46 protein-coding genes, 2 tRNA genes and 2 pseudogenes (2 of these 50 only partly in view) are annotated in these 57,671 nt (G+C 62.0%); 24 read left to right on the forward strand and 26 right to left on the reverse strand.

The features are described from left to right. Positions 1 to 11: the 3' portion of an SAM-dependent methyltransferase gene (locus HX851_RS44410; RefSeq protein WP_177065992.1), read on the forward strand. 1,261 nt of this gene lie to the left of the window's left edge; the window shows 11 of its 1,272 coding nt (coding positions 1,262-1,272); the start codon falls outside the window, past its left edge; it ends in the stop codon at positions 9 to 11. Positions 12 to 20: 9 nt separating this feature from the next. On the opposite strand, the gene HX851_RS44415 is transcribed toward HX851_RS44410, so the two are convergent. From HX851_RS44415 to HX851_RS44425, 3 genes are read right to left on the reverse strand one after another with little or no spacing between them, the layout of a single operon-like run. Then, positions 21 to 2,483, reverse strand: coding sequence for a hypothetical protein (locus HX851_RS44415; RefSeq protein ID WP_177065993.1), 2,463 nt, complete (start codon positions 2,481 to 2,483; stop codon positions 21 to 23). Next, positions 2,480 to 4,894 carry a dermonecrotic toxin domain-containing protein gene (locus HX851_RS44420; RefSeq protein ID WP_177065994.1) on the reverse strand — a complete coding sequence of 805 codons (2,415 nt, stop codon included), beginning with the start codon at positions 4,892 to 4,894 and terminating at the stop codon, positions 2,480 to 2,482. The genes HX851_RS44415 and HX851_RS44420 overlap by 4 nt, the downstream gene beginning before the upstream one ends. After that, positions 4,891 to 9,495, reverse strand: coding sequence for a hypothetical protein (locus HX851_RS44425; RefSeq protein ID WP_177065995.1), 4,605 nt, complete (start codon positions 9,493 to 9,495; stop codon positions 4,891 to 4,893). The genes HX851_RS44420 and HX851_RS44425 overlap by 4 nt, the downstream gene beginning before the upstream one ends. Before the next feature lie 122 nt (positions 9,496 to 9,617). Here HX851_RS44425 and HX851_RS44430 point away from each other — a divergent pair, with 122 nt between their 5' ends. Then, the gene (locus HX851_RS44430; protein ID WP_177056274.1) at positions 9,618 to 9,923 is read left to right on the forward strand and encodes a YkgJ family cysteine cluster protein; all 306 of its coding nucleotides are present in this window, start codon (positions 9,618 to 9,620) and stop codon (positions 9,921 to 9,923) included. A gap of 159 nt (positions 9,924 to 10,082) precedes the next feature. After that, a complete protein-coding gene (locus HX851_RS44435) occupies positions 10,083 to 16,592 on the forward strand; it encodes a TcdA/TcdB pore-forming domain-containing protein (protein ID WP_177065996.1) in 6,510 nt (2,169 codons plus the stop codon). Between the two features lie 68 nt (positions 16,593 to 16,660). Here the strand turns inward: HX851_RS44435 and murI are convergent, their stop codons facing one another. The 5 genes from murI to hemA are packed head-to-tail and all read right to left on the reverse strand — an operon-like array spanning position 16,661 to position 21,393. Beyond that, positions 16,661 to 17,452, reverse strand: a complete 792-nt coding sequence (gene murI / locus HX851_RS44440; RefSeq protein ID WP_177056276.1) for a glutamate racemase — start codon at positions 17,450 to 17,452, stop codon at positions 16,661 to 16,663. Continuing rightward, positions 17,445 to 18,200: a molybdopterin-synthase adenylyltransferase MoeB gene (locus HX851_RS44445; RefSeq protein WP_177065997.1), complete on the reverse strand. Its 756-nt coding sequence runs from the start codon at positions 18,198 to 18,200 to the stop codon at positions 17,445 to 17,447. The genes murI and HX851_RS44445 overlap by 8 nt, the downstream gene beginning before the upstream one ends. Continuing rightward, positions 18,194 to 19,024, reverse strand: a complete 831-nt coding sequence (gene prmC, locus HX851_RS44450; protein ID WP_177056278.1) for a peptide chain release factor N(5)-glutamine methyltransferase — start codon at positions 19,022 to 19,024, stop codon at positions 18,194 to 18,196. The genes HX851_RS44445 and prmC overlap by 7 nt, the downstream gene beginning before the upstream one ends. After that, positions 19,025 to 20,107, reverse strand: coding sequence for a peptide chain release factor 1 (gene prfA / locus HX851_RS44455; protein WP_177056279.1), 1,083 nt, complete (start codon positions 20,105 to 20,107; stop codon positions 19,025 to 19,027). It lies immediately after the preceding gene. After that, a complete protein-coding gene (hemA, locus tag HX851_RS44460) occupies positions 20,104 to 21,393 on the reverse strand; it encodes a glutamyl-tRNA reductase (RefSeq protein ID WP_177065998.1) in 1,290 nt (429 codons plus the stop codon). The genes prfA and hemA overlap by 4 nt, the downstream gene beginning before the upstream one ends. Before the next feature lie 185 nt (positions 21,394 to 21,578). Between hemA and HX851_RS44465 the strand changes: the two genes are divergently transcribed. The 8 genes from HX851_RS44465 (at position 21,579) to ychF (ending at position 28,615) form a co-directional block, all read left to right on the forward strand. After that, a complete protein-coding gene (locus HX851_RS44465; protein WP_177065999.1) occupies positions 21,579 to 23,303 on the forward strand; it encodes a tetratricopeptide repeat protein in 1,725 nt (574 codons plus the stop codon). A gap of 4 nt (positions 23,304 to 23,307) precedes the next feature. After that, entirely contained in the window at positions 23,308 to 23,925 is a 618-nt protein-coding gene (lolB, locus tag HX851_RS44470; RefSeq protein WP_177056282.1) for a lipoprotein insertase outer membrane protein LolB, read from the forward strand. 1 nt (position 23,926) lies between these two features. After that, positions 23,927 to 24,778 (forward strand): 4-(cytidine 5'-diphospho)-2-C-methyl-D-erythritol kinase, encoded by an 852-nt coding sequence (ispE, locus tag HX851_RS44475; RefSeq protein WP_177066000.1) that lies wholly within the window; start codon positions 23,927 to 23,929, stop codon positions 24,776 to 24,778. A gap of 35 nt (positions 24,779 to 24,813) precedes the next feature. Then, positions 24,814 to 24,888, forward strand: a tRNA-Gln gene (locus HX851_RS44480). Positions 24,889 to 24,934: 46 nt separating this feature from the next. Beyond that, entirely contained in the window at positions 24,935 to 25,876 is a 942-nt protein-coding gene (locus HX851_RS44485) for a ribose-phosphate pyrophosphokinase (RefSeq protein ID WP_003171603.1), read from the forward strand. A 262-nt stretch (positions 25,877 to 26,138) separates the two neighbouring features. After that, complete coding sequence (locus tag HX851_RS44490) at positions 26,139 to 26,735, forward strand: 50S ribosomal protein L25/general stress protein Ctc (protein WP_017123775.1); 597 nt, start codon at positions 26,139 to 26,141, stop codon at positions 26,733 to 26,735. 171 nt (positions 26,736 to 26,906) lie between these two features. Next, a complete protein-coding gene (gene pth / locus HX851_RS44495) occupies positions 26,907 to 27,491 on the forward strand; it encodes an aminoacyl-tRNA hydrolase (RefSeq protein ID WP_177056284.1) in 585 nt (194 codons plus the stop codon). A gap of 23 nt (positions 27,492 to 27,514) precedes the next feature. Then, complete coding sequence (ychF, locus tag HX851_RS44500; protein WP_177066001.1) at positions 27,515 to 28,615, forward strand: redox-regulated ATPase YchF; 1,101 nt, start codon at positions 27,515 to 27,517, stop codon at positions 28,613 to 28,615. 76 nt (positions 28,616 to 28,691) lie between these two features. Here ychF and HX851_RS44505 read toward each other — a convergent pair whose 3' ends face one another. Further along, the gene (locus HX851_RS44505; protein WP_017123778.1) at positions 28,692 to 29,279 is read right to left on the reverse strand and encodes a hypothetical protein; all 588 of its coding nucleotides are present in this window, start codon (positions 29,277 to 29,279) and stop codon (positions 28,692 to 28,694) included. A gap of 4 nt (positions 29,280 to 29,283) precedes the next feature. Further along, on the reverse strand, positions 29,284 to 29,718 hold the full coding sequence (locus HX851_RS44510) for a DUF3592 domain-containing protein (RefSeq protein WP_177056287.1): 435 nt from the start codon (positions 29,716 to 29,718) through the stop codon (positions 29,284 to 29,286). A gap of 456 nt (positions 29,719 to 30,174) precedes the next feature. Between HX851_RS44510 and HX851_RS44515 the strand changes: the two genes are divergently transcribed. Beyond that, the gene (locus tag HX851_RS44515) at positions 30,175 to 31,215 is read left to right on the forward strand and encodes a Fic family protein (RefSeq protein ID WP_256262787.1); all 1,041 of its coding nucleotides are present in this window, start codon (positions 30,175 to 30,177) and stop codon (positions 31,213 to 31,215) included. Between the two features lie 27 nt (positions 31,216 to 31,242). On the opposite strand, the gene HX851_RS45575 is transcribed toward HX851_RS44515, so the two are convergent. Then, entirely contained in the window at positions 31,243 to 32,010 is a 768-nt protein-coding gene (locus tag HX851_RS45575) for a methyl-accepting chemotaxis protein (protein ID WP_420902238.1), read from the reverse strand. A gap of 87 nt (positions 32,011 to 32,097) precedes the next feature. Continuing rightward, positions 32,098 to 33,198: pseudogene (locus tag HX851_RS45580) on the reverse strand (HAMP domain-containing protein); the annotation flags it as partial. Between the two features lie 312 nt (positions 33,199 to 33,510). Here HX851_RS45580 and HX851_RS44525 point away from each other — a divergent pair. From HX851_RS44525 to HX851_RS44540, 4 genes are read left to right on the forward strand one after another with little or no spacing between them, the layout of a single operon-like run. Continuing rightward, positions 33,511 to 33,765 (forward strand): hypothetical protein, encoded by a 255-nt coding sequence (locus HX851_RS44525; protein WP_177056290.1) that lies wholly within the window; start codon positions 33,511 to 33,513, stop codon positions 33,763 to 33,765. A gap of 12 nt (positions 33,766 to 33,777) precedes the next feature. Continuing rightward, a complete protein-coding gene (locus HX851_RS44530) occupies positions 33,778 to 35,229 on the forward strand; it encodes an OmpA family protein (RefSeq protein WP_177056291.1) in 1,452 nt (483 codons plus the stop codon). Positions 35,230 to 35,262: 33 nt separating this feature from the next. Beyond that, entirely contained in the window at positions 35,263 to 36,879 is a 1,617-nt protein-coding gene (locus HX851_RS44535) for a hypothetical protein (protein ID WP_177056292.1), read from the forward strand. Then, positions 36,876 to 37,712, forward strand: coding sequence for a hypothetical protein (locus HX851_RS44540; protein WP_177066004.1), 837 nt, complete (start codon positions 36,876 to 36,878; stop codon positions 37,710 to 37,712). Before HX851_RS44535 ends, HX851_RS44540 begins: the two co-directional genes overlap by 4 nt. 110 nt (positions 37,713 to 37,822) lie before the next feature. On the opposite strand, the gene HX851_RS44545 is transcribed toward HX851_RS44540, so the two are convergent. Beyond that, on the reverse strand, positions 37,823 to 39,040 hold the full coding sequence (locus tag HX851_RS44545) for an MFS transporter (RefSeq protein WP_177056294.1): 1,218 nt from the start codon (positions 39,038 to 39,040) through the stop codon (positions 37,823 to 37,825). A gap of 336 nt (positions 39,041 to 39,376) precedes the next feature. On the opposite strand from HX851_RS44545, the gene HX851_RS44550 reads away from it, so the two are divergent. Continuing rightward, complete coding sequence (locus HX851_RS44550) at positions 39,377 to 41,434, forward strand: methyl-accepting chemotaxis protein (RefSeq protein ID WP_177056295.1); 2,058 nt, start codon at positions 39,377 to 39,379, stop codon at positions 41,432 to 41,434. A 115-nt stretch (positions 41,435 to 41,549) separates the two neighbouring features. After that, a tRNA-Met gene (locus tag HX851_RS44555) sits at positions 41,550 to 41,626 on the forward strand. A 233-nt stretch (positions 41,627 to 41,859) separates the two neighbouring features. Here HX851_RS44555 and HX851_RS44560 read toward each other — a convergent pair. From HX851_RS44560 to HX851_RS44575, 4 genes are all read right to left on the reverse strand, one after another. Continuing rightward, on the reverse strand, positions 41,860 to 42,771 hold the full coding sequence (locus HX851_RS44560; protein ID WP_177056296.1) for a LysR family transcriptional regulator: 912 nt from the start codon (positions 42,769 to 42,771) through the stop codon (positions 41,860 to 41,862). A 40-nt stretch (positions 42,772 to 42,811) separates the two neighbouring features. Next, positions 42,812 to 44,020 carry an MFS transporter gene (locus tag HX851_RS44565; RefSeq protein ID WP_177066005.1) on the reverse strand — a complete coding sequence of 403 codons (1,209 nt, stop codon included), beginning with the start codon at positions 44,018 to 44,020 and terminating at the stop codon, positions 42,812 to 42,814. A 141-nt stretch (positions 44,021 to 44,161) separates the two neighbouring features. Next, positions 44,162 to 44,761 (reverse strand): TetR/AcrR family transcriptional regulator, encoded by a 600-nt coding sequence (locus tag HX851_RS44570; protein ID WP_177066006.1) that lies wholly within the window; start codon positions 44,759 to 44,761, stop codon positions 44,162 to 44,164. A 76-nt stretch (positions 44,762 to 44,837) separates the two neighbouring features. Then, complete coding sequence (locus HX851_RS44575; RefSeq protein WP_177066007.1) at positions 44,838 to 45,833, reverse strand: aldo/keto reductase; 996 nt, start codon at positions 45,831 to 45,833, stop codon at positions 44,838 to 44,840. Positions 45,834 to 46,062: 229 nt separating this feature from the next. Between HX851_RS44575 and HX851_RS44580 the strand changes: the two genes are divergently transcribed. Beyond that, the gene (locus HX851_RS44580) at positions 46,063 to 46,455 is read left to right on the forward strand and encodes a tautomerase family protein (protein ID WP_177056300.1); all 393 of its coding nucleotides are present in this window, start codon (positions 46,063 to 46,065) and stop codon (positions 46,453 to 46,455) included. A gap of 41 nt (positions 46,456 to 46,496) precedes the next feature. On the opposite strand, the gene HX851_RS44585 is transcribed toward HX851_RS44580, so the two are convergent. Together HX851_RS44585 and ddlA are read right to left on the reverse strand one after the other, a co-directional pair. Beyond that, positions 46,497 to 47,537, reverse strand: coding sequence for a DMT family transporter (locus tag HX851_RS44585; RefSeq protein WP_177056301.1), 1,041 nt, complete (start codon positions 47,535 to 47,537; stop codon positions 46,497 to 46,499). A 73-nt stretch (positions 47,538 to 47,610) separates the two neighbouring features. Then, positions 47,611 to 48,705, reverse strand: coding sequence for a D-alanine--D-alanine ligase (gene ddlA, locus HX851_RS44590; RefSeq protein WP_177066008.1), 1,095 nt, complete (start codon positions 48,703 to 48,705; stop codon positions 47,611 to 47,613). A gap of 143 nt (positions 48,706 to 48,848) precedes the next feature. Here ddlA and HX851_RS44595 point away from each other — a divergent pair, with 143 nt between their 5' ends. Further along, complete coding sequence (locus tag HX851_RS44595) at positions 48,849 to 49,571, forward strand: purine nucleoside phosphorylase YfiH/LACC1 family protein (protein WP_369680900.1); 723 nt, start codon at positions 48,849 to 48,851, stop codon at positions 49,569 to 49,571. A gap of 40 nt (positions 49,572 to 49,611) precedes the next feature. On the opposite strand, the gene HX851_RS44600 is transcribed toward HX851_RS44595, so the two are convergent. Further along, the gene (locus HX851_RS44600; RefSeq protein ID WP_177056304.1) at positions 49,612 to 50,070 is read right to left on the reverse strand and encodes a carboxypeptidase regulatory-like domain-containing protein; all 459 of its coding nucleotides are present in this window, start codon (positions 50,068 to 50,070) and stop codon (positions 49,612 to 49,614) included. A 252-nt stretch (positions 50,071 to 50,322) separates the two neighbouring features. After that, positions 50,323 to 51,210: a Dyp-type peroxidase gene (locus HX851_RS44605; RefSeq protein WP_177056305.1), complete on the reverse strand. Its 888-nt coding sequence runs from the start codon at positions 51,208 to 51,210 to the stop codon at positions 50,323 to 50,325. A 208-nt stretch (positions 51,211 to 51,418) separates the two neighbouring features. Between HX851_RS44605 and HX851_RS44610 the strand changes: the two genes are divergently transcribed. After that, positions 51,419 to 51,901: a RidA family protein gene (locus HX851_RS44610; RefSeq protein ID WP_177056306.1), complete on the forward strand. Its 483-nt coding sequence runs from the start codon at positions 51,419 to 51,421 to the stop codon at positions 51,899 to 51,901. A 72-nt stretch (positions 51,902 to 51,973) separates the two neighbouring features. Here HX851_RS44610 and HX851_RS45585 read toward each other — a convergent pair whose 3' ends face one another. Both HX851_RS45585 and HX851_RS45590 read right to left on the reverse strand, forming a co-directional pair. Continuing rightward, positions 51,974 to 52,405: a methyl-accepting chemotaxis protein gene (locus tag HX851_RS45585; RefSeq protein ID WP_370590467.1), complete on the reverse strand. Its 432-nt coding sequence runs from the start codon at positions 52,403 to 52,405 to the stop codon at positions 51,974 to 51,976. A 108-nt stretch (positions 52,406 to 52,513) separates the two neighbouring features. Then, a pseudogene (locus HX851_RS45590) lies at positions 52,514 to 53,569 on the reverse strand (PAS domain-containing protein); the annotation flags it as partial. On the opposite strand from HX851_RS45590, the gene HX851_RS44625 reads away from it, so the two are divergent. Continuing rightward, on the forward strand, positions 53,468 to 53,692 hold the full coding sequence (locus HX851_RS44625; protein WP_017123752.1) for a DUF6555 family protein: 225 nt from the start codon (positions 53,468 to 53,470) through the stop codon (positions 53,690 to 53,692). The pseudogene HX851_RS45590 and the gene HX851_RS44625 overlap by 102 nt on opposite strands. An 11-nt stretch (positions 53,693 to 53,703) precedes the next feature. On the opposite strand, the gene HX851_RS44630 is transcribed toward HX851_RS44625, so the two are convergent. The 3 genes from HX851_RS44630 to HX851_RS44640 all read right to left on the reverse strand — a co-directional run bounded on the left by HX851_RS44630 (position 53,704) and on the right by HX851_RS44640 (position 55,925). Next, positions 53,704 to 54,387, reverse strand: coding sequence for a metallophosphoesterase (locus tag HX851_RS44630; protein ID WP_177056308.1), 684 nt, complete (start codon positions 54,385 to 54,387; stop codon positions 53,704 to 53,706). Between the two features lie 53 nt (positions 54,388 to 54,440). Beyond that, positions 54,441 to 54,614, reverse strand: a complete 174-nt coding sequence (locus HX851_RS44635) for a metallothionein (protein ID WP_177056309.1) — start codon at positions 54,612 to 54,614, stop codon at positions 54,441 to 54,443. Between the two features lie 108 nt (positions 54,615 to 54,722). Continuing rightward, complete coding sequence (locus tag HX851_RS44640; RefSeq protein WP_177066010.1) at positions 54,723 to 55,925, reverse strand: ROK family transcriptional regulator; 1,203 nt, start codon at positions 55,923 to 55,925, stop codon at positions 54,723 to 54,725. Positions 55,926 to 56,132: 207 nt separating this feature from the next. On the opposite strand from HX851_RS44640, the gene HX851_RS44645 reads away from it, so the two are divergent. Together HX851_RS44645 and HX851_RS44650 are read left to right on the forward strand one after the other, a co-directional pair. Continuing rightward, on the forward strand, positions 56,133 to 57,539 hold the full coding sequence (locus tag HX851_RS44645; protein WP_177066011.1) for an APC family permease: 1,407 nt from the start codon (positions 56,133 to 56,135) through the stop codon (positions 57,537 to 57,539). Positions 57,540 to 57,547: 8 nt separating this feature from the next. Further along, on the forward strand, positions 57,548 to 57,671 hold the 5' end (the start) of the coding sequence (locus tag HX851_RS44650) for an ROK family protein (protein ID WP_177066012.1). Its footprint extends 878 nt past the window's final position; 124 of the gene's 1,002 nt are visible here — the first part of the coding sequence; the start codon lies at positions 57,548 to 57,550; its stop codon lies off the right edge, out of view.

The raw sequence follows: 57,671 nt of genomic DNA on the forward strand, positions 1-57,671 counted from the left end.
TCGACAGCTAAGGGCAGCTTCTAGAGCTGGCGCAATTGCTCACGCACCACGACTTCCCGTTCCGGGGCATTGAAAAACAGCTGGCGCGCCATGGTCAGGCTGACCTCACTGCGCCAGATCCGGAACACCTCCCTGGCTCGTCCGGGTTGCCCCTGGCGGATGCGCTCGAAGCGCTCCTGCTCGGCCCGGAGCTGCGCCTTGATCCCGAGAAAACGCTCGGCCCAGCGCTTCAGATGGGCACCATGGGCTTGTGGCCTGCCGTCCTTGCCCAGGTCGCCGCGCCTCACGAACAACTCCTCCGGGGCGGCTTTATCGGGATAGTGGAAATGCGCCACCCAGAGATTCTTCCCAGACGCCTTGTCACGCACCACATACTCCTGGAGGAAATCATCCTTGCCCAGTCTTGTGCGCGGCCCGTTGCGGAAGATATCGACCTCGTTGCGCTCCTTGAGAAACAGCAGCCGCTCGGTATCCGGCGCACTCGACTTGGTCACGGCAATTCGCGCCAGCAATCCTTCATGCCTGACCGTCCCGGCCTGGAGACGCAGTTCCGCAGCCTGCACCTTGCCGGCGGAAGCTTCGCTTTGCGTCACGGAACGGTCCGACTCGGCTAGCGCCCGGTCGATCTGCCCGGCCAGCGTCTCCAGCGCCCGCGCCCGCACTTCGAGCACATCCTGCAGATAGACCGGGTCCTTGGCGGCCGGGATCTGCCGCCTGGCTATCTCGACTTCCCGGCCGGCTCGGCGGATCTGACTTTCGGCCATCTGCACCAGGCGATTGAGGCCCGGCTGCGGCTGCGGTCTGGGCAAGGGGCTCGCCGGCTTGGGCAACGGCTGCCAGTAGCCATCCTCTTCCTCGACAAAGGCGTCGATCGGTCTGCCGGTCTGGGGATCCATCAACTCGACGACCTCATGACCATCCTGGGGCGTTTCTCGAACATAACCGAGATAGTTTTTCCTGCGGCGGGTACGGATGACTTTCCGGGGCTTGCCGGCTTGTTCCGTTGGTACGTCAGGCTCGTCTTGCCCTGGGGCCTGCGCCTCGATGCGTTCGACCAGGCTCTGCTCGGCTTCCTGTTGCAACTCGACCAGGCGCCGGACAAACAGATCGCCCCAGACCAGACCGGCACCTTGTGGCAACAAGCCGGTCTTGTACTCGAGCATGGCCAGTGCTTCGTTGTATTGACTCACGCAGGTGTCGAGCACTGCCCTGTCCGCCTCCGCAGTCAGGGGCGAAGCGGATCGCGGATCCAGAATGGACTGGGAGGCCAAGGCACTGCGCAGATCGTTGAACTTCATCCAGATATCGCCCTCAAGCTGCCGCGGATCCAGCTCCCTGAAGCAATACAGCCCGAGCCGGCACGCCCGAATGGCTTTCAAACCACGCACATTGCTGCCCTTGCCCCGGATATCGCGGATGGCCTGGTAATCCGTCAGATTCCGGTTGCGATGCTGGCTCAGTTCGGCAAACGCCTGCTCCTCTCGCTCCGCCCAATCGATATACAAGTCCGCGAGACGGTTTTCTCGCTGCTCTACCTGTTGCTTTTCCGGCAAGACGTGGCCGGAATCACCCTGATAGGGCAAGTGCTCAATGATCCGCAGACAACGAGTCTCGGCGATCTTTGTGCCGTCCAGGGCAACCTGCATCCCCATGACAAACCGATGCAAGGTGTCAAAGAGTGTGTCCTTGTAGCCCTGCATAAATAACGTTTCGTTCATCCGCAGTTCGTTGATCTGTTGCTCGTAACCATCGACAAAGGCTTTTACCCGGTCGCCGAGCCGGTCCATACGGGTGAACCACTGCTGGTCGGTATAGCGGTCGGGGTTGCCTTCCATGGCTCTCAAGACATCCGCCTCGGGAAACAGCGCCTGGGCACGTTGCCCCTGCTCCGTAACGCGCGCCCTCCATTCCTCCATGAAGCGCGAACCGACCCGCTCCCGCTGTTCCTGCTCCCGACGTTTTTCTTCAAGCAGCGCGGCGGTTCTTTTCCCGACGCGCGCTCCCGGGCGCCCCGATCCGCCACGCAGACGCAGCTTCAAGTCCGGTGTCCACTTTCCCGCGCCATCGCTTTTCAGATAAAACCCTTCGCTGCGACCGTCCGGCGCGACCACCCGGACATTGCCCTCGCTATCGGTCTTCACGGCAAACAGCCAACCACCGAAGTAAGCCGCCAGCCGGTTCGAGTCCTTCAAGCGGATCAGCCCCCGCAGATCACCGGACGCGATAACTTCCCCCAGGGTCCGCGGCTCGGGCCAGGGATGCGGATAAATCTTCAAGGTGAACGAACTGGCACTCGGACGCGAAGAGACCGTACCGGGCGCCACGGGGTTGTCCAGTTTCATCGGCAGCGGCCGGTCCGGCCCTTCGCTGATCGTCGCCCGGTGCGGCGGGCGATGACCCTCGTCTATCGGAATCTGCTGCGGTGCCTTGGCGCGCGCCTGCCGATGAGTCAGGCGATGCCCGAGAATAAAGGCGATATTCACCAGGACATCGGCCCAGGCGCTGGCCTTGGCCCCGGGGTCCTTTCCTGCAATCGGCGAAAGTCGGCATCGACACTGGCAACCACGGCGAAAATCCAGCCGGCCACCGCTGCCGGGCCGCGGATAAACATCAGCACCACGTTGAACAGTTGCCAGCCGCCTTCCTTCAAGGTGTTCCAGCGCAATTCGGCATTGGACACCGATTGCCGGTCCGCCAGGGCAATCAGGGTCCTGGCCAGCGAGCCGAACAGATGATGCAGGTAGTCTCCCCCGACCACTTCATCAGCGAGCGTGGCCGGTGCCACCGGCAACAACGCGGCAAAATCGTCCTCGAACGAGCGCCGCAGATGGGGCTCGATAAAACCGCCATTGGCGTAGGTACGTCGGGCCTGATCGCTCAACCAGGTCAGGACGCCGTCCTGCAAGGCGCCGGGTTGCCCGAGCGCCTCGAACAGCGCCGCCAGCGTCGGGTATTGCAGCAGGGGTTCGACGGGCGGCGTGGGTCGGACATCGTTGTCGTGAGGACAAAAGTCCTTGCCCGGTGCCGACTGCAACTGCTGGAAGACCGAGGCCTGCGGGCCGGCCTTGGCGAGCAGCGGACGATAGAGAATGAACGGGCCGTGGCGAGTGTCCCGCGGGCCGATAATGAACATGGACGCCACGACATCCGCTGGCGCATCGGTTTCGGCCTGGAAGGCCAGGGGACGCAGGACGATCTCCTGGCCATTCACCTGGCGCTTCGCCGCGTCGCGCTGCATGACCGCGTCGACACAGCGGTATCCCGACTCGTCGAAGTTCGCTTCGCCACGAATCTTCAGCTCCAGCGCCGCCATGGGCAATTGCACCCGCAGTTGCTCGCTGAACAGGTCTTCGCGACGCCGCGCCTCATCGACATCATCGATAAGCCGGGCCTTGAGCGCCTCCAGGTAGGTTCGTCCGATATCGACAAACGTCACCAGCCCCTTCACGTAGTCCGGGGTCAGCCATTGGGGCAGCGGTTTTTCCACGTCACAGTGGCGAATGCTGATCTTCATCTTCGCATGCCGGAAGCCGCCGAGATTCTCCAGGGCAAACTCGGTCAGGCTCATGCGCACCTTTTCCACCGTCCCCAGCGCTCCTCCCGCGCCCCCGGCAGCGGCCACCGCAATGACCTTGTCGAGTTCCAGGCGGATATCATCGGGGTTGGCGATATCGGCGGCTGGCGGATGATCCTCGCCCATCTTCTTCAGCAGCGCCCTGACGGCGAAACCCGGCAGATCACCGACGTCGTCAATAAAGGCCTTGCCGCCTGACGCGCGCTGCACATCGGCCAGCTTTTCCAGCAGAGTGCGGTAGGCGCTGATGTCTGCGCTCGACGCTGCCAGCAACCAATGTGGCAAGCCGTCACTGAGCGCCGCCAGCGCTTCGGGCAACTCGACCACGGTATGGGGCTCTACCCGCACCGGGGTGAAAAACCAGGCATCGGGACGGGTAATCGCATCGAGTCGATGTTGATAGTCCTCGAGCGTCCACTCGGTATCGAGGACGATCAACGAAATCGCCTGGAGCTGGTTTTCCAGCAGGGCTTCGGCAAGGCTGGCGAAGGCCTGTTCCAGTTGCGTATCCGCGTCGCCCTGCTGCCACAGCAGATGCTCGCGGTACTCGATATCCCGGCCATTGGCCCGGGCACTCATGAACAACGGCAGCAGTTGTCCGAGATCGGTGCTGTCGGCCCTGAACAGGCCCTTGGCCAGGCTGAGCAGCAGCGGGTTCTGCTCGATCCCCCGTTCCTTGCGGCGGGCCACCAGCACCGGCAGGGCTTCGGGATAGGCACCGCCCCATCGGTCCTTGCTCACCGCCTGTACGCCATAGAGGGCAAGCTGCTGCTCGGGCCTTTGCAGATCGATCGACAGAAAGGCCCGATGCTGTTCGCGGTCGGCGGACAGGATCCGCACCAGTATCGTGCCAAGACGAGCACAGCGACTGCTGCCTTGCCCATCCTGCGCGTTCCAGTAGTCGACCAATGCCTGTTGATAGAGTTGCAGCAGGATATCGCCCCACGACCCGAGCACGGTCTGGATGGCCGGGGCATCCACCACAAGGCGGTCGCCGGGCAAACTGTCGAGCCGGATCTCCAGCACATGCTCGGCAGTAAAGACCGGCGCGACCCCGGTAGTGAAATGCTCCAGCACGAGGTCGACCACGGCACGGTACTGATAGCCGCCCGAGAAGCGTTTGCCATCGCGCTCCAACCATTGGAGTTTGCCGACATACAGGTGCTCGGCATTGCGCTGTGGGTTCCAACTGCTGAAAAAATGCCCCTGGATGACCGACAAGGCCACCTCTCGCAACGTCGGCGGATGGGCGAACAGCGCCTTGGCCGCCTCGATCTCCTGCTCCAGCGACAGGCCCGGCAGTGTGATGGTGTCATTCATGGTTGAATCCTCAGTTGCTCCAGCAGCGTCGCCGCCACGTCATCAGCATTGAAAAAGAACTGGCGGGCCATGGGCAGGCTGATCGCACTGCGCCAGATATCCACAGCCGTCTGTGCACGGCCGGGCTGGCCCCGGCGGATGCTTTCGAAACGCGCGCCTTCGGCACGGGCCTGGGCCTTGGGGCCGAGAAAACGTTCTTCGCGGGTTTTCAGGTGGGCGGCCCCGGGGATGAACAGATCATCGTTCGGTGCCAGGTCGGGGTAATGGAAATGGGCGACCCAGAGCAAGGCACTCTTCTTGCCCGCGGCCGCCTTGTCGAGAATCAGATATTCCTGCAGGTAGTCACGGGACTTGAGCAGACTGCGCGGGCCGTTTCTCCTGATCTCGATGGCACCCTGGCGCTGCAGGAAGTCGACCCGTGCCATGTCCGGCATGCTCGCCTTGGTCGCCTCGATCCTGATCAACAGCCCCTTGTTGACCAGTTCAAGGGACAATGCCCGCAAGTTGCTCACGTGTGTCTGCGCGTTGACCCGCTCGGGTGACGCTTGCGCCGCCGCCAGACTGCTGTCGAGCTGATCGGCCAGCCGGTCGAGTGTTTTCGCTTCACCCTCCAGCACATCCTGCAGATACACCGGGTCCCTCACCGGTTGCTTCAACCTGACGGCCCGGTCGAGCATCCGCGCCAGTTCCTGCCGGGCATTGAGCAGCTCGGTGCGCGCCCTCTGCATCTGCGCACCGGCCTCCTTGACCAGCCGCTTGAACCCGACCTGCGGCCGGACAGCGGCAGGCACAGGAGTCGGCTCGGGCGCCTTGACCTCCTCCCAGTAACTGCCGCTGTCGCTTTGCTGAAACACGCGGACTTCATCTTCGACGGCTATTTCCACGGTCTCACGGGCCTGGCCGGCGGCCGCTGGCCTGACCTTGCCCAGGTAGAGGCCGCCCCTGGAGCCACGGGTCTGGATAAGCCCGGGGATTTTCTCCAGTTCCTCCTGGGCCGCGACATCACTGGCCTGTTCGTCGAGCAACTCGCTCAACGACTCCAGCGCTTCGTCACGCAGTTGCCCGATCAGTTCGAGCAGGCGTTCGGTATAGGGCAGTGCCGTGCCCGCCGGCTGCTGGTGCCGCCAGAATTCGAGGGTCTGCAGACCCGCCACATAGTTTTCGACGCAGGTATTGAGCACACGCCGACGGCGCCTTGCCGGGATGTCCGCATCCTGCTCCAGATTGACCCGCGAGCGGCCCGCCATGGCCATCTCCTGGGTCTTGTCCCGCAGGGACAGGTTGATCTGTTCGCCGCCCTCCAGCTCATGCAGACTCAACCAGCGCAGGGCCTGGAGTTGCGACAGGCGCGTTTCCAGCTCCAGCGGTGCATCCGGGGTCTGGCTGAAAACCTGGTCGCGGGTCTTGCTCCCCAGGCCCGCATAATTGTCCAACTGCTCGTTGACGCGCTGTTCCTTGCGATGCCAGTCGAACATGCGGTCATTGGCTGCAACCCTGCTTTTCTGGTAGGCCAGGATGCCGTCATAGAGCCTGGAGTCCGCGTTGGCATAAGCGGTCTGGGCCAGTTCGAGCTCAGCAGCAGAGGGGCGCTGCTCCTCACGGACCCGGCTCAGGACTTCCAGCGCCTCACGACAGCCGCCCAGCTGGATACCGAGGAATGCGCATACGGAGTCCTTCCATCGGGACATTGTCGCGACCCTGGCATACTCTTCGCGCAAGACGACGCTCTGGCCCATCAGGTCGAACGCCTTTTCTGCTTCCTGCAGGTAACGTTGCCGGGCTTTGCCGATCACCTCGGCGTCAGTCCCCTGCTCCTTGAGCTTCAAGTCGGCCCGTGCGGCGGAAGCCGCGAGTGTCGCCCGCCGCCCTTGTACGACAATGTCGTTGTGCCGCTCTTCCAACACCTTGGCCGCCGCCTTTTTTTCGACCTTTATCTGCGCAATGGTCTTGCGTCCGCCCCGCCCCGAGCCACCGCGCAGACGCAGCTTCACATCCAGGCTCCACTCGCCGGCCTCGGTGCTTTGCAGATAGAAGCCTTCGCGACTGCCGTCCGGCGTGATCATCCTCACGCCGCCCCCGGCCTCTTCCCGGACCCGATACAGGCGCCCGCCGATATAGGTGGCCAGATAGCCCGTGTCTTTCAGCCGGATCAGTCCCTTGAGCTCGCCGTCGGCGATCACCGTACCGAGTGACTCGGCGCTCGGCCAGGGCCGGTCGTAGCGGCGCAGCAACAGGTCGTCGATCTGGATGCGGCGCTGCCCGGAGGGCGCCCGGGCCGTCGCCTCCAGGTGCATGGGCAACGGCAGGTCGGCCCCTTGCGCGACATAAGGCCGGCTCACCTCGGGTGGCGCCACGCTGAGCGGTATCTCCTCGCGAGCGGATGAGGAAGCCCTGGCGCCGGCGAGATGATGACTGAGGATAAAGGAAAGATTGACCAGCACATCGGCCCAGGCACTCGCCTGCCCCTCACCGTCCCAGACCTGCAACTGGCGGATATCGCGGTCGACGCTGGCCACCACCGCATAGATCCAGCCCGCCACGGCCGCCGGGCCACGGATGAACATCAGCAGCACATTGAACAGCTGCCACGCCCCCTCCTTGAGCTGGGCCCAGCGTTGCTCGGCGTTGGACACCGATTGCCGGTCGGCCAGTTCGATCAGCGTGCGCGCCGTCGAGGTGAACAGGTGATGCAGACAGTCGCCGTCGACCACGGCGTCACTCAGACGGGCCGGCGCCGGGGTTGAAAAGGCGGCGAAGTCATCTTCGAAAGATCGCGGCAGGTGCGGTTCCTGGAAGCCGCCGTGGTCGTACAGTCGCCGGGCCCGGGAACTCATCCAGGTCAGGACGCTGTCCTGGAGCGCGCCCTCCTGCCGGATGGCCGCGAACACGGCGTCGAAGGTTTCGTACTGGTGCAAGGGTTCGAGCGTCGGCGTCGGCCGGGCATCGTTATCGTCGGCACACAAGGGGCCCCCGGACGTTGCCTGGAAGCCCAGGAGCGCTGACTCATGGGCACCAGCCTTGGCGAACAACGGGCGATACAACACATGCGGCCCATGACGGATATCCTTCGGCCCGATGATAAACATCGACGCCACTTCATCGACCGCAGCATCCGCTTCGGCGCGAAAGCCCAGGGGCCTGAGCACGATTGTCTGGCCATCGACCTGCCGCTGCGCCGCGGACGGTTTCATCAGTGCCTCGATGTACCGGAAACCCGCCTCGCTGAAACCGGCCTGAGCCCTGATCTTCAGTTCCAGCGCCGCCATGGGCAATTGCACCCGCAGTTGCTCGCTGAAGAGTTTTTCCCGACGCCGGGCCTCCTCCACGTCGTCGATAAGCTTGGCGCGCAGTTCATCCAGATAGGTCTTGCCGATATCCACCGCGGTGACCAGGTGCCTGATATAGTCCGGGGTCAGCCAGGCCGGTACGGGTGATTCGACGGCGCAGTGCCTGACCGACAGGCGCATTTTCGAATGATGGAAGCCACCCAGATTCTCCAGGGCGAACTCGGTCAGGGTCATCCGCACCTTTTCAATACTGCCCAACGCACCGCCCCCGCCACCGGCCGTCGCCACTGCAATGACCTTGTCGAGTTCCAGATGGATATCGTCGGGGCTGGCAATTCCCAGCGGTTCGGGATGCTCCTCACGGATTTTGTCCAGCAGGGCTTGCCGGGTGAAACTCATCAGGTCGCCGATGCCCTCGAGAAAGGCCTTGCCGCGCGCAGCACGTTGCACACGCGCCAACTGATCGAGCAGATCACGGTAGCGCTCGATGTCCCGTGGATCGGCACCGAGCAACCAGTAAGGCATTTCATCGCGCAACGCCGTCAGTTCCTCGGACAGTTCACGAACGGCATGGGGCTGCGCCGGCACCGGTGTGAAAAACCAGTTGTCGGGGCGGGTGATGGCGTCGAGTCGCTGCTGGTAATCCTCGATCGACCATTGAAGATCACGGCCGATCAGCGAAATCTCCTGAAGCTGGTTCTCCAGCAACGCCTGGCCAAGAGAGGCAAAGGCCTGCTCAAGCAGCTCGTCGGGATCCCCCTGCTGCCAGAGCCGGTGCTCGTGATACTCGATATCGCACCCTTCGGCCCGGCGGCTCATGAACAACGGCACCAGTTGTCCCACTTCCGTGGTGTCGGCCCTGAACAGCCCGTGGGCCAGACTGAGCAATAGCGGCGCCTGCTCGACTTCACCCTCCCAGCGGCGGGCAACCAGTACCGGCAGCGCTTCAGGGTAGTAGCCGCCCCACGAGTCCTTGCTCACCGCCCGCAGGCCATAGAGCGCCAGGCGCTGCTCGGGCTTCTGCAGATCGACCGTCAGGAAGGCTCGGTAGTGTTCACGGTCGCTGGCCAGGATCCGCACCAGCAGCGCGCTGAGGCGCTGAAAGCGACTGGCGCCCTGGGTATCCTCCTCGTTCCAGTAGTCCACCAGCGCCTGTTGATAGAGCTCAAGCAGAATATCGTCGCACTGGCCGGGCAGCGCCTCGGAGGCCGCCAAGGCCACGTCCGACAAAGTCGGAGGGTGGGCGAAAAGCGCCTTGGCCGCGGCGATCTCCTGCTGCAGCGACGAGCGAGGCGCCGTATTGCTTTCCGTCATGTCTGACTCCCTGCAAATAAGTGCAGTAGACAAGGAGCAGAACAACACCTGGAGGTATCCGGCTATCGCCATGCGCTTTATTCAGGCATACGGGCTCGCGGCACTGGCATACACTGGCGCCCATGACCACGATTCCCCTGACCGACCTCACCCCACCGGCAATCTCCTGCTCTTCCTGCGCGGCCTGCTGCTGTCGGCTGGAAGTCCTGTTGATCACCGAGACCGGTGTGCCCGAACGTTTTATCGATATCGACGACTGGGGCGGCGAGGTGATGTTGCGCCTGGAGGACGGCTGGTGCGCGGCACTGGATCGCGACAGCATGCGCTGCACGATCTACGAGAAACGCCCGCTGATCTGCCGGGAGTTCGAAACCGGCTCGGCGGACTGCCTGGAAGAACGCCGCGGGATCACCACGGCGTATCGATGATTGGACGGATGATTTGAACGAGCTGATCAGGGCGCTTTCATCGCCGAGGCAAAGACACTTCCCATATCTCCGCTGAACCAGCGCATTCCACACTTGAGACCCATGTCACAAGTGGCGGGCAACCCGATCGTTGCCCCCGGAACCTGAGATCACCGGTCCATGAAAACCCTCGAACCGCCCTGTATTTCGCCCCCCTGCGCAACCGATAACCTCCCGTCAACGACCGATCCCGTACAGGTCCAGTCGCAGCAGTTGCTCTCGCTCGATACCGCCAATGCACAAGTGGCCGCCCTGCTCGAAAAGCTGCCCCTTCCGAAACGGCCCGGGGTGAGTCCGGCAACCGACGAAGTCGAGCAGGTACGCCAACTGCAAAAGGATTATCTGGCGCAGTTGCAGCTGTTCTGGACACGACCCAATGACGCCAGCGGCGGCCTGCCCGCCGAGCAACGACTCGCGCTGTGCCTGGAAATACAACTGCGGGCCGAGGCGCAACTACGCAGCAGCGATGGCACGCTGGAGGCCGACGACCGGCAACGGATTGACCAGGTACTGCTCCTGCCCACACGGGCACAACGGGAGGATGCGCTGCCGGTACTGCCCGCCGTCTATCGGCCTGCGGTGTACGGCATCACCCTGCTGGAAGCACACACCGGGGACGCGTCCCCATGGCCGGGCGCCTTTGTCATCACCAGCCGCGACGGCGCCGTTCTGCAAGGCAGCAATCCCGACCCGAAGCAGTTCAAGGGCAAGAAAGCGGTCGAGATCCACAGCGACCTCGGACGGATCGTGCTCTTCACCCTGGAATATGGGCTCGAAGCCTTTGCCTCGCTCAGGCTCCTGCATATGAAATTGCAGATGCGCATCGGGCAAAAGATCGCGGACCGTTTCACCGCCAGTGAGGACAAGCAGGAGAATCTGTTCACCTGGCAGACCAGGTTACTGCGCGATGCCCAGCAAAGTCAGGTGAACGCTGTGTTTGCCGCCACCCCGGCGGACACCTCGCCAGCCCTGCTGCAACGCCTCGAAGCCGCCGCCGAGCTGCGTGGCATCCTGGATATCGGCGGACGACTGAATCAGCGCTGGCAGGCGCTGCAATACAGGACCTGGCAGCAAGTCTTCAAGGATGCCGGTCGGCAGGACTGGCAACGTTACCGGGAGGCCGCCAGCCAGGTGCAGGCCGGCCGCCTGGCGCTGGCCCTGGCGTTGATCGATGCGGCGCCATCAACCCCGTCCGATGGCAGCTCTGCCACACCGGCCATCCGCGACCAGGAAACCCTGGAGGCCATTGTCCAGGCCCTGTGCGCGCAGCCGCCAACCTCGACGCGCACAGGACAGGCGATAAGCGATACCTGGCAATACACCAATGCCGCCTGCCTGCAACTGGCACTGCTGGATGCCACGCTCCATGGCCGGATCGGTGCGCGCCAGCAACGGTGGGTCCGCTTGGTGCTCGACTATCCGCACCCGACCACGCGCCCGAAGCTCGACCAACACGCCATTATCGCCAACGCACTGGGCCTGTGGACACATTCCGAGAATGCCCGGAGCACGCTGCATATCATCGACGGCGTACTCGCGATCACCAGCGCGGACCCGAACGATACGGGTGTGGTGCTGTACGCCCCGGACGCACCCGATGACAGCGATCTCAAGGAACTGAGCCAGCTCGCTGATATCGATCCGCACTTCGAAGAGCCGAAGTGGACAAACTATCTGGCCCCGCGACTGAAAAAAGCGAGTACCGCCACCATACAGTCACCGTCTCCCGCAAACGGCGCCCATGTGCAACTGATCCCGATGCCGGACAACGTGCAGCAGTGCCTCTACGAAATACGACGTGACGCGCTTGTCGAGCAGGCCCGTCGCAGTCCCGTCGGCAACACCGCCAGTGACTGGCAATCACTGGTCGATCAGTGGGCGTTCGGCAATGTCGTGGGCCAGAAGAACGCCGGCTTGATCGGCACCTTCCTGCCCGGAGGAAATTCGCTGACCCGGATAAGGGCGACCGGACAAACAGATATTGCAGCTCTGCCGGGTAGCCTTGCGACAGCTCGCCAGGGCCCAGCCAGCGTCATGCCGCCCGGCCCGGCACGGCTACGACTGCTGGGCGGTGCGCCGATGAACTCGCCTTTCGGCGGAAAAGCACCGCCGTCCATACCAAGGCGCCTTTCGGCAATAGCCAGCCTGATTCGCCTGGGCTCCTGGAACCCACGGGTCATGGAAATCATTTTCCCCCTCATGACCAACCTGCCAGACTGGCCACAGGGCAGCAGCCTGGTGATCATCGACACCCACGATCCAGGATTTGGCTGGTCGGTGCGCTACCGTGGTGGGCTGTGCGAAGACACCTATGGATATCGGGTGAATCCCGATATGTTCAGCGCCCACCATGATGTGGTGCTGTACCGATCCGGTCACAATCATTATTCGGTCTGGCTCGCTGGCAACGTGGTGGACGTCCCCGCCGGTGAGGACAGCTTCTTTCATGCCGTGGCGCTGTCACTGAACCTGGGCCGGGCTGCCGGCACGTTCACGGTCGAGAGACTGCGCAATGCCGCCGCCGACCATATCGAACGCAATCCGAACATCGTGCCCTTCGTGACCGCCGAGCATCTGCCCCTCTATGCCCGGGCACTTGAGCATTGTCTGGAACTGAATATCTGGCTGGGGGATGACGGCTATCGCGAATTGACTGCCATCCTCAAAGGGTTCCCCAATCCGTACGGTCTCTTCCAGCCAGCCATCCGTTATCTGGAAACGACCCTGTCGTCCCGTTCGCCGAATATCAGCGCCGCCATCGATGATGCGTTCAATGCCGTTCATCAGCGTCACGGGCTGCCCCCCATGCCTGCCGAAATACGCCAGATCATCGATCGTTACATCGACGCCCCTCCGCGTCCGGCACTCTCCCTCCTGCTCGACGAGCCAGGGCGCAGGATGCTGCTGGAAACTCTGTTGACGGGCCCCTCGCAAGCGGCGGACATCGACTTCCTGGTGCACCGCATCTTCATTTTTGACGAAAACATCCGGCATATCCTGCTGGAGTACGGGGCGACGACCGCCCAGTTGCGCCAGTATGCGCTCCACTACATGAGCAATCAGATCAACGCACGGCGTGACTTGCTCAGAGCCGTGCTCCAGCGCGCCCCTGCGCTGCTTGAACGGGTCGATATCATTTTCAGTTCCCCGATCCTGACACCGCCCATGGGTGAGGGGCTCAACGTCAGCCAGATCGCCCACTTGCTCCGCGACCCGCAAGTCTCGACGAACAGGTTGCGATTGATCGCCCGTTGCGCGGATGCCGGTATCATCCATATAAACCTGCTCGACAACGCCGACGGAATAAGGGCACTGAGTGACTCCCTGGTGTCCCGGCTCCTCGGCTATCAACCGGAACTGCTGGCACTGGCCAGGCAAATGGGATTCCAGGACATTGCCCCTTTGCTCCTGCCCTTCAAGGCCGCTCCCCGTGTCTGGAGCCGACATCAATTCCTCTCGCCCCCCCACGCGAATACCCGGCTCCAGCTTCTGCTCGATACGCCCGGACTGTTTGCCCTGCTCAGGCAACTATCAGGCCGGGTCGTCGACAGGATGTGGACGCAACTGACCAGCGCCACGTATGACAATGCCAGGGTCCGCCATGCGCTCGCCAATCCGCGCAAAACCCTCAGCAGCCTGACCCAACTGGACAATGCCCTGAACGCGGCGCTTCCGAACACGGAGGAAGCCGGTCCCTCGACGCGTTCGCAACCGCTCTACCTGAGGGGATATGAGGTACGCGGCAGATCGACGCTGGAACTGTCGGGGCCGGATGCACGAGGCCTGTACCACACGACGAGCGGCAGGACGTACATCCTCTTCGAAGGCCTGCGCTACGAAGTCCGAATCTTCGGCAGCCGGATCAGGGTCATCCATGCCATCGAAGGTTTCAGACGCCCGACCTATGAGATACAACGCCGTGCCGACGGTTCGTGGCAGTTCATGGACGCCCCCGGCTTGGGCGGAGATGTACGCAGGCCCTATCCCCCCATCACCGAACAATCCCGGCTGCAACGCAACGAGTTCACTGCTCTGGGCCAGGCGGCGGAACAGGAGTGGCAAAGGCTCACGGCCGATTCGGCAGAGTCCGCCCGGGTCCCTGACCTGCACACCATCGAATCCAGTGACGATGGCGACACGCTGGAGCTGATCAGTTCGGACAGCTCGCCACGCCGGCAACTGGCACTGGCGAAAACCGGCGCGCTGGCCCGGCTCTCGGCACATATCCGTGGCACCGTCGACACGATCCACCGGTACTTCACGCTCCAGGACGGCCAGTTGCTGCCACGCCCGGACGTCACCCACCATGAGGTGGTCCATGGCCTGGCGCAGCTCGACGGCCTGAACAGCCTGAATACCGGCTTCGCGCTATTGCTGCTCAACAGCGGCAAGCACTACGCCTTGTCCGAGGAACTGGCCAGCGCGGTGCAGGTACAGTTCTATACGCAACTGGCCCAGGTGGTCATGGGCATCGCCAATGACGGGAAAATACTCGCCCAGGCGATTTACCTCGGCCTGAAGGATGCCGGGCACCTGGGTACAGAGAGTATCAGCCTGCTGGACAAGGCCGGCCGGGGTATCAGCCTGGGTGGCAAGACACTGACCCTGGGTGGACTGCTGGCTGCGGGCAATGCCTTGCTGGTCCTCGCCAGCCTGGCGGTGGACGGCTACCTGCTCGCCCATGCCGAGAGCACCGAGGAAAAAGCCATCTACGGCACCAATGTCGGGCTCGATAGCCTGGCGCTGGGGACGGTGCTGGCGGGCTTTGCCGAGAGTGCCGAATTTCTCGGGCCGCTGTCGATACCGCTCGCCGGCCTGGGCCTGGGCGCCAGCAGTCTGGTGGCGGTGTTCTTCACCAAGGCCCACAAGGTCCTGGCCACGGGCGAGCAATTCACCCGGGAAATCCAGGCCTACCGCAGCGGTTACGTCGTGGATCCCGAAACCCATGCACTGCGCATGGACGGTCCGGTGGTGGTGAGCCATCTGGATCAGCGCAACGGCCAGGTCTACCTGGGCAGCCCGAAGATCTACGCCGTCGACAATTCGCGTTCGGGTGATCCGCAAGTGATCGTCGACGAAGGCCAGGCGATTGATGTCGGTCGGGTCCTGGAGCTTCCCGGGCAGTTGCCGTTGCCCGTGTCGGACAGCATCCGCAGCCTGGCCCTGCCGGGCACGCCCGAGCATAGCTACTCGCCGCAATATGCCTGGCTGGTAGGCGCCACCCGGCGCAACGATGCCCAATTGCAGCTGTTCAAGGCGCTGGAGCAAAAGACCCGGGGCAAGTTCATCGAAGCCGAATGGGTCGCGGTGTTCCAGAAGGTCGTGGAAAAGCTGGAGCCGCGCTACCACGCCACACGCATCCGGGTCAGCCTGGGCCAGGCGGCACCGCCGCTGATCATGGATGATATGGGCGAACGGGGCCGTTACCTGAGCTATGACATCGAGGGCAAGGGCAGCCAATACGACCTTTACCTGAGCGACGGTCCGGCACTCACTCTGTCCAGTTGCGCCACCTCCCGGCCCTCTACCTGGGTGCTGCATACCGATCACCTGGGTCAGCCGGACGATATCCGGCTTGAGCCCGGCCGGCTGACAATAAGTGGCGTCGTGGTGCAGGTCGCGGACAAGGAGACCCTGTATGCCGTCAACAAACTCGACGAGGCGTACCGGCTGGATCTTGTCGGCGGTCACTGTACGCTGGTGACCTTGAGCGCACGGGACCATGAGAACACGGGTACGCTGCGGCAGCGTCTGCAAGCGCTGCGGAGCCGGCAGCGGTTGGCTGCACCGGTATGTATCGAAGACCTGTCGACGCCCGACTGTCCAGGCCGGGGCATTTATTATCGGCCCGCCGACGGCAGCTTCGTGGCCATCCCCGTGGACGGTCAGGATCACGGCGAAGAGCCCTACCAGATCCCGGTAGCGGTCGAAACGCTGGTCATCGCCTCCAGCCCGCAGCGCAAAAAGGTTCAGGAAGCGGCTGCGACACTGGCCGAACTGACGGACTATCTGGACGCCGCATATCGCAAGTTCGGCGGGCGCTCGGCGGGGTTCTGGAGCGCCCATCCCGACAACGGCTCGCCCACCAACGAGAAGTGCCACGCAGACTATCTGCGGGCGCAATACCGCCTGGAGGTGCAGCGCGCGCGCCTGCAAGGCGGGTATTCGGACATCGCGTACGCGATGATGCTGCAATTGCTGCCCTTGCACGAACGCGACTCGTCGACCCAGGGTCCGCGCCAGGTGCCGGTGCACCGGTTGAGTATCAATGGCTATCCGTCCGATGACGTCCTGGCACTCGGCGACCCGGGGCAGGGAACGCTGCTGCTGTATGTACCGGCATCAGCCTCGGCCTTGAGCGAGTTCAGCGACGTCAGTGCACTCAAGGCACAGGTGCGCCAGTTGGCCGCCGCAGACGCGACACGCACGGCGCTGCAGGAGCATTTCCCGCGCAGCTGTCGCGCCAGCAACCACAGTGCCCTCTGGGGCTACACCGGCACGGACGAAGCCCTGGAACAGCTCGGCGACAACGGCGACTGGAGCTTGATCCGGATCGACCGCTACCCCCTCCAGGACGACGATGTATTCACCGCCCTGGCCAGCCTCAAACGCCACAGCGAAGGAGGCTGACAGCCCTCGAAACAGAAACCTGGCGCCAGGTACAAGCTCACGGGGATGCACCGTTCCAAGCCGATGTCTTACCCCTTGAAGCCTTGCACAACGCCCGGCTCACTCCATAGCATCGGAAGGATTTTCCCGAAGTGCTGCGGATCAGCACTGGTCCAGAATTGCGCCTCGCGCGCCGGCCCCGCGGACAGCAGGTCGCGTGCCTCCAGCAGGCGCTGGAGTTGCCGCGCCACGGCGGCACCGGTATCGATCAGGCTGATGGACGCCGGAATCATCTCCAGCAACAGCGGCCTGAGGAAGGGATAGTGGGTGCAGCCGAGGATAATCGTGTCGCAGCCCGCCGTGAGAAGCGGCTCGACATAGCTGGCGAGCAACTGGCGCAAAGCCGCGCTGTGCAGATCGCCTCCCTCGATCATTTCCACCAGGCCGGGGCACGGCTGGGTGACCACCCGCACATCGCTGGCGAAGCGGTCGAGCAAGGCGGCGAACTTGGCGCTTTGCAAGGTCCCGGTGGTGGCGAGGACACCGACCACACCGCTGCGGGTAGCCGCCGCGGCAGGCTTGACCGCCGGCTCCATGCCCACCAGCGGCCAGTCAGGGTAACGCTGGCGCAGATCGGCGACACCGGCCACCGTCGCGGTATTGCAAGCAATCACCAGGGCCTTGGCGCCCTGCCCGCGCAGGAACCCGGCAATCACTGCACAACGCTGGCGAATGTACTCCGGACTTTTTTCACCGTAGGGAATATGTCCGCAATCGGCGACATACAGCAGCGATTCGTTGGGCAACAGCGCACGAACTTCATTGAGCACCGACAGCCCGCCGATGCCGGAGTCGAACACACCGATCGGCGCGTCACGCATCGCGGCTGCCGCAAACACTGCAGTGCGGATCGCGCTTGACCCGCAGCTCACGGAACTTCGTGCCCAGGGCATCGATCAGCAGCAGCCGCCCCACCATCGACTCACCGAAACCGGCCAGCAGCTTCAGGGCCTCCAGGGCTTGCAGGCTGCCCACCAGACCGACCAGCGGACCGATCACGCCGGCTTCGCTGCAGGTCAGTTCGGCTTCGCTGCCGTGACCATAAAGACAGTGGTAGCACGGGCTTTCGGCGCGGCGCGGGTCGAACACCGACAACTGCCCTTCCAGACGGATCGCCGCGCCGCTGACCAGCGGCTTGCCGGCGGCCACGCAGGCAGCGTTGACGGCTTCGCGGGTGGCGAAGTTGTCACAGCAATCGAGCACCAGGTCAACGGCAGCCACCACGGCGCCCAGGGAGTCTTCATCCAGGGCCTGGCGATGGGCGACCAGGCCGATTTCCGGATTGATTGCCGTCAGCCGGCGCAGTGCCGAGTCGACCTTGGTCGAACCGACGCTGTCGGTATCATGGATGATCTGGCGTTGCAGGTTGGTCAGGTCGACGCTGTCAAAGTCCGCCAGGTGCAATTCGCCGACGCCGGCGGCAGCCAGGTACAAGGCTACCGGCGCACCGAGACCGCCGAGGCCGACAATCAGGACCCGGCTGTTTTTCAGACGCAACTGGCCATCGATATCGACCTGTTGCAACAGGATCTGCCGGCTATAGCGCAACAGCTCCTGGTCGTTCAGCACGATAGACGTCCCAGGCTGATGCGCTGGTGACCACCCAGGTCGGTACGGCTGTGCACCTCACTGAAGCCCTGCGCCGAGAGCAGTTCACGGACCGCATCGGCCTGGTCGTAGCCGTGTTCGAGCATCAACCAGCCATCATGCTCCATATACGTCGGTGCCTGGGCGATGATCAAGCGCAGGTCGTCCAGGCCATCGGCACCGGCCACCAGCGCACTGGCGGGCTCGAAGCGCACATCGCCCTGGGCCAGGTGCGGGTCGGCCGAGGCGATATACGGCGGGTTGCTGATGATCAGATCAAAGCGCTGGCCCTCCAGGGCACCGAACCAATGGCTGCTCAACACCGTGGCATTGTCCAGGCCCAGGCGTTGGCGATTGCGCTCGGCCAGGGCCACGGCTTCCAGCACCCGGTCCACCGCCGTAACGCGCCAGGCCGGACGCTCGCTGGCCAGGGCCAGGGCAATAGCGCCGCTGCCGGTGCCGAGGTCGAGCACCTTGCCCGGAGTCGCCGGCAGCAGTTCAAGAGCGGCTTCCACCAGCAGCTCGGTGTCGGGACGCGGAATCAGGGTATGCGGCGCGACTTCCAGGTCTAGTTTCCAGAACCCCTGCTGGCCGAGGATATAGGCCACCGGCTCGCCACCACGACGGCGTTGCAGGAAACCGGAAAAGGCCAGCGCGGCTTCGCTGCTGACGATCTTTTCCGGCCAGGTGTGCAGGTAGCTGCGGGACTTGCCCAGGGCCGCCGCCAACAGCAACTCGGCGTCCAGGCGCGCGGTCGGTGAGTCGGGCAGTTCGGCGGCGCGCAGCAGGCTGGCGATAATAGTCATTTAATCACCCAAGGCCGCCAGTTGATCGGCCTGGTATTCGGCCAGCAATGGCTCGATCACCGCCTCGACACCGCCCGCCAGGACTTCGTCCAGGGAGTACAGGGTCAGGTTGACACGGTGGTCGGTGACCCGGCCTTGTGGAAAATTGTAGGTACGGATGCGTTCGGAACGGTCGCCCGAGCCCACCAGCAGCTTGCGCTCGCTGGCAATGGCGTTGGCGGCGGCGCTGGTCTGCTGGTCGTTGAGCTTGGCCGACAGCCAGGACATGGCCCGCGCGCGGTTCTTGTGCTGGGAACGCTCCTCCTGGCACTCGACCACGATCCCCGACGGGATGTGGGTAATACGGATCGCCGAGTCGGTCTTGTTCACGTGCTGGCCTCCCGCGCCCGAGGAACGGTAGGTGTCGACACGCAAGTCCGCCGGGTTGATCTCGATGGCTTCCTGTTCATCCGGCTCGGGCAACACCGCCACGGTACAGGCCGAGGTGTGGATACGTCCCTGGGATTCGGTGGCCGGTACGCGCTGCACGCGGTGGGCACCGGACTCGAACTTCAGCTTGCCGTAGACATTGTCGCCTTCGACCCGGGCAATGACTTCTTTATAACCGCCGTGCTCGCCCTCGTTCTCCGAGAGGATCTCCACCCGCCAGCCGCGTTTCTCGGCATAACGCGAGTACATGCGGAACAGGTCGCCGGAGAAGATCGCCGCCTCGTCGCCGCCGGTCCCGGCACGGATTTCGAGAAAGACATTGCGCCCGTCGTTGGGGTCCTTGGGCAACAGCATGCGTTGCAGGGCGGACTCCAGCTCGAGCAGTTGCTCCTTGGCTTCGCGGACTTCCTCGACCGCCATCTCGCGCATGTCCGGGTCGCTGTCCTTGAGCAGCGCCTGGGCACCCTCGAGGTCCGCCTGCACTTTCAACACCTGGTTGTAGGCCGCGACGATCGGCTCGACCTCGGCGTATTCCCGGGAATAGGCGCGAAACCTGGTCTGGTCGGAAATGACTTCGCCATCGCCAAGCAAGGCGGTCAGTTCCTCGAAACGGTCCTGGAGGATGTCCAGCTTATTGAGCAGTGACGCTTTCATTGCGGTTTCTTATCCGAAAAGCTATCCGATGAGCCCTCACCGAGGGCAAAGAGTTCCTGGGCCATGGCCAGCGCATCGAGGCGGCCTTCGGCGGACAACTTTTTCAGTTGCACGCTGGGCGCATGCATCAACTTGTTGGTCAGGCCCCGCGCCAGTTGCATCAACACCTCTTCGGCGCTGCTGCCATTGGCCAGCAGACGCTGGGCCTTTTGCAATTCTTCGTCACGCAGGCGTTCGCTCTGCTGGCGGTACGCCTTGAGCACATCCACCGCCGCCAGTTCGCGCAGGCGGATCATGAACTCGTCGACGCCGCTGCTCACCAACTCCTCGGCGGTCTGGGCGGCGCCCTGGCGGCTCTTGAGGTTCTCGGCGACCACTTCGTGGAGATCGTCGACGCTATAGAGGTAAACGTCGTCCAACTCGCCGACTTCCGGCTCGATATCCCGGGGAACGGCAATGTCCACCATGAAGATCGGCTTGTGCTTGCGCAGCTTCAAGGCACTTTCCACCGCGCCCTTGCCGAGGATCGGCAACTGGCTGGCGGTGGAACTGATGACGATATCGCTGTGCACCAGTTCCTGGGGAATATCGGCCAGCAGCACCGCATGGGCACCGAATTCTTCGGCGAGAATCTTGGCCCGCTCCAGGGTGCGGTTGGCGACCACGATACGCTTCACTCCCTGCTCGTGCAGATGGCGGGCGACCAGGGTGATGGTCTCGCCGGCGCCGATCAGCAACGCGGTGCTGCGCTGCAGGTCGCTGAAAATCTGTTTCGCCAGGCTGACGGCGGCAAAGGCCACCGACACCGGGTTTTCGCCGATGGCGGTGTCGGTACGCACCTGTTTGGCGGCGCTGAACGTGGCCTGGAACAAACGCCCGAGCAACGGTCCGATGGTCCCGGCTTCCCGCGCCACGGCGTAGGCGGACTTCATCTGGCCGAGAATCTGCGGTTCACCGAGCACCAGCGAGTCCAGGCCGGAGGCGACACGCATCATGTGACGAACGGCCGCATCGTCTTCATGCACATAGGCACTGGCGCGCAGCTCTTCGAGGCTCAGATGGTGATAATCGGCCAGCCAGCGCAGCACCGTGTCCGCCGCCAGGTGATCCTGTTCTATATACAGTTCACTGCGGTTGCAGGTGGAAAGGATCGCGGCTTCCCGGCTTTCGGTCAGGCGGCAGAGCTGCTGCAGGGCCTCTACCAACTGCTCGGGAGTAAATGCCACGCGCTCGCGCACGTCTACGGAGGCCGTCTTGTGGTTGATGCCGAGTGCGAGGAAGGCCATTCAAGGTCGCTGATGATGTCGAGAAGCCGACAATTGTCCTACTTCACCCGGTTCAGAACAACCATTGCCGACTATTGTCCTAATGGAACATTGCTATAAGTGCCCCGGTGAGCGGTCACGGGTATGGTTCTGCCCACCGCTTGTGTCATGATGCCCCGACCGCAGGTAAGTTGCCCTTCTCCTATATGAATAGATCCTCCGCGTTGCTTCTCGCTTTTGTCTTCCTCAGCGGCTGCCAGGCCTTGGCTCCCGTATCGCCGGGCAATACGCCACAGGCCGAGGACACCACTGCGGCCCCGGAAAAGCCCAAGGTCTACAGCTCCTTCAGCGAAGACACGGTCTTCAGCCTGCTGAGTGCGGAACTGGCCGGGCAGCGAAATCGTTTCGATATCGCGCTGGATAACTACGTCACCCAGGCGATCAATACCCAGGACCCCGGTATTTCCGAGCGGGCCTTCCGTATTGCCGAGTACCTGGGTGCCGACCAGGCAGCCCTCGACACCTCGCTGATCTGGGCGAAAAACGCCCCGGACGATCTTGAAGCGCAACGCGCGGCGGCGATCCAGCTGGCGCGCAGCGGGCGTTATGACGACTCCATGGTCTATATGGAGAAGGTCCTGCAGGGCAAGGGCGACACCCATTTCGACTTCCTCGCGCTGTCGGCCGCCGACACCGACCAGGACACCCGCAACGGCCTGATGAAGAGTTTCGACCGGCTGCTGGTCAAGCACCCGAAGAACAGCCAGCTGATTTTCGGCAAGGCCTTGTTGCTGCAACAGAACGGTGACAACCAGGGCGCCCTGACGCTGCTGGAGAGCAACCCGCCGGAAGACGGCGAAGTCGCCCCGCTGTTGCTGCGCGCACGCCTGCTGCAAACCATGAATCGCGGCAAGGAAGCGATTCCGCTGCTGGAAAAAAGCATCAAGAAGTACCCGGACGACAAGCGCCTGCGCCTGACCTATGCGCGCATGCTGGTCGAACAGGACCGCATGGCCGATGCCAAGGTGCAGTTCTCCAGCCTGGTCCAGCAGTATCCGGAAGATGACGAGCTGCGCTTCTCCCTGGCACTGGTCTGCCTGGAAGCCAAGGCCTGGGACGAGGCCAAGGGTTATCTGGAAGAACTGATCGCCCGCGACAGCCACGTCGACTCCGCCCATCTGAACCTGGGCCGCATCGCCGAAGAGAAAAACGACCCGCAGGGCGCCCTGGAAGAGTACGAACAGGTCGGCCCGGGCAATGACTACCTGCCGGCCCAACTGCGCCAGACCGATATCCTGGTGACCAGCGGCCGCGGCGCCGAGGCCTCGAAGAAGCTCGCCGCCGCCCGCGACGAGCAGCCGGACTACGCGATCCAGCTGTACCTGATCGAGGCCGAGATCCTTTCCGCCAACAATCACGGCGACCAGGCCTGGAAAGTCCTGCAGCAGGCCCTGCTGCAATACCCGGACGATCTGAACCTGCTGTATACCCGTGCCATGCAGGCGGAAAAACGCAACGACCTGGCCCAGATGGAAAAGGACCTGCGGGCGATCCTCAAGCGCGAGCCGGACAACGCCATGGCCTTGAACGCCCTGGGCTACACCCTGTCGGACCGCACCACGCGCTATGCCGAAGCCAAGGAACTGATCGAGAAAGCGCATCAGTTGAATCCGGAAGATCCGGCGGTGCTCGACAGCCTCGGCTGGGTGAACTTCCGCCTGGGCAACCTCGATGAGGCCGAGCGCCTGCTGCGCCAGGCCCTGGAGCGCTTCCCCGACCAGGAAGTCGCCGCACACCTGGGCGAAGTCCTGTGGGCCAACGGCAAGCAGAGCGAAGCCCGGAAAATCTGGGGGCAATTCCTCAAGGACCAGCCCGACAGCCCCATCCTGCGCAGCACCATCAAGCGCCTGACCGGATCCGAGACTCTTTAAGCTTATGTTTTTGCGCCACCTCGTTGTTTTCAGCCTGATCGCCCTGCTCGCCGGTTGTGCGGGCTTTGGTGCCCGTGAGTCCGTCGAGGGCCACGGCGACCCGGCCCAGTGGGCCAGGCACAAGCAGCAGTTGAGCAGCCTCGACGGCTGGCAGATCAACGGCAAGGTCGGGATCCGCGCCCCGAAGGACTCCGGCAGCGGCACCTTGTTCTGGCTGCAACGCCAGGATTATTACGATATCCGCCTGTCCGGCCCGCTGGGTCGCGGCGCTGCCCGCCTGACCGGACGCCCGGGCCAGGTCTCGCTGGAAGTCGCCAACCAGGGCCGCTATGAAGCCACGACGCCGGAAGCCCTGCTCGAAGAGCAGATGGGCTGGAGCCTGCCGGTATCCCATCTGGTCTGGTGGGTTCGCGGCCTGCCCGCACCCGACAGCAAGAGCCGCCTGGGCCTGGACAACGACAGCCGCCTCGCCACCCTGGACCAGGATGGCTGGCAGGTCGAGTACCTCAGCTACACCGAGCAGAACGGCTACTGGCTGCCCGAACGCATCAAGCTGCACGGTCGCGACCTCGATGTGACCCTGGTGATCAAGGACTGGCAGCCGCGCCAGCTGGGGCAGTGACATGCCGGCCAGCCGCCTGACCCTGCCCGCCCCCGCCAAGTTGAACCTGATGCTGCACATCATCGGTCGCCGTGCCGACGGTTATCACGAGTTGCAGACGCTGTTCCAGTTTCTCGATTACGGCGACGAACTGAGTTTCGCCGTGCGTGACGACGGCGTGATCCGGCTGCACAGCGAATTCGACGGCGTGCCCCACGACAGCAACCTCATCGTGCGCGCGGCGAAAAAACTCCAGGAACAATCCGGCAGCCCCCTCGGCATGGACATCTGGATCGACAAGATCCTGCCCATGGGCGGCGGCATCGGTGGCGGCAGCTCCAATGCCGCGACCACCCTGCTCGCCGTGAACCACCTCTGGCAGCTGGCCTGGGATGAAGATCGCCTCGCCGCCCTGGGCCTGACCCTGGGCGCCGACGTCCCGGTTTTCGTCCGTGGCCACGCGGCTTTCGCCGAAGGCGTGGGGGAAAAACTCACCCCGGTGGACCCCGAAGAACCGTGGTACGTCGTGCTTGTTCCGCAAGTATCTGTAAGTACAGCAGAAATTTTTTCCGATCCGCTGTTGACACGTGACTCCGCGCCCATTAAAGTGCGCCCCGTTCCCAAGGGAAACAGTCGAAATGACTGCTTGCCGGTTGTCGCGAGACGTTATCCAGAAGTACATAACGCCTTGAATTTGCTAGGTAAATTTACCGAAGCAAAATTAACCGGAACTGGAAGTTGTGTGTTTGGGGCCTTCCCAAGCAAAGCTGAAGCTGATAAAGTCTCGGCCCTTCTTGCAGAGACCCACACAGGGTTTGTAGCCAAGGGAAGCAACATCTCGATGTTGCATCGCAAGTTGCAAAGTCTGCTCTAGGAATTCGGGTACTGGGTACTCGTTGCAACAGATACAGGGGCGTCGCCAAGCGGTAAGGCAGCAGGTTTTGATCCTGCCATGCGTTGGTTCGAATCCAGCCGCCCCTGCCATTTTCTAATACTCATCCAGGTTACCCTCAGCCTCTAGGTACTGCGCGTGTCCAAGATGATGGTCTTTACGGGGAACGCTAACCCCGATCTGGCTCGACGTGTCGTACGTCAGCTGCATATCCCTCTCGGTGACATCTCTGTCGGTAAATTCTCCGACGGCGAAATTACCGCTGAGATCAATGAAAACGTCCGCGGTAAAGATGTCTTCATTATTCAGCCGACTTGCGCTCCGACCAACGATAACCTGATGGAACTCGTCGTGATGGCTGATGCCTTCCGCCGGTCCTCAGCCACTCGAATCACTGCGGTGATCCCTTACTTTGGTTACGCCCGTCAGGATCGCCGTCCGCGCTCCGCACGTGTGGCTATCAGCGCGAAAGTCGTCGCTGACATGCTCACCGTGGTAGGCATCGACCGTGTTCTCACGGTTGACCTGCACGCTGACCAGATCCAGGGCTTCTTCGATATTCCGGTAGATAACATCTACGGCTCCCCCGTTCTGGTGGATGACATCGAAGACCAACGCTTCGAAAATCTGATGATTGTGTCTCCGGACATTGGTGGCGTCGTGCGTGCACGGGCTGTCGCCAAGTCGCTGGGCGTGGATCTGGGCATCATCGACAAACGTCGTGAGAAGGCCAACCACTCCGAAGTGATGCACATCATCGGTGATGTCGAAGGCCGCACCTGTATTCTCGTCGACGACATGGTCGACACCGCCGGCACCCTGTGCCACGCGGCGAAAGCCCTCAAGGAACATGGCGCTGCCAAGGTCTTTGCCTACTGCACACACCCTGTGCTGTCGGGTCGGGCAATCGAGAACATTGAAAATTCCGTGCTGGACGAGCTGGTGGTGACCAACACCATCCCGCTGTCCGCCGCAGCACAAGCCTGTGCACGTATCCGTCAACTGGATATCGCACCGGTAGTCGCCGAAGCGGTTCGCCGCATCAGCAACGAAGAATCGATCAGCGCGATGTTCCGCTAGGTTCGGTACGAAAACTCGCCGAGCGGCGATCAGGCAAGGCGAAAACAGGCGAGCAAGCGGAGTGTAGGGACCTACATGAGCATTGCGAGCCTGTTTTTAACGCAGCATGATCGTCGCGCAGGCAGTTTTCATACCTTGCAGACACCTCGTTGACGTAAAGCGCCCCGCCCCAACACTCATGTTGGGGCGGGGCTTTTTTGCCCATGCCGCTTTGACGTCGGTCGCAGGCGTCACCCGGACATGGCTATTTTGGAGATACAAAATGACTGATTTCATCCTGAACGCCGAAGCGCGTACCGACCTGGGGAAAGGTGCGAGCCGCCGCCTGCGTCGTCTCGCCAGCCAGGTTCCTGCCGTTGTCTACGGTGGCGACAAGGCTCCTGAGTCCATCATGATGCTGGCTAAAGAAGTTGCCAAGCTGTTCGAAGACGAGGCTGCTTTCAGCCACGTCATCCAACTGAACATCGGCGGCGTCAAGCAAGACGTGATCGTTAAAGCGATGCAGCGTCACCCGGCCAAGCAGTTCATCATGCACGCCGACTTCGTTCGCGTTGTTGCTGGCAAGAAACTGACCGCTGTCGTTCCTGTGCACTTCATCAACGAAGCTGCTCCAGTGAAGAAAGGCGGCGAGATCTCCCACGTTGTGAACGAGATCGAAGTTTCCTGCGAAGCCAAGGACCTGCCTGAGTTCATCGAAGTCGACCTGGCTGACGCCGAAGTCGGTTCGATCATTCACCTGTCCGACCTCAAGGCCCCTAAAGGCGTTGAGTTTGTTGCTCTGGCACACGGTGACGACAAGGCTGTTGCCAACGTTCACGCTCCACGTGTTGCTCCAGAAGCAGAAGGCGCTGCAGAGTAATTTCACTCTGACGCCGGAGTGACTGGAAACATCGCGGACTGGAACGTAGCGAGAAAGCGGGCGAGAATGCGAAGTTTACGTCATGGTAAATGAGCGTTTTTCGTCCACTTTTTTCGCCACACCCAAGCATTGCGGCGATGTTATCCACCACTCCACAGAAGGGCCCCTGTCGTGACTGCCATCAAACTGATCGTTGGCCTGGGAAATCCAGGCACCGAATACGAACAGACCCGGCATAACGCGGGGGCCCTTTTTGTTGAACGCATCGCTTCGGCACAAGGCATCAATCTTGTGGCCGATCGCAAGTATTTCGGCCTGACCGGGCGCTTCAGTCACCAGGGTCAGGATGTTCGCCTGCTGATTCCCACCACCTACATGAACCGTAGCGGCCAGGCCGTCTCGGCATTGGCTGGATTCTTCCGCATCACGCCCGAGGAAATCCTGGTGGCGCATGACGAACTCGACCTGCCACCCGGCGTTGCCAAGCTCAAGCAGGGCGGCGGCCATGGCGGTCACAACGGTCTGCGCGACATCATCGCGCAGCTCGGCAACCAGAACACCTTTCACCGCCTGCGACTCGGCATTGGCCACCCTGGCGTTGCGAGTATGGTTTCAAACTTCGTCCTGGGTCGTGCGCCACGCGCCGAACAGGAAAAACTCGATGCCAGCATCGACTTTGCCCTCGGCGTGCTGCCGGATATCCTCGCCGGTGAATGGAACCGCGCGATGAAACACCTGCACACCCAGAAGGCCTGACTCTAACTCCTAGGGGAAACACCATGGGATTCAACTGCGGCATCGTCGGCCTTCCCAACGTCGGCAAATCCACCCTGTTCAACGCCCTGACCAAATCCGGCATCGCGGCGGAGAACTTCCCCTTCTGCACCATCGAGCCGAACAGCGGCATCGTGCCGATGCCCGATCCACGCCTGCAAGCCCTGGCCGAGATCGTCAACCCCAAGCGCATCCTGCCAACCACCATGGAATTCGTCGACATCGCCGGCCTGGTGGCCGGCGCGTCGAAAGGCGAAGGCCTGGGCAACAAGTTCCTGGCCAACATCCGTGAAACCGATGCCATCGCCCACGTGGTCCGCTGCTTCGAAGACGAGAACGTGATTCACGTCTCCAACAGCGTCGACCCGAAACGCGACATCGAGATCATCGACCTGGAACTGATCTTCGCCGACCTCGACAGCTGCGAGAAACAACTGCAGAAAGTCACGCGCAACGCCAAGGGCGGCGACAAGGACGCTGTGATCCAGAAAGGCCTGCTGGAACAGCTGATCGCCCACTTCACCGAAGGCAAGCCGGCGCGCAGCCTGATGAAGAACATGAGCACCGACGAAAAGGCGGTGATCAAGGGCTTCCACCTGCTGACCACCAAGCCGGTGATGTACATCGCCAACGTCGCCGAAGACGGCTTCGAGGACAACCCGCTGCTGGACGTGGTCAAGGCCATTGCCGAGGAAGAAGGCGCGGTCGTGGTACCGGTGTGCAACAAGATCGAAGCGGAAATCGCCGAGCTCGACGACGGTGAAGAGAAAGACATGTTCCTCGAAGCCCTGGGCCTTGAAGAACCCGGCTTGAACCGCGTGATCCGTGCCGGTTACGAAATGCTCCACCTGCAGACCTACTTCACCGCCGGTGTCGAAGAAGTCCGCGCCTGGACCGTCAAGGTCGGCGCCACTGCCCCACAGGCGGCCGGCGTGATCCACACCGACTTCGAAAAGGGCTTTATCCGCGCCGAAGTGATCGCCTACAACGACTTCATCCAGTACAAGGGTGAAGCCGGAACCAAGGAAGCCGGTAAATGGCGCCTGGAAGGCAAGGAATACATCGTCAAGGACGGTGACGTGATGCACTTCCGTTTCAACGTGTAAGCGTTGCCGAAACCAAAGAAGCCGCGTTGATTCGCGGCTTTTTCATGGGTGCGTGGTATCGACCCGTCAGTCGCGACTAGAACAGATAGCCCATGTAGATCGCGGCGGCGCCACCGGCCTGCACACCCGCGTTCATGCCCGCCATGACCACCGCGCCCCGGGCCGACTGCAATAACTGCCGGTTGACCGTGGCGGAGGCAATGACCGAGGTCGCCGGATTGGAGCTGACTGCCGCCGCCAACGCCAGCAGCTTGGGATCAAGGCCGAACAACAGGGCCGTGGCTGAACCGCCGACCACCAGTCCCAGGCCCACTTCGGTATACAGGCAAGGTCCGGTGATGTCGTCGCTGGTCAGGTCACGACTGACCAGGGCGTCGCTGACAAACACCTTGCCGGTACTGGGAAAGGCCTCCGCCGCACCAACCCCGCCCACGCTCTTGCCCTTGACCTGGATATTGATCTTGCCGAAACGCGGCAACCGCGCGCCAAATCCGACACCCACCCCGACGCCGCCGTAGCGGTAGCTGACGTTCTCGCCCTGGGGCGAACGCAAGATGATCGAACCGCCACTGCCCGCCAGCAAAGCCACACTCAAACCGCCTCCGCTGGCAGTCTGATACTGCCAGTGACTTTCATTGACCGGGATAGGGATGTTGTAGCTCATACGTTCATAGTCCTTTGAGTGAATGAACCGCACCGCGACCGATGCCCCTTGCCAGACCGGAAATGAAGAACACCAGACCGATAAGCCCCAGTACGCCGGGAGTGGCCCACAGTGCGGCCAGGTCATCGACGATGGCGCTGACGGCCGGCTGCTCGGGCAGGTAATGGACCCGCACTGGCTGATCCTTCTGATAACCGAAGATAAAGCCGCCCTGGGGGTAGGAAATCTGTTCACCGCTGCGAGTGGTGAAGGCAATCTCGGGATGCGAACCGCCGGCATTCAAGTGGCTGACGACGCCATCGGCGGTCTGCGCGCGAGCGAGGAATTCGCGTCGATCAAGGGTGAGGTTGACGGCAATGCCCAACAGGCCGATGCCAATCAGGGTAAAAAGCAGCCCCTGGAGTATCTTCCCGAGGCGTGACGGGGTCTGGTTAGCCATGGCCTGTCTCGATATTCGTCCATGAAAGAGGGCGATCAGGATAGCAAGAAACAACTAGGGCAGGAAAATGAGCTGTAAGATGCTGAAATGAGCCATAAATGACTATAATGAGCCGTATCCGGCTATATTGAGCTGTAAATGAGCCGTAATAGGGAAAATATCATGGCCAATACGTCTGATCATCTTCTGGCCGCACTGGCTCAGCGAGCTCGGAATGGTCAACCCTGGGCCAGCTCGACCGAGCTGAAGAGCAACGTTTCCGCAAGTTTGGCCACAGTAAAACGACACCTTGAAGCACTGGTCAATTCCGGCCACGTGATTCAGGAAGGTCGAACACGTTCGACACGTTACAGACTTGTCGATACCAGGGAATCCCAGCCCGCCCCAGTCAGTACAGGCCCTGTATGGTCGGCTCAAAGCCTGTCGTTGCGCAGGCGCCTGGAACAGCCGCTGGCCATGCGCCACGCCGTGACCTACCAACGCACCTTCGTGGACAACTACATTCCCAACCAGTCCTCGCTGCTGCCAACCTCGCTCGCCACAACCCTGATGGAAGAAGGGCGCATGCGCGGCCAACAACCTGCGGGCACCTATGCACGCAAGGTGCTGGAGCCACTGCTTATCGACCTGTCCTGGTCCTCCTCGCGCCTGGAAGGCAACCGTTACTCGTTGCTCGCCACCGAGGAGTTGTTCAAGAGCGGAGTCACCGGCGGCGATCTGGATGCAGTGATGCTGCTCAACCACAAGGCAGCCATCGAGTTCATGGTCGATGCCGTCCCCAGCTATGGCCTGACCACGCCGGTGATCCAGAACCTGCATGCGCTGCTGATGCAGGATCTGCTGGCCGACTCGGGCGGCCTGGGCACCATTCGCCAGAAAATCGTCAATATCAGCGATACCACCTACCTGCCCAGCCAGGTCCCGTCCCTGCTCGGTGAAATGCTCGAATGCATTCTGGAGAAAGCCAGGCAGATCAAGAACCCGGTTGAGTCCGCCTTCTTCCTGTGGGTCAACCTGGCCTATCTGCAACCTTTCGATGACGGCAACAAACGCACGAGCCGTCTGGCCGCCAACGTGCCCCTGATGCTGTACAACAGCGCGCCGCTGTCCTTTCTGGATATGGATGTGCGGGACTATGCGCACGCCATGATGGGCGTCTATGAGTACCTGGATGTGTCGCTGGCCGCCGACCTTTTCGAATGGGCCTATCGCCGCTCGATCAGAAAATACGAAGTAACCCTTGAAGCCATGGGCAGGCCTGATCCGGTTCGGGTGCAATTCAGGGAGGCACTGAACGAGGCCATCGGCGCCATCGTGCGTGACCGCAAGACCTGCGAAGAGGCGATGGCCGACTTGTCGCTGGACGCCGATCAGGCGCAGTTGTTACGCCCCTTGCTGATGGACGAGCTCAAGGTGCTGGGGGTGTTCAACTGCGCTCGCTACAGATTGACGATGAAGCAGACCGAGAGCTGGATCGACGCCGGCCGTCCTTTGTGATGGAGTCGGCCGGCACCACTCTTCTTCCTACGACCTGAAACGCCCCACCAACCCGCTCAGTTCATCCGAAAGGTGCGAAAGCCGGCCCGAGTCTTCCTGCGCGGAGTTGGCCAGGCTTTCCACCAGTTGCGCCTCATCGTAGATCTGCCGGATATGCCGATTGATCTCTTCGGCCACGCTGTGCTGCTCTTCCGCCGCCGCCGAGATCTGCAGGTTCTGGTCCCTGATTTCATTGACCGACAACTGGATACCTTCAAAGCTGTCCCGTGCACTCTCGATCGAGGACACACTGGCCCGCGACAGGTCCAGGCAGCTTTCCATCTTCTGCGACACTTCCTGGGTCTTGCTGCCGAGGGCGTTGAGCAACTGGTCGATTTCCCCGGTGGAGTCGGACGTGCGCTTGGCCAGAGCCCTCACCTCATCCGCGACCACGGCAAAACCGCGCCCCTGGTCACCCGCCCTGGCCGCTTCGATCGCCGCGTTCAGCGCCAACAGGTTGGTCTGCTCGGCGATAGCACGGATGGTGCCGAGGATCTGGTTGATGTTGCGACTGCCCTCCTCCAGTTCGACCATGGCCTGGGAAGACTCGGTCAAGCGACGCCCCAGGCGACCGACGTTCTGGGTGGTCAGTTCGATCTGCTGCTTGCCCTCGGCCACCCGGTGGTGCCCGCTCTCGGCGGAGTCGGCGGCCGCGCTACAGGAACGCGCGACCTCGTTGGCGGTCGCGACCATTTCGTTGAAGGCCGTGGACACCAGTTCCACCGCTTCACGCTGGCGACCGGCCGCCTGGTTCATGTTGCTGGCCACCTCGCTGTTGACCCGCGAGGCGTCCTGCAGATTGGTGGATGCCGCGCCAATCCGCTGGATCAGCTGGCGTATCGCCGCGAGAAACTTGTTGAACCAGCCTGCCAGCTCAGCGGTTTCATCCCTGCCCTGCACCTCGAGATCACGGCGCAGATCGCCCTCGCCCTCGGCGATCGATTGCAAGCCGGTGCTGACCTGGCCGATCGGCTTGACGATGACCCTGGCGAACGCCGCGGCAAGCAGCGCGAAGAGCAGCACCAGCACGACCACGATCCCCCCTGTCACGTAGGTCATGTGCGTGGCCGTGCCCATGACTTCGTCGTACCTGATCAGACCGACATAGCGCCAGCCCAGGCCGGGCGAGGTCCAGATATTGGCCATGTAACGGACCCCGTCGATTTGCACTTCGGTGGAGCCTTGCGGCGTGGCCGCCAGTTTGGCGTAGGGCTCGCCCAGGTCCTTGAGCGGCTTGAAGCTGTGGCCGACGTCACGCGGATCGACCAGCACGGTGCCATCCTCGATCAGCATCACGTAGCCGCTTTCACCGAGCTTGATGCTCTTGACCAGCTCGGTGAGGTTTTTCAGCGAAACGCTGACGACGAATACGCCCTTGGCCTTGCCGGCGTCGTCGAGCATTGCCCTGGCGCTACCCACCAGTGCCACGGCGTCTTTGTCATAGTAATAGGCGGGGGTTCGCACCGCTTTGCCGGGGCTGGCCATGGCGGCCTTGTACCAGGGACGCGTACGCGGATCGTAGCTCGACAGTTGCGGATCATCCGGCCATTTCGCGTAGCTGCCGTCTTCCAGGCCGATAGAGAGGATGGCCGCGGCCGGGTGGGTCGCGCCATAACGGGCGAATCTATCGATGACCTGACGGGCTTCTGTCGGCAACGGCTTGCTGGCCGCATCGGCAGCCTCGTAGTGCTTGAGACTGCTCACCGATGTGTATACAGAATCGGTCGCCATTTGATCGACATTTTGCTGGGTGCCGTCGAAAAACTGTCGAATGTTGCCGTCGATCTGACGTATTTCGCGGGTACTGCCATCGATGAACTGATCGACCGCCTGAGCTCGTATATTCAGCACCGATATCACTGCCACAAGGCTTACCGGAATGAAGGCGACCAGGACAAAGGCCAGGACAAGCTTGTTTTTTATTTTCATTGTAGCGATCGCCATTCGAAGAAATGAGCTGCGAATGGCCAGACTACACGGACAAATAGCGGTTTGCCATCACGTCTTGCCCGATTTGGCAAGAGTCATGCTCGCCATTTTTTTGTATACAAAAATATCAAATAGCGTTCGGCTGCGCCCTGCCTGTCAGCGCTTAGCTGAGCTGATTCGAGCCATGTGCGGTTGGGCCAGCCACCCCCGCCAGCCCCAAACATTTTCGTGACTTCCTCCTTCAATGCCTTTAGCATCAAAAGACGAATGATGCCATTTGGCTATCATTTTGGACTTGATCGCGCACTCCATGGAACAGGATCTCGCTTGAACACTCTCCCCTCTTTTGCCAAGGCCACGTTTGCACCTGGCTGGCCAAAAACTGTGCGCGAACCAAAAGACCACTCCGCTATTCGTTCCTGGGAAATTTATCGTGCCGATACCGACTGCCAGCCTGTGAAGACAGCGCCTGGGGCTTTGGCGCGCGTCCTGGACAAGCTTTCCATCCGCATTTTGCTTTGCCTGATGACTGAAGTTCTTAACGGCATTTCGGTGCAACGGCGTTTTATACAACCGCATTGAAATGGACTTGAGATGAGCAACACATTTCGCTTCACGGCGCTTGCCAGCGCGCTGCTGCTGGCTTCCGGCTGTTCCACCAGCCAATTCGATCAACTGGGCAAGGACTATGGCACGGCGATCTTGTGCGGCGCCGGACTGGTTGCCGGAGGTGCTGCAGGTTATGCCATCAACGGCAAAAAAGGCGCGTTGATTGGCGCTGCCGCCGGCACAGCCGTGGGTTGTTACGCCGGCTCCGTGTGGCAAAGCCGGATGCAGGAGCTGGACCGCATCGCCAAGGAAGAAAACCTGAAAATCAGCTCGCAACAACTGCAAACGGCCTCGGCCACACCGAATGCAGCTCCGGTCGATGCCGGCGTTGTAACACAGATAGAAGACTCGGGGATGTTTGCGAGCGGTTCCGACCAACTCACCCTCAGTGGTCAACGCAGCGTGAGCAAAGTAGCTGCGGTCTATGCCAACGTCGACCCAAAATTGGTCAGCACACGACGCCTGCTGGTGGTCGGCCATACGGATGCCACGGGCAGTGGCGCCACCAATCAGAAACTCTCCGAGCGCCGCGCACGCACCGTAGGCAAAGCATTGATGGCCGCCGGCATCCCTTCGACCTCGATCTTCTACCAGGGTGCTGGCGCTTCGCGACCGATTGCCGACAACAGTACCCTCGAAGGCCGTAACGAAAATCGTCGGGTAGAAATCGCCGAACTGACATCCCAGGAAATGCTGGTACTGCGCGCCAAGGCAGAACAATCGAACGCCAAGTATCTGGCTCATGGTGCCTCCACGGCCAAACCGGTCAGCAAACCGGCCACACCTGCGCCTGTGACAGACTCGACCGTTCCAGCCCCCGTGGCGTCCACCAGCAGCACCGCAAACAACAGGGCGAAACCAAGTGTCGACTTCGGCGGCGTCCCCACCTCCAGCAAACAATGGAACCTGGGCCAAAACATCACGCCGAAAAGCGGGGGTTTCAGCCTGTTGAGCAGCGCCTACGCCAATGCGATCCCGGTCGGCAGTTGCCAGGACGATATGCCCCGCGAAAGCGGCGAGGTCAAGAGCCTGGCCACGGACAAGCCACTGGACGGGGTCAAGACCCGCGACTACCTGCCCGGCTACAACAACCGGGTCTGGGCCAATACCGTCAATGGCAACCTGGTCACCATCTCGCCGGTATCGATCCTTCGCGACGGCGCCGAGGTCGGCAAGCAACCCTTTATTCAAGTCGTGAAAGGCTATGACGAAGGCAATCGCAAGGCTCTGCCGAAGATGAACGCTGTCGCCAACACCTATGAAGGTGAGAAGGAAGTCCTGTACCGCGTATTCATCAATGAACCCAAGGCACCGGTGGCCTGCATGGACGTTGTATTCAGCAAAGGCAATGCCACCGCCGAACGCGGCGCGTTGTTCTACCCCGTCGGCGACCAGAGCTACACCGTTGCCTATGCCCCCGTCAGCACCCAGCGGTAAACCAGGGAGAAACCGAACGTGCAAGAATCCGCGATGGCTGCCTTCAAAGCCTTTATTGCTGCAAACGAGATGGCGATCATCAGCCTCACCGCCCTCTTCGTAACACTCTGCCTGCTCAAGTTCTATTGGGAAAAGGTCGGTTACTTCGCCATGCGCATCTGGCACGGCGTGCCGCTCATCGGTACGGTATCGCGCCTGGCGGGCAGGGAGCCGACCGTTCGCCCGGACGGCTGGACCAGTTCCGAATATGAGCTGTGCAACAGCTACTACGAAACCTACGACAAGGTCGACAAGAGCCCGGAGTTCTTTCGCCAATGCCAGGACTACCTGAAGAAGATCGGCGAAGCCGGCCGCCGACCTCGTCCGGCCTGGGTATTTGTTCTCGCCGCAGTGCTGTTGGTCGTGGAAGCGATCGGCTTCGGTTATGTGCTGTCGGGATGGCTGAGCCTCGACGCCTCGGCCAGTGACAAACGTTACCAGGCGATCGGCGTGGCGATTCTGCTGGCGGTGATTTCCTGTGGTTTTGCCGAGGCAGCGGGCCATGCCATCCACCACAACAACCTGATCAAGAAGGCCCGTGCCTGGTGGCGTGGCGACTCGTCCGATTCGCGCTCCAGCCACCTCAAGCAAATCGACTCGGTCAATATCGAAGACAGCTTCAGCGACAGCAACGACAAGGACTACAACCGCATCCTGGCGCGTATCGCGACGTCCGTGGAAGTCGCGCCCAAGTATCTGCTGATCGGTGCATTCGTGGCCATTATCCTGATCATGTCCGTCGCCGCGTTCGTAGTTCGCGCCAAGACCCTCGATAGCATCCAGGACGAAATGGTCAACTCGATGCGCGCGGAGAGTTCGAACAACGCCAGCGCAGCTCATGCCAGCCCGTTCGAACTACCGGATGAGTCCCAGGCCGTCAACGACAGCGCCGACAACAAGACCATTGACGACAAGATGCAGGCGATCCGTGAAGCTTCGCTGACCACCTACATGATCTTGTCGGTGATCTACATTGCCATCCAGTGCATCACCTGCTGGCTGGCGAGCATCTTCGGCTTTGCCGGCGTGCACTCGCGCCGTGCCTATGACTACACGCACAAATTCAACAGTGCAGATGAAATGGTGCGCTGGCTTGAACGCGAGCGCACGAAGATTTCCGGCCACGCGGACCATAAGCTGAGCATGCTCCAGCAGAAGCTCTCCAGCCGTGAAACCAACCGCGCCGAGCACCTGAACGCCATGAAGGGCGCGGCGATCCAGAAGCGCGATTTCAATGCCTATGTGATGGTACGGCGCACCGCGGAGAAAGCCCTGCAGTTCGGCAATGAAAGAATCAATGCCATGCCTGCCCCGATCGTCGAACCAACTCCGCTGGCTGTCGCCCCCGCCCAATCGACGGTGCCGGTGCCCGCCCTGCAGGCAGTGATCGCGGCCCTACCCGAGCACGCACCGATTGTCTCGGCTCCGGTATCAGTACCCGCCGAGATCGATGCCAACAGCTTCCACGACCTGACCAGTGTCACCGATGAGCAACTGCCGACCTTGGCCAAGGCCCTGAAGCAGACCGAGGAAACCCTCAAGAGCGTCCGTGACCAACAGCTGTTGTTGAAGCAGTTGGGCATCTTCAAAGTCGGTGGGGTCAACGCATGAAGCGCCTCAAGCTGCTCATGCTGGCCGCCCTGGTAATACCCGGTGTGGCCATGGCCGGCGAGCGCAATGACCTGCAAAGCTGCTATGAGACAGCGCAACTACTGGAGCTGAAACCCACATCGCCGGATCGTGAACTGATCGTCGTGGTGGATGAGACCGTCCCGGTTCCGGAAGACATCCAGAAGCAGGCCTGGGGACAGATCAGCCGCTTCGTGCAACCGGGAGACAGCGTCAAGCTCTACAGTTTCTCCGCCTTCCTGCCGGGCGAGTACCTGCGCCTGCTGTACGCGGGACAGCTCGACAGGAACGCAGGGGAAGAAGCCCGCGACGACGCCAGCGCACGCAAGCTACGCACGCTCGACCAGTGCCTGGCACGCCAGCCGAAGACCTTTGAAGCTGGCTTCGGCAAGCTGTTCGTCAAGAGTCTTCGCGAAGCGCGCCAGGACATTCCGCGAAGCGAAATCATGAATGCCCTGCGCAAGATCGGCGAAGACATCAAGGCCTCGGACAAAGTCAGCGACCACGTGGTACTGCTGATCAGCGATATGCTGGAAAACAGTGACTACACCAGCTTCTACGCGAAAAACCAGATCAAGAACCTGGTGGTCGCCGACGAACTGAAAAAGGCCCAGTCCCACAATCTGTTCGCCGACCTGTCCGGTGCGCGCATCTATGTAACAGGCGCAGGCCTGATCACCGATGACGTCAAGCAAAGCTATCGCTCAGGCAAGACCATGGATGCGCTGAACCAGTTCTGGAGCGAATACTTCAGCCACTCCAACGCCTCGCTGAACGGCTTTGGTACGCCAAGCCTGGGTGGGGACTTGAAGTAATCCCGATCCGCAGGAACGAAAAAGCCGCATTGATTCGCGGCTTTTTTGCCTCACTTGTACGAGCTGATTCGAGCCGAGTCTTCCACTTCGGCTCAATTACAGCTCACGATTCAGGCTTTCCTGGTCTTCGGCAACAACACCGCCAGCACCCCGAACAACGGCAGGAACGAGCACAGCGTGTACACGTACTCGATACCGTGGATGTCCGCCAGGTGCCCCAGCAGCGCCGCGCCGATGCCGCCGAAACCGAACATCAGGCCGAAGAACACCCCGGCGATCATGCCGACATTGCCCGGCACCAGTTCCTGGGCAAACACCACGATGGCCGAGAAGGCCGACGCCAGGATAAAGCCGATCACCACGCTGAGCACCGTGGTCCAGAACAGGTCCACATAGGGCAGCATCAGGGTGAACGGCGCCACGCCGAGGATCGAGAACCAGATCACCGCCTTGCGCCCGATCTTGTCGCCGATCGGACCGCCGGCAAAGGTCCCCGCTGCCACCGCGCCGAGAAACAGGAACAGGTGCAGTTGCGAACTGGCTACCGACAGCTGGAATTTCTCGATCAGGTAGAAGGTGAAATAGCTGGTGAAGCTGGCCATGTAGAAGTACTTGGAGAACACCAGCAGGCCGAGCACCACCAAGGCACCGAGTACGCGATTCTTCGACAGCCCGTGAGTGGCCTTCTGGCCCTGCTTGAGCTTGAACAGGTTCAAGTGCGCGCGATACCAGCGACTGATGCCATAGAGCACACCCAGGGCGAACAAGGCGAACAGCCCGAACCAGGCGACATTCCCCTGGCCGAACGGGATGATGATCGCCGCCGCCAGCAACGGGCCAAAGGCCGAACCGGCGTTACCACCGACCTGGAAACTCGACTGCGCCAGGCCGTAACGGCCGCCAGAGGCCAGTCGTGCCACGCGGGAAGCTTCCGGATGAAACGTCGAGGAACCCACACCGATCAGGGCCGATGCCAGGAGGATCAGCGGGAAACTGCCAACCTGGGACAACATCAGGATGCCGATCAGGGTGCAGATCATTCCCGCCGGTAACAGCAGCGGTTTCGGATGACGGTCGGTATAAAACCCCACCCACGGCTGCAACAGCGAGGCGGTGACCTGGAAAGTCAGGGTAATCAGCCCGACCTGGGTAAAGGTCAGTCCGTAGTTGGCCTTGAGCATCGGATAGATCGACGGCAGGACCGACTGGATCAGGTCGTTGATCAGGTGCGCCAGCGCCACCGCGCCGATGATGCGCATCACCAGAGGACTGGATTGCGGAGCCGTCGATGCGACGGTCGCGCCAGCGGACGTTTCAGTGAGAGCCATGAGGGAATTCCGTCACACGGATGGGTGCATGATTGCAGGTGCGTCAATGTGCCATTTTTTAGTGCGGCAATACCAGATGCTTGATGAGCTAACGATCCATCCAGGCACAAAGAAATGACTGATAGCTCTTTGCTACTGGTCTGAATCTTGCCTACCTTAGCTCCTACAGCGCGGCCCCTTACAAAGGGGCCCGAGAATGGGAAGTTTCGCTACAGCGGCCGGCCAACAACGCCCTCACTGGCGAATCTTCCGAGGTCTTTAACGACGGCATCCGTCATGACCAACCCGTCATGACCGCACTCAAACAGTGCTGGATGCCTTGAGGAGTGGTCGGGCATGCACGCTTTTTTATCACCAGGGATGCGACTGTTGGGGCGATTCGGTTTCGCCCGCAAATTTCAGGTGCTGTTCCTGCTGTTCATCGTGCCGCTGATGGGTAGCCTGTACATGATCGGCCAGGATTACCGCAGCAAACTGGCGCTGATCTCCGAGGAACGTGCCGGTGTCCGCCAACTGTTGGCCCTGGACTCCCTCGACAGCCTGCTGGCCGCCCAACGCGACCGCGCCGCCCGCTGGCGTGCCACGGAAACCAACCGCCAACCGACACCCGCCACCCTCGCGGCCATGGCCGTACTGGACAAGGCCCAGCCCGAGGTCAAGCAGGCCATCGAGCAGTTGGGCCAGGCTCTGCAGAACGAAGGCGCCAATGGCGAGACCATGAAGCGTTACCAGGTCCTGCAAGCCACCCTCGAAGGCCTCGACTCGGCCAGCCTGAGCAAGGTCGGCTGGTGGCCGGACGGCTATGACCGCTTCACCTCTGCCCTGAGCGCCCTGCAAGGCCTACGGGAACAAATCGCCATGGACAGCCGGCTGATCCTCGCGCCCTGGATGGAAACCTACCTGCTGACGCAGATCTCCACCCAGTACGCGCCCGACCTGATCGAACGCGTCGGCCGTCTCGCCAGCGTCGGCCAGGCTTCGGTGGTGTCCGGCCAGTTCAGCCTGCAGAGCCGCCTGCAACTCAAGGACCTGCGCAGCCGCATCGGTGACGCCCGCGACCAATTGACCAAGACCGGCGCGCAACTGGAAACCCGGCTGCCGGCGCAACTGCAAAGCTGGGCCGGGCGTTACCGGGAAAGCCTGAATCACCTGGACGAAGGCCTCAAGGCGCTCGACGACGGCATGTTCGGCGGCAGCATCACCCTCAAGCCGGAAGGCTTCGAGAAGACCCTCGACACCTTGCTGGACCAGTTGGCCGGCCTGCGCCAGGACTCCCTGACCACCCTCGACAGCCGCCTGGACTACTACCACGGCCAGGCCATCCGCCAGTTCACCCTGGTGGCGGTGATCTTCGGCTGCCTGCTGCTGGCGGCGTTGTACCTGTTCATCTGCCTGCAGGCCTCGATCCGCCGCAGCGCCAGCGGCATCACCCTGCTGGCCGAATCCCTGCGTGACGGCAACCTGTGCCTGCAGGTGCCGGTGGAAGGTCGCGACGAACTGGCGGCCATCAGCACCGCGCTCAACGTCGCCGTGGTGCAACTGCGCACCAGCCTGCAGGGCGTGGACCACGAGAGCCTGCAACTGAGCGACGCCGTGCGCACCCTCAACAGCCACTCCAGCGGCGCCCTCAACGAGGTCGAGGCGCAGCAGCAACAGATCAGCCAGATCGCCGCGGCGGCCACGCAACTGGCGGCCACCTCCCTCGGTGTCGCCCAGAGCTGCGAACAGGCCTCCGGCAGTGCCCAGAACACCCAGCGCATCGCTTCGGACAGCAGCCGCGACAGCCAGCGCACCACCGCCAGCATCCAGCAGCTCAACCAGCGCCTGAACGAAACCGCTGCCGCGCTGGGCCGGGTCAGCGAGCAGGGCCAGCAGATTCAATCGGTGGTCGACACCATTCGTGGTGTCGCCGAACAGACCAACCTCCTCGCCCTCAATGCCGCCATCGAAGCGGCACGAGCCGGTGAACAGGGCCGTGGCTTTGCCGTGGTGGCCGACGAAGTGCGCAGCCTGTCGCAACGCACCCAGAGTTCCACCGCGCAGATCGCCAGCACCGTCGACAGCCTGCGCGCCACTGTCAGCCAGGCGGTGGCATTGATGGAAGCGGCCTGCGGCCAGGCGGAAACCGATGCGCAATCGGTGACCGGGCTGGGCGAGCGCCTGGTGGAAATCGCCAGCGCGGTACAGAGCGTGACCGACACCCTGGCGCAGATCGCCACCGCGGTAGACGAACAGGCGAGCACTGCAGATGAAGTCAGCGGCAATATCCAGCAGGTCGACCAGGCGGCAGTCCGGCTGCTCGAAGGAGCCCGTGCGGTGAACCGTGCGGCGGATACCCTGAGCGAAGGCAGCAAGGCCCTGAGCGACAATACCGGGCGATTCCGCCTGAGTTGAAACGGCCAAGGCCCGCGGTTTTCGCCGTCGGGCCTTAAGCTTTTGATAGCGTAGAGAAAATTTTCAGATATTTGCTTGACACAACATCGCTCCAAGCGAATAATGCGCGCCACTTGGCTACATAGCTCAGTTGGTTAGAGCATAGCATTCATAATGCTGGGGTCCGGGGTTCAAGTCCCTGTGTAGCCACCAAGTACTAAAAACGGCTTACCGCAAGGTAGGCCGTTTTTTTATGCTCCGCGAAAAGTGCCGGGGCCGCTTGCAACACAAGCGTTCGTTTTTACCCGTGATTGCCAGGACCCAAGCCTGAAATACAAACCTTGTAGGAGCCGGCTTGCCGGCGATGGCGTCAGGACAAGCACCGCAAGCCTCAAGGGCCTCATCGCTGGCAAGCCAGGCCCCTACAGAGACTTATGCAATCAGCATCAGGACAATTGCACTGTCGACGGCAAGCTGTTCAGAACACCCTCCATATGCGCAATAAACGCCCGCGCCTTGGCGCTGGCCATTCGGCCCGTCGGTGTCACGGCCCACAGTTCCCTGGGCGGTAGTTGCCAGTCGTTCAGCACCGCCCTGATCTCGCCCGTGGCCAATTCCGGCATGAACATCCATTCGGCGGTCATGGCCAAACCGTGATGATTGAGGACACCGGCACGCACGCCTTCCGAAGAACTGACGCGCAGGCGTCCATGCGCGACGACGGGCTGTTGCCGAGCGCCCTGGCTGAAGTTCCAGTGAGTGCTTTCCCCCAGGCTATAGATCACGGCCTGGTGACGCAGGATGTCCAGTGGTGTTTTCGGCTCGCCGAAACGCTCGAAGTAAGCGGGAGTGCCGAAAACCCGGCTGGGGCTTTGGCCGATCCGGCGGGCGGTAAGGCTGGAGTCGCCCAGTTTGCCGTTGCCGATGCGCAAGGCCACGTCGATGCCCGCCTCCATCAGGTTGAGAATGCGGTCGTCGAGCACGACGTCGACATTCAGGCCCGGATGCCGATCCAGAAACGCAGCCAGATGAGGAATGATGTACATCCGTGCGAAAGTCACGCCGGCGCTGACACGCAGGTTGCCCGACAGGCCCGCACCGGCACCGCGGGCGGCATCCTCGGCTTCGTTGGCATGGTCGATGGCATGCCTGGCCTGTTCGTAGAACGCCAGGCCCGCTTCGGTGGGTGTCAGGCCACGGGTGGAGCGCAATACCAGGCGCACCTTCAGGTGGGCTTCCAGTTGCGCCACGCTTTTCGACACGGCGGGCTGGCCGATCCCCAGGCGTCTGGCGGCCGCCGAGAACGAGCCGGTTTCCACGACGTGGACGAAGGTTTCCATGGCGGTGAGACGGTCCATCGGGAGTCCTTTGGGTTCACGGAGCGAGCATCGAACAGCCTCAAGGGGCCTGGCTATCCAGTGTAATCCCCGAGGCTTGCCTGGGCACACTCAGGAACCGTAACAACGCCACCAGCGGAAGCGCGCTGCCCACCAGCATCACGCCCAACCAACCACCGTGCTCATACACGCTGCTGGCGATCGCCGAGCCAAAGGCGCCGCCGACAAAGATGCTGGTCATGTACAGCGCGTTCAACCGACCGCGACTGTTGGCGTCGAGGGCGTAAACCGCCCGTTGACCGAGGACCATGTTCATCTGTACACAGAAATCCAGGACCACGCCGGTCACCGTCAGGCCGATCACGCTATACAGCGGGTGGACCAGGGCAGGAAGGAAACTCAGCGCGGCAAAAATCATCGCCAGCAGCGAAGCCCGATGAGTATGACCCGCATCGGCCAGGCGACCGGCGATGGGCGCGGCCACGGCACCGATAGCACCGACCAGGGCAAAAATCGCGATCTGGGTCTGGCTCAAGCCATGGTTGCGGATCAACTCCAGCGGCACGGCGGTCCAGAACAGGCTGAAGGTGGCAAACATGCAACCGTGATAGAACGCGCGCTGACGCAGCACCGGTTGCCGACGCAACAGCGTGCCCAGGGAGCGCAGCAACTGCCCATAGCTGGCCGAGTGATCCGGCTGGCGCCTGGCGATGGTCAGCAACAGTACCAGGCTGATAAAGATCATCACCGCCGCCGCCGCCATGAACATCGCGCGCCAGCCGAAGTGATCGGCCACCACGCTGGACACCGGCCGCGCCAGCAGGATGCCCAGCAGCAGGCCGCTCATGATGCTGCCCAGCACACGACCACGGGACTCGGCAGGTGCCAGGTGCGCCGCCAGCGGGATCAGGATCTGCACGGCAACCGAGCTGAAACCGATCAGCAGCGACACCAGCAGGAACAGGTTCGGCTGCTCGGTGAAAGCCGCCCCCAGCAGGCTGACGATGGCCACCAGGTTGGTGATGATCATCAAGCGGCGGTTTTCCAGCAGGTCGGCCAGCGGCACCAGGAAGAACAGGCCCAGGGCGTAACCGATCTGGGTCAGGGATACGATCAGGCTGGCCAGGGCCGGGGTCAGACCGATATCCGGGGCGATCAGGTCGATGATCGGTTGCGTGTAGTAGATATTGGCGACGATGGCGCCACTGCAAAACGCGAACAGCATCACCCGGCCCCGGGTCATGCCTGTTGCTTGTGGAGTAGCGCTCATGGCTTTCTCATCAAAGCGAAGAAGTGGGATGAGCGAGAGTAATGACAAGGCAGACGCCGGAGTAGAGAGCTGGCGGTGATATCACCCATGCCGAACATGCATGGCTGAATGTCCCCTGGCAGCCAGATCAACTACCCGTGATCACGACGCCTTGCGAAGAAACGCCCTGACCGCATCGAGTACCTCTGCCGAAAGCGGCGCCTCGCCGGCGGCCCGGGCCATGGTCATGGCCCCGACCATCAAGGCGTATTCGACCAATGCGGTTTGTCGGCCGGCGACTGCACTTTCGGCTGAGCCATCGCCCTCGACGGTAGTGGCGTAAGTCGAGATCAGCGCCTCCAGCCCTCGGAGAAAGGTCTGGTGAACCGCGGACCGCGAATCTTCATGGGCCATCTCCGCGGAAAACGCGACCACCGGACAGGTGTCCTGATGCTGTTCGAGCTTGCTGTCCGCCAGGTAATGGTCGATGAGCGTCTGTCGGGCGCGGTTCTTTTCCGGGTGCGCCGCGATCTTCTCGCACCAGCCGCTGACCGACTGCTCGAACGCCTGGGCACAGGCCTCATTGGCCAGCGCTTCCTTCGAGGCAAAGTGGCCATAGAAGCCGCCATGAGTCAGCCCCGACTCATGCATCACTTCAGACAAGCTGACACTCTGGAAACCGCGCTCGCGGAACAACCGCGTCGCCGTCTGCGTGATCTTGACCCGGTTGAGCTCAGACTGTGCACGGGAAACTCTGGGCATGACGACCTCTCTTAAATCAATTTCCACCTTCATGGTCCAGGAAAGGGAGAGTCCCGGTGACCTCTCCCTCCTCGGCTCACTTCTCGGCAGGCGTTGGTGCGTTCACGGAAATAAACCCTTGTGCCTTCATTGCCAGCCAGAACTGCGGATCGATCGTAGCTTCGATGGCTCGCGCATCTTCGGCAATCCGCGAAGGTCGGCTGGCACCCGGAATGACCGCGGCCACCAACGGGTTGGCCAACGCGAACTGCAACGCCGCCGCCTTGATATCGACGTTGTACTGTCGGGCGAGCTCATGGATACGCCGGACCTTCTCCAGCATCTCGGCAGACGCCGGCTGATACTCGAAGTGCGTACCGCCCACCAGCACGCCCGAGCTATAGGGGCCGCCGGTAATGAACTCGGCGCCTTTGGCGCTGGCCTTGGCAAACAGTCGCTGCAGAGGCTGTTCGTGATCGAGCAGAGTATAACGACCGGCCAGCAGGAAACCGTCCGGGCGGAACTCATCGAGGTCCAGGGTCAGTTCGCAGGGTTCGACACGGTTTACACCCAGCCCCCAGGCCTTGATCACACCTTGTTCCTTGAGGCTGGCAAGCACACGGAATGCCCCGGTGCGCGCGATATTGAAGTGCTCGATCCATTGGTCGCCATGGGCGTCCTGCGCGACATCATGAACGAACACGATATCCAGGCGATCGGTGCCGAGCCGTTGCAGGCTGCCCTCGATCGAACGCAGGGTCGCATCCGCGGAATAGTCGGTGAGCATCTTGTTGGGATTGCCCAGGCTGAACGGCCCCGAGCGGGAGGCGTCATGGACTTCGTCGGAGATCGGTCGCCCCACTTTTGTGCTCAGGGTGTAATCGTCGCGTCTATAGTTGCTCAGGGCGCTGCCAAGGCGGCTTTCGGACAGGCCGGCACCGTACAGCGGCGCGGTGTCGAAAAAGCGCAGGCCATGGCTCCAGGCCGCCTCGACGGTGGCCACCGCCTCTTCTTCATCGATTGCGCGGAACATGTTACCCAGCGGCGCGGTGCCAAAGCCCAGTTGGCCGATGATCTTGTCTTTGAGACTCATGAAAAACTCCGGTTTCACGTAGAGGGTCAGGATTGACTGATCAGGTTTTCGCCTCAAATAATACATGATGAAAAACATCTATTCAATAAATGTTAATTAACATCTATTATATGAAAACCGGGACCGGGGTTTCGAGAGACGCTTGAGAAGCAGAAACCCAGACCGGGTTCCGGATACGTGCCATTGAATGTTTGGCCGTACACCCCACCGACACAAAGAGGATCGACCCATGCCTTTAGTCAGAATCGATGTCGCTGCCGACACCAGCACCGAAACCGTTGCAGCCATCAGTGATGTCGTCTACCAGGCTATGTTGCAGACCGCCAATGTCCCTGAGCACGACAAATTCCAGATCATCAATCGCCATGCTGGAGATGAGCTGGTCTATCCCGCTGCCGGTTATCTCGGCGTGACCTACACGCCGAACATCGTCTTTATCCAGGTGACCTGGAATGCGGGCCGGACGATCGAGGTCAAGAAGGCCTTCTACAAGGCGATCGCCGAAGGTATCCACGCCAGGACCGGACTGCGCAAGGAGGATGTGTGGATCAGCCTGGTGGATGTGAAGCGCGAGGACTGGTCGTTCGGCAACGGCGAGATGCAGTACGCGCCGACGGAGTAAGACGGATAAGCTGACGCGCCCGCTATGGGCGCGTCCTGCCTTCAGTGGCGGTGCCGGTGATGGATATCCGGGAAGTGCGCATGGCTGTGGCGAATCGGCGCATGCTCATGGGCATGACTGTGAGGCTCCCCCGCGTCCCACACAAAGTCATGCGCGTGCTGATGATGCTCGTCATGCACATGACGGTGGGTGTGCTGGAGTGGATCGTGCTGATGCTCGTGGACATGGTGCTCCATCAGATGAATCCACACGCCGAGAGCCATCAGCGCCGCCGCAATCCAGAACAGCAGCGACACCGACTCGCCCAGCCACACGATGGCGATCACCGCCCCGAGAAACGGCGCCGTGGAAAAATACGCACCCGTGCGGGCGCTGCCGAGCCCACGCAACGCCAGCACAAACAGCACCAGGCTGACGCCATAGCCGAGAAAGCCCAGCAACAGGGTTGGCGCCAGCACCGGCAGCGCCGGCAACCGAGCCCCGATGGCCAGGGCCAGGACACAATTGACACTGCCCGCCGCCAGGCCCTTGAGCCCGGCGATAAACAGCGCGTCGGAGGCGGAGACTTTGCGGGTCAGGTTGTTATCGATGGCCCAGCACAGGCAGGCGAACGCCACGGCCAACGGCCCTGTCCAGTCCTGGACGGTCGCGGCCTGCCGCGGCCATGACAGGACCAGGCTACCCAACACAATGGCGATCATGCCGATCACGATCCGCCGATCAGCGTTCTCCCTGAACACGACCCAGGCCAGCACGGCAGTGAGCACCGACTCCAGGTTGAGCATCAGCGAGGCCGTCGCCCCGGAGGTATGACCCAGACCGAACATCAGCGCCACCGGACCCAGCACACCACCAAAGGCAATCGCGCTGATCAACCACGGCCACTCCCCGCGAGTCAGCCCGCTCTTGCGCCAGCCGCGATCACGGACAACACGCACAACGGCCAGGCCAAGGCCGCTGCCGAGATACAACAGGCCTGCCAGCAGGACGGGAGACATCCCCACCCCGAGCCACTTGGCGAGCGGAGTGCTGGCGCCGAACAGGGCGGCGGCGGCCAATGCGTAGAGCATGCTCGGTTTCATCGGGAAGGACCTTTGTCGTGATGGGGATAATCATAGGGCCAGAGGCTACGGATCAATCGAGTCGTCGTACCTTTCAGCGACTGTTCTTCAACCCGCGTCGAGCCTCGTGCCGCTCCAGCGCCAATTCGATCAGCCGGCTTACCAGCTCGCTATAGCCCATTCCCGCCGCCTGCCACAGCTTGGGGTACATGCTGATACGGGTGAACCCCGGCAGCGAATTGACCTCGTTGATCAGCACTTCGCCGCTGTCGGTCAGGAACACGTCGACCCGTGCCAGTCCGGAACACCCCAGCACCTGGAATGCCTCGATCGCCTGGGCACGGATGCGCTCGCAGGCCTCCTCGCTGATCGCCGCCGGCACCACCACTTCGGCGGCCTGGGCGTCGATATACTTGCTGTCATAGGAGTAGAAGCCGCTGCGCACGACGATCTCGCCGCAACCACTGGCCACCGGTTGATCATTGCCAAGGATCGCGCACTCGATTTCCCGGCCGCTGACCGCCGACTCGATCAACACCTTTTCATCGAAACCCAAGGCCAGTGCCAGTGCCTCCTGGTACTCAGCGGCGGTCTGTACCTTGCTCACACCTACCGAGGAACCCTGGTTCGCCGGCTTGATGAACATCGGCAGGCCCAACATCGCCTGCGCCTTCTCGAAGTCCACCCGCGCGGCCGTTGCCCGGTTCACCGTAATAAACGGCGTCACCGCCAGGCCGGCATCACGCAGCAGGCGCTTGCTGACGTCCTTGTCCATGCACACCGCCGAACCCAGCACGTCGGAGCCGACAAAGGGCAGGTCCGCCATGCGCAACAGACCTTGCAGGCAGCCATCCTCACCCAGGGTGCCGTGGACAATCGGGAAGATCACGTCAACCTGTTCCAGCAGGGCCTGGTTACCGGTCTCGACCAGTTGCCCGCCGGCCTTGCCCGGCACCACCGCCAGCTCCCGATTGGACTGGTTGAGGGCAATCAATGCCGGGTTCTGCGCGTTGATCAGGTAGTTGGAGCTGTCGTTGAGATGCCAGCCGCCCTGCTTGTCGATACCGATCAGGATCGGTTCGAAGCGCTCGCGATCCAGCGCGTCGACCACATTTTTTGCCGATTGCAGCGACACTTCATGCTCCGCGCCCAGCCCACCGAAAATAATCCCGACTCGCAACTTGCCCATCATCCGGCCTCGTGTCCAAAGTGTGTTTCCGGGAGCCATCTCCCTCTGTGCGCAGCCTATGCGCAAGGCGCCGATTTCGCATCCCCAAAATCATCAATCCGGGTATGCTGCGCACGATTCGAGCGACGGATGGAGCAGCCAGAGTGAGTGAATACGCCAACAACCTCAGCCAGATCCCGGGTATCCGCCACGGTTTCCTGGACCTGGGCAACGACGGCCTGCCCGCCGAGGTGTTCACCTGCAAACAGATTCACAGCGCGACGCTGATCGAGGCACCGGACAATCTGCCGGCCGGCTCACTGCAAGGCGATGCCGTGTACACCGACGGAGAACGACCGGTTGCGGTGATCACCGCCGATTGCCTGCCGTTGCTGGTGGCCGCGGCGGACGGCTCCTTGGTGGCGGCCATTCATGGCGGCTGGAAAGGCCTGCAAGGCGGCATCATCGGCAATGCCATCGCACGTTTCGAGGCGCTGGAAATTCCCCGCCAGTCGCTGCGCATTGCCATCGGTCCGTCGATCAAAGCGTGCTGCTATGAAGTCAGCGAGTCGTTCGTGAATGAGTTGCAGGCGGCCCAGGGACATCTCTGGCAAACGAGTGCCGCACCATGGACGCGGGAGCAGCCGGCACCGGTTTCATCTCCCGCCATCACGCCTCCTGTGGCGCGACAGGCCGGCAGCTACTGGTTCGACTTGCAGGCCTATGCACTGCTGCTCCTGCGGGCCGCAGGGATCGCGGACTCACAGGTCGAAGTGAGTCCGGTATGTACCTATTGCTCGTCACCGGCGTTTGGCAGCTACCGGCGCCGAACCCACGAAGCGGACGAGAGAAAGGCCTTCCAGTACTCCTGGATCAGCCGGGTCTGACAGCAATGCCCGCAGCAATCCGGTCCATGGGGCTCGGAACTCAATAGCCGTCATTCCAATGCACATTCACGGTCTGGGTTTTCTTGCCGTCAACCACGATGCTTTGCCGGTCCTCATGCCCCTCACGGCTGCTGACGATCTGGTATTTGCCCGCTGGCAACTTGACGTAGATCATCGGCCCGGCCTGGATCAGACTCAACACCGGCTCACCGCCGGCCCTGGTGATGGTCACGTTAACATCGGGCAGATATTCGTCCTTGGGCCCGGTGGAGGAAACGATATGCAGGTTGTAGCCGCGGGTCTGGATCAACGCCTGGGATTCATCCTGGCCAATACCACCCGTCAGGTACTCCACGCCATTTTGCTGTTGTGGCGCCAGTTGCACCGCGTCCATGTTGATCGGTTCGTTGACGACGGGCGCAGCCAGCACCCTCGCAACGGTCACGGCCAATAGAACAGCAGCCAGCGCCGTGGGCCGGCAGAAACGAACAGAGATCATGACAAACACTCCCCGGCCCTTGCAGGGCCCGAGCCTCACCCTTGCACAAGGGCAAATCGGCGCCCGGAGGAATACCGCCTGCCTTTGCCGCGGCCGACTACGCAGCCCTGCCGGTGGGCCAAGGGTGCGAGTGCGCCACCAGCCGGATTCAACTGCGTGAGTGTTACGTCTTGAGTTTAGTTTCTGTCATGAAAAAAACGCCCGATGCAGGGCATCAGGCGTCGTTTTTTGCAGAACTGGAAATGTTTTCGTTTACCCGGCCAGCAGCGCACTCAGGTCCAGGTGTCCATCCTTCAATGGCGGGCACCAGTAGTAGCCGCCGGTAATCGGCCGGCTGAAGCGATAGAGTGCGTCGGCGATGCCGTCATCCAGCCCGCTCATGCGCCGCAGTTGGGCTTCGAAGGCGTCGAAGGTGCAACCGAACGCCAGGAACATCAGGCCGGCGCCCTGCTCGTTCGACCAGGGCATGGAACGCCGCACGACAAACGCCTCCGGGGCAAAGCTCTCCTGCGCCGTGCGCTTGACGTGGGCCGATTCCGGCGCGTCGTCCAGCTCTTCGTTGTCGCTCTTGCGGCGGCCCATGATGTTGTCCTGCTCGTGGGACGGCATGGCGGCAAAGCCGTCCAGGTCATGCTGCCACTGCTGGATCGCGGCAAAACTGCCACCACGCAGGCCGACGACATCGCCTGCGGCGATACCCGCTTCGACGGCGGCTTCGTCCACCGGATTCTCGGTACCGTCTTCATAGCCGGTCAGGTCATGGCCGGTCTTGTAGCGGAAGGCTTCGGTCATCTGCACCCGCTTCAACGCCGGCGCCAGCACCGCTTCCAGTTCGCGACTGCGGTGCAGCAACTCGCCACGGTCGTTACCGTGCAACCAGCACCACAGCGCGTGCTGGGTCGACGGGTTGTCCACACCCGCGCCGCTGATGGCCGGGAAAACCCGCAGGCCTTCCACCCGAGCCCCCAGCGCCTGCACCAGCGACTCGCCAAAACCGACCACGGCGCTTTTCCCATCCACCAGCCGGGAAAGATTGTCGAGTGCAGCCGGCAATGCTTCGGCGGATTCCAGGGCAAAAAACAGGTGGCGTGCCTGCAGGGGCACAGGCTTGGCGAGGATGCCGGGCTGGTAGTGACTCATGGGAACTCCTTTGTGAAAGGCGGGAGTTTACCTGTGTTACGACGCGAGTGCTGCTCGGAGCCGCTGATCCCGTCGCGCCCCCGGAATGGGGCAGCGCTTCCCCGACATGATTGAGCGTCTGCGAGCCGTGTGATTTGATGCAGGGTCGGGGCCGGCCTGAATGGCAGGCCCCTGATCTCCAGCGCCCTCAATTATCAGGAAGAGAACGATGCCGCACTCCAGAAACGAGCAGTTCGACCATATTGCCGAGCAGCTTGGCTACAACTTCGACGGTGAAATGAAGATCGGCGGCAATTATGTGCCGGCGGTGCAGAACGATCTCGAAATCTATGTCAGCGGGCAGATCCCACGTGTCGACAATACCGTGATGGTGACCGGCCGTGTCGGTGCCGAAACCACCCTGGAACAGGCCCGGCACGGGGCGCAGATCAGCACCATGCGCGCCCTGGCGATTCTGCGGCAGATGCTCGAAGGCGATCTGGGACGGATCAAGAAGGTGTTGCGCATCAACGTGTATGTGCAAAGCGCCTCGGACTTCACGCAACAGAGCGAGGTGGCCGATGGCGCCTCGGAAGTGCTCTACACGGTATTCGGCGACGCCGGAGTCCACACCCGAACATCGGTGGGGGTCTTCCAGCTGCCGAAGAATGCTTCGGTCGAAGTCGATGTCGTCGTGGCACTCAAACCGTAGGAGCCGACTTGCTGGCGATGGCAGCGACAGGCTGCCCGCACCGGCAAATCACGCTCTACTCAGAAGATCGACTCAGGTGGTCAGTTGGTTGGCGAACTGACCGACCGCGCTGACCACGCGCTGCGCACCGTCCTGAATCTCGACGATCACCGTCCCGGCCTCGGCCGCCAGCGCCAATCCCTCTTCGGCCTGGGTCTTGCCGCTGCTCATCAGCGACACCGCATCGCGCGCCATGTCCTGGTTCTTGCGCACCACCAGGACGATCTCATCGGTCGCCTGGCTGGTTCGCGAAGCCAGTTGCCGGACCTCATCGGCCACCACCGCGAACCCACGCCCCTGCTCACCGGCACGTGCGGCTTCGATGGCCGCGTTCAGCGCCAGCAGGTTGGTCTGTTCGGCAATGCCGCTGATGGTCTTGACGATGGTACCGATCACCTGGGACTGGGCATTGAGCGCCTCGATCCCGTCACCGGCATGCTGCATGTGCTGGGCCAGGTCGCGCATCACTTCGACGGCCTGGGTCACTACCGTGGTACCGCGCTGGGCACTGGCGTCGGTCTGCAACGAGGTGCTGTAGGCGATATTAGCCGCCTCGGCCACGGCCTGTTCCTGATTCACCTGCTCGGTGATCACGGTGGCGAACTTCACCACTTTATAGAGCCGCTCGTTGGCATCGAGTACCGGGTTATAGGAAGCCTCCAGCCAGACCACGCGACCGTGGCTGTCCACGCGCTTGAAGCGGTCGGCGATGAATTCGCCAGCGTTCAGGCGTTTCCAGAACGCCTGGTATTCAGCGCTGTTGGCTTCCGACGGATCACAGAACATACGGTGATGCTTGCCTTTGATCTGCGCCAGGTTGTAGCCCATGCCATCGAGGAAACGATCGTTGGCGGTCAACACTTCGCCGGCCAGGTTGAACTCGATCACCGCCGTGGAACGCAACAGTGCGCCGATCAGGTTCTCGTGTTCACGGGAACTCTCGATGGTCCGGGTCAGGTCGTTGGAATAGATCGAAAAATGCCTGATGCGGCCATCGGAGTTGCGCACCGGCTGCACGATCGAGCGCAACCAGGCTTCCTGGCCATTGCCCCGCTGCAAGCGCAGGGCACCGCTGAAGTGCTCGCCACGGGTCAGGGCGTTCTTGAAGCGCTGGTGAAAGTCCGAATTCTTCAGGTAGGCCGGGACGAACTCGTCGATATGACGGCCCACCAGGGCACTGCTCTGGTAGAGCATTTCCTGGATGAAGTTCTGGTTGACTGACTCGATACGGCCATCGGGGTCCAGATTAAGCACCAGCATCTCCAGTTCAAGGCTTTCCTTGACCTGCTGGAGACTGGACAGTTCTTCGCGAAGAGCCGACAGCTCCTGCTTCAAGCGTTTGTTGAACATGGTGGGCACCGATGGGCAAAAGAGAAATGCGGCGATCTGCCATTGGCATCGGCTACCGGTATATTTTCTGAAGGATGTTTCCGAGTTATTTGTTGCTGCCAACCGTCGGGCTGTTCGACGGAATTTTTCCGACGCGCAGGGATCACCTCTAGAACAACAGGGAGGAGTTTCAGATCCATGAGTACGGCAAAACTTTTTGTTATCGACTACACCCTTCACGGCAGTCCCAAGTCCTTCATCATTCGCTCCGAGCATATGGATAATGCCGAAGCCTGGCATTGGGCAAGCTGCGATGCCGGCGTGGGCCGCATCGGCAAGTTCGGTCGCGAACGGGTGAAAAAGACCAGCAAGCCCATGGCCGAGAAATTCGGCATCGAGGCGGTAAGCTGGCGCCAGGCCTGAGAGAGCGGATGCTAGAGCACGCTCAAGCTGTCCAGCTCCACCAGGGTGAAATGCCCACTGCCCCAGCCCGCCGTATCGATGTGATAGACATTGCCCAATACGGTGGGCTGGCGTTGCGGGGTGTGCCCGACCATCACCGCCCGCACTTCGCGAATGCCGCTGGCGTCATGGTTTTTCAGCCGTGTGCGTGACCACTGGCAGACCTCTTCGACGGCAATCGGCACATCGGAATGGCCCAGCAGGTAATCGCGCAAGGCGCTCCAGGTGGCGAAAGGACTGTCGGCATGCACCAGCCCCACCAGGCCGAACCGGGTCTCGACCTCCAGGGCAATCGGCATCTGCGCGAACCGTGCGGCGAACAACCGTTGCTTCTGCGCGCTGCTGTCAAGAAACCAGCCACCACCGCTGGCGCGATACATCTCGTAGTCCAGGGGCAAGCCCTCGACATGCTGGATCGCCAGCGCTTCGTGATTGCCTTGCACCGCCGCGAACCAGGAGCGTCCCAGCCATTCCAGGGACCGTTCGCTCTGGGGCCCGCGGTCGACCAGGTCGCCGACACTGAACAGCCGGTCACGCTCGGGATCGAACCCGAGCCGATCCAGTGCGGCCTGCAAGCGGCTGAAATGACCATGGATATCGCCGACGGCGAAATCCCGGCCCCGGGTATTGAGGGGATAGTGAGCAAACCGGGCCATGGGCCGTTACTCCAGAACCCTCCGGCAATCGCTGCCGGAGGGAAGGCACAATCTCAATCGTGCGCAGCCTTCGAGCACTGGCAACCGGCTGCCGTCGAAGTGCACGGCTCACCGTTACGGTGATGATCGGCACAGGCCTGGCAGCAATAGGACTTTCCAGCACTGACGATGGGATTGCTGCCCAGCTTGCAGTTGCAGTGCGGGCAGTCGCAGGTTTTCTCGTTCATGAGGCGGACTCCATTTCGTGTGGTCGTCGGCGAACAGCGAAACGGCTGCTCGTTAACCAATGACTATAGCCCCGCCTCAAGGGTTCAGAGAGAAAGCGCCCGCCCACCTCACTCCGGTTTGAGCAGCGTCTCATAGTCCGGGCTGATCTCCGCGAGGATCATCAGCGCCGCCGCCCCCAACGCCACGGCATCGTGCCCGGCGGTGCCGAGCTGGATGCGCGGGTATTCGCGATCCGAGCGACTGCTGATGGAGCGGTGCAAAGGCTCCAGCCGCGCCACCAGGCGGGCCAGGACCGCCTCCGGGAGGAAACCGCTGATCAGGATCGTTTGCGGATCGAGCAGCGATTCGAGAATGTTGATCGCCTGGCGCAATGCCGGCGCGGCTTCGTCCAGCCAGGAATCGACGCCGGCCTTGAAGCGCGGATCGTCAATATTCCAGGCGGCCAGGTCCTGGTCGCCGGATTGCCCCAGGTGCTCCAGCAGCGCGGCAATCGAGATATAGCGTTCGAGGCAGCCCTGGTTGCCGCAATGACAGGCCTTGCCGCCGGGCACCACCGTCATGTGGCCGATTTCCCCGGCGTTGTGCCAGTGCCCGGAATACAAGCGGTTGCCCAGGTACAAACCGGCACCGAGGCCGCTGCCGATAAACAGGTGGACGAAATTGTGCAGGTCGCTGGCAATCCCGTACAGGCGCTCGCCCATGGTCGCCGCCGTGGCATCGTTCTCGATCAGTACCGGCAAGCCGACGGCCTGGTGCAGGCGCGTCGGAATCAGCGGGTCATCCCAGCCGGACATCGCCGTCGGCCCCACCGAGGTCATGCCTTCGACGCTGAAGGGGCCCGGTAGCGCCACCCCGACCCCGAGAAAACGCCCCTCGGGCCGTAGCACCCGAAACTGTCGCACGGTGTCGAGTAGCAGTGGCAGCGCGTCGTCGAAGCTCGGATAGCTGACCGCCAGGGTGACCTTGGCCTGGGCGTCACCGAGCAGGTCGAGCAGCACGCCGATGATCGAATGCTGCTCGACATGAAAACCGATGGAATACCCCCCTTGCGGGTTGATCGACAACGGCACCGGCGGCTGGCCGCGCCCGATCTTCTCGGCCGCATGGGCCAGCAGCACGCCCTCTTCCTGCAGCTCGGTGACGATATTCGAGACCGTCTGCGCCGTCAGCGAAGTCAGCCGCGTGAGATCCGCCCGGGTCAGGCGCCCGCCCAGGCGAATGGCTTCGAGAATCACCCGGCGGTTATGCAGGCGGGCGTGTTCGGCGTTGGTACCGGTGGTGACCGTACGGGTGTGCTGTGGATTTTTCATGGGCCGATGATCGTCGTCGCCTATTAATTAAATCAAGTTGAATTAATAGTCGTGGCGTGTTTTTCTACACGTCGGTCGCAGTAGCTCCATGGGCGACCGCAACCCATAACAATAACGATACCGAGTCGATGGAAGCCCTCGCCGGCGCGCAGCACCCTTGCCACCTGCCCTCCACCTTCCGTCACTCGCATAAGAGGTCGTCACCGCATGAGCACAACCACTCCCACCGGGCAGGGTTCGTCCGGCATCAAGCGCAAAATCGGTCTGTTTCCCGCCACGGCCCTGAACATGAGCCAGATGTGCGGCGTGGGTCCCTTTATCACCATTCCCACCATGATCGTCATCATGGGCGGTCCGCAGGCCTACCTCGGCTGGATCCTCGGTGCCTTGCTGGCGCTGTGCGACGGCCTGGTCTGGGCCGAGCTGGGTGCTTCGCTGCCCGGTGCCGGCGGGACCTACGTGTACCTGCGCGAGGCCTTCGGCAAACGTACCGGCAAGCTGTTGCCCTTCCTGTTCGTGTGGACCGCGATGCTGTTCATCCCGCTGATCATGTCCACCGGGATCATCGGCTTCGTGCAATACCTGACCTGGTTCTGGCCGGACATGAGCCAGACCGCCGGCAACCTGATCGGCCTGGTCCTGATCTGGGGCATCATCTTCATGCTCTGGCGCAAGATCGAGTCGATCGCTCGCCTGAGTATCGTGCTCTGGGTGATCATGCTGATCAGCATCGGCGCGCTGATTCTCGCCGCCCTCAGCCACTTCCATGCCGATCTGGCCTTCAGCTTCCCGGAAGGCGCGTTCAACCTCGGTGACAGCAGTTTCTGGTTCGGCATGGCCGGCGGCCTGACCATCGGTATCTACGATTATCTGGGCTACAACACCTCGGCCTATCTGGCCGGTGAAGTGGAACAGCCGGGCCGGGTGATTCCCAAGTCGATCGTGCTGTCGATCGTCGGCATCCTCGCGGTCTACCTGCTGATGCAGGTCGGCGTGCTGGGCGTGGTGGACTGGCACCGCATGCTCGACCCGGACTCGGCGGCCTACAAGTCCGTGGCCTCGGTGGTGCTCAGCGAAACCTGGGGCAGTACCGCCGCGGGCGTGGTCACCGTGCTGATCCTGATCACCGCCGTCGCCTCGGTATTCGCCGGCTTGCTGGGCGGCTCGCGGGTGCCGTTCGAAGCGGCGAAGGACAAGGTGTTCTTCAATGCCTTCAGCGTCACCCACCCCAAGCATGATTTCCCTGTCTACGGCATCCTGAGCATGGGTGTGCTGACCTCGGTCGGCTTCATGATCGGCCGCCTCACCGACCTCACCACGCTGATCCAGTTGCTGACCACGGTGATGATCCTGGTGCAGTCGGTGGCCCAGATCATTTCGCTGTTCGTGCTGCGCAAGACCAAGCCGCACCTGGAACGCCCCTACAAGATGTGGCTGTACCCGATCCCGGCGGTCATCGCGCTGGTGGGCTGGGTCTATATCTACTTCGCTTCCAACCACAACGCCCCCGGCGCCTACCCGATCCAATGGTCGCTGGTGTGGGTCGCGGCGGGTTGCGTGGCCTATCTGTTCTGGGCACGGGCACACCGGCTCTGGCCTTTCAACAAGAAGTGATAGCGACGATGTTCGAGCCGTTGAATACCCCGGGCGCCAAGGCGCCCACCCAAGGCGTGCTGCTGGCGATCGATGTCGGCGGCACCAAGACCCAGGTCGCCTGTTATGACCCGTCGAGCCAGCACCTGAGTA

Origin of the sequence: Pseudomonas gingeri (assembly GCF_013385635.1) — a bacterium.
In the GTDB taxonomy this organism is placed as follows: Bacteria; Pseudomonadota; Gammaproteobacteria; order Pseudomonadales; family Pseudomonadaceae; genus Aquipseudomonas; species Aquipseudomonas gingeri_A.

What these genes read in the sequence shown, in the direction of transcription:
- HX851_RS44420 (WP_177065994.1), bottom strand. Translation starts at nt 4,894, where the DNA reads ATGAATGACACCATCACACTGCCGGGCCTGTCGCTGGAGCAGGAGATC.
- HX851_RS44425 (WP_177065995.1), bottom strand. Translation starts at nt 9,495, where the DNA reads ATGACGGAAAGCAATACGGCGCCTCGCTCGTCGCTGCAGCAGGAGATC.
- HX851_RS44430 (WP_177056274.1), top strand. Translation starts at nt 9,618, where the DNA reads ATGACCACGATTCCCCTGACCGACCTCACCCCACCGGCAATCTCCTGC.
- HX851_RS44435 (WP_177065996.1), top strand. Translation starts at nt 10,083, where the DNA reads ATGAAAACCCTCGAACCGCCCTGTATTTCGCCCCCCTGCGCAACCGAT.
- murI (WP_177056276.1), bottom strand. Translation starts at nt 17,452, where the DNA reads ATGCGTGACGCGCCGATCGGTGTGTTCGACTCCGGCATCGGCGGGCTG.
- prmC (WP_177056278.1), bottom strand. Translation starts at nt 19,024, where the DNA reads ATGACTATTATCGCCAGCCTGCTGCGCGCCGCCGAACTGCCCGACTCA.
- prfA (WP_177056279.1), bottom strand. Translation starts at nt 20,107, where the DNA reads ATGAAAGCGTCACTGCTCAATAAGCTGGACATCCTCCAGGACCGTTTC.
- hemA (WP_177065998.1), bottom strand. Translation starts at nt 21,393, where the DNA reads ATGGCCTTCCTCGCACTCGGCATCAACCACAAGACGGCCTCCGTAGAC.
- HX851_RS44465 (WP_177065999.1), top strand. Translation starts at nt 21,579, where the DNA reads ATGAATAGATCCTCCGCGTTGCTTCTCGCTTTTGTCTTCCTCAGCGGC.
- lolB (WP_177056282.1), top strand. Translation starts at nt 23,308, where the DNA reads ATGTTTTTGCGCCACCTCGTTGTTTTCAGCCTGATCGCCCTGCTCGCC.
- ispE (WP_177066000.1), top strand. Translation starts at nt 23,927, where the DNA reads ATGCCGGCCAGCCGCCTGACCCTGCCCGCCCCCGCCAAGTTGAACCTG.
- HX851_RS44490 (WP_017123775.1), top strand. Translation starts at nt 26,139, where the DNA reads ATGACTGATTTCATCCTGAACGCCGAAGCGCGTACCGACCTGGGGAAA.
- ychF (WP_177066001.1), top strand. Translation starts at nt 27,515, where the DNA reads ATGGGATTCAACTGCGGCATCGTCGGCCTTCCCAACGTCGGCAAATCC.
- HX851_RS44505 (WP_017123778.1), bottom strand. Translation starts at nt 29,279, where the DNA reads ATGAGCTACAACATCCCTATCCCGGTCAATGAAAGTCACTGGCAGTAT.
- HX851_RS44510 (WP_177056287.1), bottom strand. Translation starts at nt 29,718, where the DNA reads ATGGCTAACCAGACCCCGTCACGCCTCGGGAAGATACTCCAGGGGCTG.
- HX851_RS44515 (WP_256262787.1), top strand. Translation starts at nt 30,175, where the DNA reads ATGCGCCACGCCGTGACCTACCAACGCACCTTCGTGGACAACTACATT.
- HX851_RS45575 (WP_420902238.1), bottom strand. Translation starts at nt 32,010, where the DNA reads ATGAACCAGGCGGCCGGTCGCCAGCGTGAAGCGGTGGAACTGGTGTCC.
- HX851_RS44530 (WP_177056291.1), top strand. Translation starts at nt 33,778, where the DNA reads ATGAGCAACACATTTCGCTTCACGGCGCTTGCCAGCGCGCTGCTGCTG.
- HX851_RS44535 (WP_177056292.1), top strand. Translation starts at nt 35,263, where the DNA reads ATGGCTGCCTTCAAAGCCTTTATTGCTGCAAACGAGATGGCGATCATC.
- HX851_RS44540 (WP_177066004.1), top strand. Translation starts at nt 36,876, where the DNA reads ATGAAGCGCCTCAAGCTGCTCATGCTGGCCGCCCTGGTAATACCCGGT.
- HX851_RS44545 (WP_177056294.1), bottom strand. Translation starts at nt 39,040, where the DNA reads ATGGCTCTCACTGAAACGTCCGCTGGCGCGACCGTCGCATCGACGGCT.
- HX851_RS44550 (WP_177056295.1), top strand. Translation starts at nt 39,377, where the DNA reads ATGCACGCTTTTTTATCACCAGGGATGCGACTGTTGGGGCGATTCGGT.
- HX851_RS44560 (WP_177056296.1), bottom strand. Translation starts at nt 42,771, where the DNA reads ATGGACCGTCTCACCGCCATGGAAACCTTCGTCCACGTCGTGGAAACC.
- HX851_RS44565 (WP_177066005.1), bottom strand. Translation starts at nt 44,020, where the DNA reads ATGAGCGCTACTCCACAAGCAACAGGCATGACCCGGGGCCGGGTGATG.
- HX851_RS44570 (WP_177066006.1), bottom strand. Translation starts at nt 44,761, where the DNA reads ATGCCCAGAGTTTCCCGTGCACAGTCTGAGCTCAACCGGGTCAAGATC.
- HX851_RS44575 (WP_177066007.1), bottom strand. Translation starts at nt 45,833, where the DNA reads ATGAGTCTCAAAGACAAGATCATCGGCCAACTGGGCTTTGGCACCGCG.
- HX851_RS44580 (WP_177056300.1), top strand. Translation starts at nt 46,063, where the DNA reads ATGCCTTTAGTCAGAATCGATGTCGCTGCCGACACCAGCACCGAAACC.
- HX851_RS44585 (WP_177056301.1), bottom strand. Translation starts at nt 47,537, where the DNA reads ATGAAACCGAGCATGCTCTACGCATTGGCCGCCGCCGCCCTGTTCGGC.
- ddlA (WP_177066008.1), bottom strand. Translation starts at nt 48,705, where the DNA reads ATGGGCAAGTTGCGAGTCGGGATTATTTTCGGTGGGCTGGGCGCGGAG.
- HX851_RS44600 (WP_177056304.1), bottom strand. Translation starts at nt 50,070, where the DNA reads ATGATCTCTGTTCGTTTCTGCCGGCCCACGGCGCTGGCTGCTGTTCTA.
- HX851_RS44605 (WP_177056305.1), bottom strand. Translation starts at nt 51,210, where the DNA reads ATGAGTCACTACCAGCCCGGCATCCTCGCCAAGCCTGTGCCCCTGCAG.
- HX851_RS44610 (WP_177056306.1), top strand. Translation starts at nt 51,419, where the DNA reads ATGCCGCACTCCAGAAACGAGCAGTTCGACCATATTGCCGAGCAGCTT.
- HX851_RS45585 (WP_370590467.1), bottom strand. Translation starts at nt 52,405, where the DNA reads ATGCGCGACCTGGCCCAGCACATGCAGCATGCCGGTGACGGGATCGAG.
- HX851_RS44625 (WP_017123752.1), top strand. Translation starts at nt 53,468, where the DNA reads ATGAGTACGGCAAAACTTTTTGTTATCGACTACACCCTTCACGGCAGT.
- HX851_RS44630 (WP_177056308.1), bottom strand. Translation starts at nt 54,387, where the DNA reads ATGGCCCGGTTTGCTCACTATCCCCTCAATACCCGGGGCCGGGATTTC.
- HX851_RS44635 (WP_177056309.1), bottom strand. Translation starts at nt 54,614, where the DNA reads ATGAACGAGAAAACCTGCGACTGCCCGCACTGCAACTGCAAGCTGGGC.
- HX851_RS44640 (WP_177066010.1), bottom strand. Translation starts at nt 55,925, where the DNA reads ATGAAAAATCCACAGCACACCCGTACGGTCACCACCGGTACCAACGCC.
- HX851_RS44645 (WP_177066011.1), top strand. Translation starts at nt 56,133, where the DNA reads ATGAGCACAACCACTCCCACCGGGCAGGGTTCGTCCGGCATCAAGCGC.